General features: G+C 63.2%; 51 protein-coding genes and 1 other RNA gene (1 of these 52 cut by a window edge). 20 read left to right on the top strand and 32 right to left on the bottom strand.

Annotation, left to right across the window (positions count from 1 at the left end):
* The 5 genes from AC3YOG_RS17125 to AC3YOG_RS17105 form a co-directional block, all read right to left on the bottom strand.
* A protein-coding gene (locus tag AC3YOG_RS17125; RefSeq protein ID WP_127753515.1) for an amino acid ABC transporter ATP-binding protein crosses the window boundary here: on the bottom strand, window positions 1–49 show its 5' portion. It extends 707 nt beyond the left edge of the window; 49 of the gene's 756 nt are visible here — the first part of the coding sequence; the start codon lies at window positions 47–49; its stop codon lies off the left edge, out of view.
* A gap of 34 nt (window positions 50–83) precedes the next feature.
* Complete coding sequence (locus tag AC3YOG_RS17120; RefSeq protein WP_489935963.1) at window positions 84–884, bottom strand: transporter substrate-binding domain-containing protein; 801 nt, start codon at window positions 882–884, stop codon at window positions 84–86.
* Between the two features lie 32 nt (window positions 885–916).
* Window positions 917–1,573 carry an amino acid ABC transporter permease gene (locus tag AC3YOG_RS17115; protein ID WP_489935962.1) on the bottom strand — a complete coding sequence of 219 codons (657 nt, stop codon included), beginning with the start codon at window positions 1,571–1,573 and terminating at the stop codon, window positions 917–919.
* Window positions 1,574–1,582: 9 nt separating this feature from the next.
* Window positions 1,583–2,254, bottom strand: a complete 672-nt coding sequence (locus AC3YOG_RS17110) for an amino acid ABC transporter permease (RefSeq protein WP_489889022.1) — start codon at window positions 2,252–2,254, stop codon at window positions 1,583–1,585.
* Between the two features lie 68 nt (window positions 2,255–2,322).
* Entirely contained in the window at window positions 2,323–3,345 is a 1,023-nt protein-coding gene (locus tag AC3YOG_RS17105) for a LacI family DNA-binding transcriptional regulator (RefSeq protein WP_489935961.1), read from the bottom strand.
* 236 nt (window positions 3,346–3,581) lie between these two features.
* Here AC3YOG_RS17105 and AC3YOG_RS17100 point away from each other — a divergent pair, with 236 nt between their 5' ends.
* A complete protein-coding gene (locus tag AC3YOG_RS17100) occupies window positions 3,582–4,721 on the top strand; it encodes an NADH:flavin oxidoreductase/NADH oxidase (protein WP_489935960.1) in 1,140 nt (379 codons plus the stop codon).
* Window positions 4,722–4,797: 76 nt separating this feature from the next.
* Window positions 4,798–5,232, top strand: a complete 435-nt coding sequence (locus AC3YOG_RS17095; protein WP_489935959.1) for a hypothetical protein — start codon at window positions 4,798–4,800, stop codon at window positions 5,230–5,232.
* Window positions 5,233–5,235: 3 nt separating this feature from the next.
* Here the strand turns inward: AC3YOG_RS17095 and AC3YOG_RS17090 are convergent, their stop codons facing one another.
* From AC3YOG_RS17090 to AC3YOG_RS17050, 9 genes are all read right to left on the bottom strand, one after another.
* Entirely contained in the window at window positions 5,236–7,161 is a 1,926-nt protein-coding gene (locus AC3YOG_RS17090; RefSeq protein ID WP_127753522.1) for a potassium transporter Kup, read from the bottom strand.
* 157 nt (window positions 7,162–7,318) lie between these two features.
* Complete coding sequence (locus AC3YOG_RS17085) at window positions 7,319–7,936, bottom strand: NADPH-dependent FMN reductase (protein WP_489889018.1); 618 nt, start codon at window positions 7,934–7,936, stop codon at window positions 7,319–7,321.
* Window positions 7,937–8,173: 237 nt separating this feature from the next.
* Window positions 8,174–8,917, bottom strand: a complete 744-nt coding sequence (locus AC3YOG_RS17080) for a pyridoxine 5'-phosphate synthase (protein ID WP_489935958.1) — start codon at window positions 8,915–8,917, stop codon at window positions 8,174–8,176.
* A gap of 85 nt (window positions 8,918–9,002) precedes the next feature.
* A complete protein-coding gene (gene ilvN / locus AC3YOG_RS17075; protein WP_127753525.1) occupies window positions 9,003–9,557 on the bottom strand; it encodes an acetolactate synthase small subunit in 555 nt (184 codons plus the stop codon).
* A gap of 147 nt (window positions 9,558–9,704) precedes the next feature.
* Window positions 9,705–11,474 carry an acetolactate synthase 3 large subunit gene (locus AC3YOG_RS17070; RefSeq protein ID WP_489935957.1) on the bottom strand — a complete coding sequence of 590 codons (1,770 nt, stop codon included), beginning with the start codon at window positions 11,472–11,474 and terminating at the stop codon, window positions 9,705–9,707.
* Window positions 11,475–11,792: 318 nt separating this feature from the next.
* Window positions 11,793–12,005: a cold-shock protein gene (locus AC3YOG_RS17065; RefSeq protein WP_127753527.1), complete on the bottom strand. Its 213-nt coding sequence runs from the start codon at window positions 12,003–12,005 to the stop codon at window positions 11,793–11,795.
* A gap of 286 nt (window positions 12,006–12,291) precedes the next feature.
* Window positions 12,292–12,507, bottom strand: coding sequence for a cold-shock protein (locus AC3YOG_RS17060; RefSeq protein ID WP_127753528.1), 216 nt, complete (start codon window positions 12,505–12,507; stop codon window positions 12,292–12,294).
* Window positions 12,508–12,791: 284 nt separating this feature from the next.
* Entirely contained in the window at window positions 12,792–13,064 is a 273-nt protein-coding gene (locus AC3YOG_RS17055; RefSeq protein WP_127753529.1) for a YMGG-like glycine zipper-containing protein, read from the bottom strand.
* Between the two features lie 72 nt (window positions 13,065–13,136).
* Entirely contained in the window at window positions 13,137–13,520 is a 384-nt protein-coding gene (locus tag AC3YOG_RS17050) for a DUF423 domain-containing protein (protein ID WP_248305094.1), read from the bottom strand.
* A gap of 70 nt (window positions 13,521–13,590) precedes the next feature.
* Here AC3YOG_RS17050 and AC3YOG_RS17045 point away from each other — a divergent pair, with 70 nt between their 5' ends.
* Entirely contained in the window at window positions 13,591–15,003 is a 1,413-nt protein-coding gene (locus AC3YOG_RS17045; protein WP_127753530.1) for an MATE family efflux transporter, read from the top strand.
* Between the two features lie 57 nt (window positions 15,004–15,060).
* On the opposite strand, the gene miaA is transcribed toward AC3YOG_RS17045, so the two are convergent.
* Window positions 15,061–15,945, bottom strand: a complete 885-nt coding sequence (gene miaA, locus AC3YOG_RS17040) for a tRNA (adenosine(37)-N6)-dimethylallyltransferase MiaA (protein WP_127753531.1) — start codon at window positions 15,943–15,945, stop codon at window positions 15,061–15,063.
* A gap of 24 nt (window positions 15,946–15,969) precedes the next feature.
* Between miaA and serB the strand changes: the two genes are divergently transcribed.
* Window positions 15,970–16,842, top strand: a complete 873-nt coding sequence (gene serB / locus AC3YOG_RS17035) for a phosphoserine phosphatase SerB (protein WP_489935956.1) — start codon at window positions 15,970–15,972, stop codon at window positions 16,840–16,842.
* Between the two features lie 71 nt (window positions 16,843–16,913).
* On the opposite strand, the gene hflC is transcribed toward serB, so the two are convergent.
* From hflC to AC3YOG_RS17005, 6 genes are all read right to left on the bottom strand, one after another.
* A complete protein-coding gene (gene hflC / locus AC3YOG_RS17030; RefSeq protein ID WP_489889011.1) occupies window positions 16,914–18,053 on the bottom strand; it encodes a protease modulator HflC in 1,140 nt (379 codons plus the stop codon).
* Between the two features lie 3 nt (window positions 18,054–18,056).
* Window positions 18,057–19,190, bottom strand: a complete 1,134-nt coding sequence (gene hflK, locus AC3YOG_RS17025; protein WP_172125046.1) for an FtsH protease activity modulator HflK — start codon at window positions 19,188–19,190, stop codon at window positions 18,057–18,059.
* A 77-nt stretch (window positions 19,191–19,267) separates the two neighbouring features.
* Window positions 19,268–19,777, bottom strand: a complete 510-nt coding sequence (locus tag AC3YOG_RS17020; RefSeq protein ID WP_172123640.1) for a dihydrofolate reductase — start codon at window positions 19,775–19,777, stop codon at window positions 19,268–19,270.
* Window positions 19,774–20,253, bottom strand: coding sequence for a GNAT family N-acetyltransferase (locus AC3YOG_RS17015; RefSeq protein WP_172123641.1), 480 nt, complete (start codon window positions 20,251–20,253; stop codon window positions 19,774–19,776). Before AC3YOG_RS17015 ends, AC3YOG_RS17020 begins: the two co-directional genes overlap by 4 nt.
* Entirely contained in the window at window positions 20,250–21,254 is a 1,005-nt protein-coding gene (locus tag AC3YOG_RS17010) for a DUF4424 domain-containing protein (RefSeq protein WP_489935955.1), read from the bottom strand. Before AC3YOG_RS17010 ends, AC3YOG_RS17015 begins: the two co-directional genes overlap by 4 nt.
* Before the next feature lie 89 nt (window positions 21,255–21,343).
* On the bottom strand, window positions 21,344–22,138 hold the full coding sequence (locus AC3YOG_RS17005) for a thymidylate synthase (protein ID WP_489935954.1): 795 nt from the start codon (window positions 22,136–22,138) through the stop codon (window positions 21,344–21,346).
* Window positions 22,139–22,426: 288 nt separating this feature from the next.
* On the opposite strand from AC3YOG_RS17005, the gene AC3YOG_RS17000 reads away from it, so the two are divergent.
* Window positions 22,427–22,627: a YdeI/OmpD-associated family protein gene (locus tag AC3YOG_RS17000; protein WP_127753538.1), complete on the top strand. Its 201-nt coding sequence runs from the start codon at window positions 22,427–22,429 to the stop codon at window positions 22,625–22,627.
* On the opposite strand, the gene AC3YOG_RS16995 is transcribed toward AC3YOG_RS17000, so the two are convergent.
* Window positions 22,624–23,439, bottom strand: coding sequence for a transglutaminase-like domain-containing protein (locus tag AC3YOG_RS16995; RefSeq protein WP_127753539.1), 816 nt, complete (start codon window positions 23,437–23,439; stop codon window positions 22,624–22,626). The genes AC3YOG_RS17000 and AC3YOG_RS16995 overlap by 4 nt on opposite strands.
* Before the next feature lie 90 nt (window positions 23,440–23,529).
* Between AC3YOG_RS16995 and ssrA the strand changes: the two genes are divergently transcribed.
* The 3 genes from ssrA to AC3YOG_RS16980 all read left to right on the top strand — a co-directional run bounded on the left by ssrA (window position 23,530) and on the right by AC3YOG_RS16980 (window position 24,710).
* Window positions 23,530–23,888: a transfer-messenger RNA gene (gene ssrA, locus AC3YOG_RS16990) on the top strand.
* A 106-nt stretch (window positions 23,889–23,994) separates the two neighbouring features.
* Complete coding sequence (locus AC3YOG_RS16985) at window positions 23,995–24,483, top strand: SspB family protein (RefSeq protein ID WP_127753540.1); 489 nt, start codon at window positions 23,995–23,997, stop codon at window positions 24,481–24,483.
* 8 nt (window positions 24,484–24,491) lie between these two features.
* A complete protein-coding gene (locus AC3YOG_RS16980; RefSeq protein ID WP_489935953.1) occupies window positions 24,492–24,710 on the top strand; it encodes a ribbon-helix-helix domain-containing protein in 219 nt (72 codons plus the stop codon).
* On the opposite strand, the gene AC3YOG_RS16975 is transcribed toward AC3YOG_RS16980, so the two are convergent.
* Window positions 24,707–28,357, bottom strand: coding sequence for an AsmA family protein (locus AC3YOG_RS16975; protein WP_489935952.1), 3,651 nt, complete (start codon window positions 28,355–28,357; stop codon window positions 24,707–24,709). The genes AC3YOG_RS16980 and AC3YOG_RS16975 overlap by 4 nt on opposite strands.
* A gap of 310 nt (window positions 28,358–28,667) precedes the next feature.
* Between AC3YOG_RS16975 and AC3YOG_RS16970 the strand changes: the two genes are divergently transcribed.
* The gene (locus tag AC3YOG_RS16970; protein ID WP_489935951.1) at window positions 28,668–31,004 is read left to right on the top strand and encodes an ATP-dependent helicase; all 2,337 of its coding nucleotides are present in this window, start codon (window positions 28,668–28,670) and stop codon (window positions 31,002–31,004) included.
* A 5-nt stretch (window positions 31,005–31,009) separates the two neighbouring features.
* On the top strand, window positions 31,010–31,327 hold the full coding sequence (locus AC3YOG_RS16965) for a heavy metal-binding domain-containing protein (RefSeq protein ID WP_127753544.1): 318 nt from the start codon (window positions 31,010–31,012) through the stop codon (window positions 31,325–31,327).
* A 2-nt stretch (window positions 31,328–31,329) separates the two neighbouring features.
* Here the strand turns inward: AC3YOG_RS16965 and AC3YOG_RS16960 are convergent, their stop codons facing one another.
* Window positions 31,330–31,647, bottom strand: coding sequence for a putative quinol monooxygenase (locus AC3YOG_RS16960; protein WP_172123647.1), 318 nt, complete (start codon window positions 31,645–31,647; stop codon window positions 31,330–31,332).
* 63 nt (window positions 31,648–31,710) lie between these two features.
* On the opposite strand from AC3YOG_RS16960, the gene AC3YOG_RS16955 reads away from it, so the two are divergent.
* On the top strand, window positions 31,711–32,580 hold the full coding sequence (locus AC3YOG_RS16955; protein WP_489935950.1) for a 50S ribosomal protein L11 methyltransferase: 870 nt from the start codon (window positions 31,711–31,713) through the stop codon (window positions 32,578–32,580).
* A 95-nt stretch (window positions 32,581–32,675) separates the two neighbouring features.
* On the opposite strand, the gene AC3YOG_RS16950 is transcribed toward AC3YOG_RS16955, so the two are convergent.
* Window positions 32,676–32,807: a hypothetical protein gene (locus AC3YOG_RS16950; RefSeq protein ID WP_282567554.1), complete on the bottom strand. Its 132-nt coding sequence runs from the start codon at window positions 32,805–32,807 to the stop codon at window positions 32,676–32,678.
* A gap of 216 nt (window positions 32,808–33,023) precedes the next feature.
* On the opposite strand from AC3YOG_RS16950, the gene AC3YOG_RS16945 reads away from it, so the two are divergent.
* Window positions 33,024–34,856, top strand: coding sequence for an aminopeptidase P family protein (locus AC3YOG_RS16945; protein WP_489935949.1), 1,833 nt, complete (start codon window positions 33,024–33,026; stop codon window positions 34,854–34,856).
* 482 nt (window positions 34,857–35,338) lie between these two features.
* On the opposite strand, the gene AC3YOG_RS16940 is transcribed toward AC3YOG_RS16945, so the two are convergent.
* From AC3YOG_RS16940 to AC3YOG_RS16930, 3 genes are all read right to left on the bottom strand, one after another.
* Complete coding sequence (locus AC3YOG_RS16940; protein WP_489935948.1) at window positions 35,339–35,800, bottom strand: DUF3828 domain-containing protein; 462 nt, start codon at window positions 35,798–35,800, stop codon at window positions 35,339–35,341.
* Window positions 35,801–35,886: 86 nt separating this feature from the next.
* Window positions 35,887–38,046, bottom strand: a complete 2,160-nt coding sequence (ligA, locus tag AC3YOG_RS16935) for an NAD-dependent DNA ligase LigA (protein ID WP_489935947.1) — start codon at window positions 38,044–38,046, stop codon at window positions 35,887–35,889.
* A 58-nt stretch (window positions 38,047–38,104) separates the two neighbouring features.
* Window positions 38,105–39,112, bottom strand: coding sequence for a LacI family DNA-binding transcriptional regulator (locus tag AC3YOG_RS16930; protein ID WP_489935946.1), 1,008 nt, complete (start codon window positions 39,110–39,112; stop codon window positions 38,105–38,107).
* 172 nt (window positions 39,113–39,284) lie between these two features.
* Between AC3YOG_RS16930 and AC3YOG_RS16925 the strand changes: the two genes are divergently transcribed.
* The 8 genes from AC3YOG_RS16925 (at window position 39,285) to AC3YOG_RS16890 (ending at window position 51,202) form a co-directional block, all read left to right on the top strand.
* Window positions 39,285–41,213: an ABC transporter substrate-binding protein gene (locus AC3YOG_RS16925; RefSeq protein ID WP_489935945.1), complete on the top strand. Its 1,929-nt coding sequence runs from the start codon at window positions 39,285–39,287 to the stop codon at window positions 41,211–41,213.
* An 82-nt stretch (window positions 41,214–41,295) separates the two neighbouring features.
* Entirely contained in the window at window positions 41,296–43,404 is a 2,109-nt protein-coding gene (locus AC3YOG_RS16920) for a family 10 glycosylhydrolase (protein ID WP_489935944.1), read from the top strand.
* 13 nt (window positions 43,405–43,417) lie between these two features.
* On the top strand, window positions 43,418–44,404 hold the full coding sequence (locus AC3YOG_RS16915; RefSeq protein WP_489935943.1) for an ABC transporter permease: 987 nt from the start codon (window positions 43,418–43,420) through the stop codon (window positions 44,402–44,404).
* The gene (locus AC3YOG_RS16910) at window positions 44,404–45,576 is read left to right on the top strand and encodes an ABC transporter permease (RefSeq protein WP_489935942.1); all 1,173 of its coding nucleotides are present in this window, start codon (window positions 44,404–44,406) and stop codon (window positions 45,574–45,576) included. The genes AC3YOG_RS16915 and AC3YOG_RS16910 overlap by 1 nt, the downstream gene beginning before the upstream one ends.
* A 3-nt stretch (window positions 45,577–45,579) precedes the next feature.
* Window positions 45,580–47,319, top strand: a complete 1,740-nt coding sequence (locus tag AC3YOG_RS16905; RefSeq protein ID WP_489935941.1) for an ABC transporter ATP-binding protein — start codon at window positions 45,580–45,582, stop codon at window positions 47,317–47,319.
* Window positions 47,320–47,331: 12 nt separating this feature from the next.
* Entirely contained in the window at window positions 47,332–48,108 is a 777-nt protein-coding gene (hyi, locus tag AC3YOG_RS16900) for a hydroxypyruvate isomerase (protein WP_489935940.1), read from the top strand.
* Window positions 48,109–48,118: 10 nt separating this feature from the next.
* Window positions 48,119–48,994 carry a 2-hydroxy-3-oxopropionate reductase gene (locus tag AC3YOG_RS16895; protein ID WP_489935939.1) on the top strand — a complete coding sequence of 292 codons (876 nt, stop codon included), beginning with the start codon at window positions 48,119–48,121 and terminating at the stop codon, window positions 48,992–48,994.
* 78 nt (window positions 48,995–49,072) lie between these two features.
* Window positions 49,073–51,202, top strand: a complete 2,130-nt coding sequence (locus AC3YOG_RS16890) for a beta-galactosidase (protein WP_489935938.1) — start codon at window positions 49,073–49,075, stop codon at window positions 51,200–51,202.
* Between the two features lie 60 nt (window positions 51,203–51,262).
* On the opposite strand, the gene recN is transcribed toward AC3YOG_RS16890, so the two are convergent.
* From recN to ftsZ, 4 genes are all read right to left on the bottom strand, one after another.
* Window positions 51,263–52,933 (bottom strand): DNA repair protein RecN, encoded by a 1,671-nt coding sequence (gene recN, locus AC3YOG_RS16885; RefSeq protein WP_489935937.1) that lies wholly within the window; start codon window positions 52,931–52,933, stop codon window positions 51,263–51,265.
* A gap of 118 nt (window positions 52,934–53,051) precedes the next feature.
* Window positions 53,052–53,897, bottom strand: a complete 846-nt coding sequence (locus tag AC3YOG_RS16880) for an outer membrane protein assembly factor BamD (RefSeq protein WP_127753560.1) — start codon at window positions 53,895–53,897, stop codon at window positions 53,052–53,054.
* A gap of 83 nt (window positions 53,898–53,980) precedes the next feature.
* Window positions 53,981–54,937, bottom strand: coding sequence for a UDP-3-O-acyl-N-acetylglucosamine deacetylase (gene lpxC, locus AC3YOG_RS16875; protein WP_489935936.1), 957 nt, complete (start codon window positions 54,935–54,937; stop codon window positions 53,981–53,983).
* A gap of 106 nt (window positions 54,938–55,043) precedes the next feature.
* Entirely contained in the window at window positions 55,044–56,705 is a 1,662-nt protein-coding gene (gene ftsZ / locus AC3YOG_RS16870) for a cell division protein FtsZ (protein ID WP_127753562.1), read from the bottom strand.
* Window positions 56,706–57,064 lie beyond the last annotated feature (359 nt).

The following is a 57,064-nucleotide window of genomic DNA, read 5'->3' as shown; positions in this document are numbered from 1 at the left end:
CGCGCATGGCGACGGCGATATCGGCAGTTTCGGGTGCAGCCTTGGTCATTGCAGTTTCTGCCCTCAAGTCCTGATCTGTCGGTTTATTCGCCTGCCACCACGAATTCGGGCAGCGGTCCGCCAACCCATTCCTGGTGCAGTGCATTCAACTTGCCGTCTGCCTTCACGCTGGCGATGAAATCGTTGATATAGGCAAGCAGCTCATCGCTGCCCGGGCGCACGGCAATGCCCTGGCTCTGCTGGCGCAGCGAGAACTTGGTGTTGAAGCGATCGGGCGCCATGGTGTTGATCTGCGCGATCACGACGTTGGACGCGCCCATGAGCGGGGTCTGGCCCGAAAGCAGGGCCTGCACGGCCGAGGCATCGTCGTCGAAGCGCTGGATATTGGCGTCAGCGGGCGCAATCTCGGTGATGGCCGTGTCCTGGGTGGAAGCGCGGGCCACCGCGATGTTCTTGCCCGACAGCCCCTCGGGCCCGGTTACGTCGAGATTGGCATCGCCAAACACAAAGGTTTCGATACCGGCATAGGGGTCGGAGAAATTGACCTGCTGGGCGCGCTCGGGCGTGATGCCGAGGGAAGCGACCAGAATATCGACCTGGTTGGACAAGAGATACGGGATGCGATTGGGACCGGTGACCGGCACGAGGTTGACTTCAACGCCCATATGCTCGGCCAACAGGCGAGCCACGTCCGCATCATAGCCGTCGGGGTTGCCCGACTGATCAAGAATGCCAAATGGGGGGAAATCAACCAGCATCCCCACATTGATGGTGCCGCGCTGCTGAATTTCCTCGACCGTCTGCGCGACGGCGGGGGCGCTCGCTAGGCCCGCGGCAAACAATGCCGCACCGGCCAGCCCGATCAGTTTTTTGCTCAGTTTCATTTCAAGCTCTCTCCCAGTGTGATGACGTCCGGTCAGCGCGTGGTGGCCACGGCGAACCGACCCTCCAGATGCCGGGCCCACATCGACAGCGGCCAGCACAGGATGAAATACAGCGCCCCCACCAGCGAGAACACGAGCAAAGGCTGGAAGGTGGCATTGTTGATGATCTGGCCCGCCCGGGTGAGTTCCACAAAGCCGATGATCGAGGCCAGCGAGGTCCCCTTGATCAACTGCACGAGGAAACCAACCGTTGGCGCGACCGAAATCTTGGCGGCCTGGGGCAGGATGATATAGCGCATGCTGTCCCAGTAGTTGAGGCCCAGCACATAGCTGGCCTCGCCCTGACCCGAGGGCACCGCCTCGATGCAGCCGCGCCAGATTTCGCCAAGATACGCGCTGGCATGCAGCGTCAGGGCCACCGCGGCCGCGATCCAGGGATTGATGCCCACGCCCATGATCGACAGGCCGAAATAAACGAGGAACAGCTGCATCAGCAGCGGCGTGCCCTGGAACACCCGGATAAAGGCCAGTGCCAGATAGCGCAGCCATGGCTTTTTGGAGACGCGCCCCAGTGCAACGGCTATGCCTCCAAGGGCGCCGCCGGCAAAGGCAATGGCGGACAGCAGCAGCGTCCACTGCACTGCGCCGACGATATAAAGGATTTCATTGGGGCCAAAGGGGCGAAACATGGCTTGATCCTATCGCGCCAGCGGATAGCGGAACGCGGCGCGTCCGATCGCGGAAAACAGGCCGGAAAAGCCCAGCGACAGAATGAAATACATGATGGTGATCACCAGATAGACCTCGAAGGCTGCAAAGGTCGAGGACTGGATGTTGTTGCCGGCCGCCGCCAGGTCGGTCGCGGAAATGGCCGACACCACCGACGAGGTCAGCATTAGATAGATGAACTGGCTGGTGAGCGCAGGGTAGATGGTGCGCAGGGCCGGCTTGAGGATGATGTAGCGAAAGATCTGATGCCCTTTGAGGCCAAGCGCCTTGCCCGCCTCCACCTGCCCGCGGTTGATCGACTCGATCCCGGCGCGCACGATCTCGGTGGCATAGGCGCCCACATTGACCGACAGCGCAACGAGTGCAGCGGTGTTCGGATCAAACCGGATGCCGAGTGCCGGAAGCGAGAAATAGATAAAGAAGATCTGGATCAGGAACGGAGTGTTGCGGATCACCTCGATATAAAGGTTCACCAGCCAGCGCAGGGGCTTGGGCCCGGCCGTTTTCGCCAGCGCGCAGGGGATCGCGATCAGCGTGCCAATCAGGATGGCGCCCAGGCTGAGCTGGATGGTGATCAAGGCGCCGTAGATCAACTGATCGAAATTGTTGAACACCGGCGCAAAATTGAACTGGTAACCCACGGGTTCTGCCCCAGACCTTGCTCGCGATTAGATCGATCTAAATAGCACCGCGCCGCGCAGGTCAACCCTTAGGCGAGCGCTCGAACAGGTCCGATCGAGCCGCGCTCAACCAGGTGGCTGGGCACGGTGCGCCGCTCCGGGGGGGCATCGGGATGGTCGATCCGGTGCAGCAGTTGTTGGGCGGCGTGCAGGCCGATGGCGAAGGGCTCGGTGGCGACCGAGGCCAGTCCGGGTCGCACCAGATCGGCTTCCGCGACATTGTCATAACCGATCAAGGACACGTCGCGCCCTGGCACCAGCCCGCTGTCGCTGAAGCCCTTGTGCATACCCAGGGCGATCACGTCGTTGTGACAAATCCAGGCAGTTGGCGCGGAAGTTTGTGCTGCCATGCTCTGGGCCAGTGCAATGGCTGCGGCATGCGTGGATTCGATGACGGTTTCGATGGGCTGAAGCGCCTTGTGCCGGCGCATGGCGGAGCGGAACGCCCCGAGCCTTTCGTCCCGGGCCGAATGGTTGAGATTGCCGGCGACAAAGCCGATAAGGCTATGTCCCAGCTCTGCAAGAAGGCTGACGGCGCTCTCCATTCCCCCGGCCTGGTCCATCCCGGTATAATCGACCTCGCCGGCAGCCGATGTCCGCAGCACCTCGCCCACAGGCATGCCCCAATCCCTGAGGCGGGCGATGAAGCCGGGCTCGGTGCCCGCTGCCGGGCAAACGATCAGCCCGTCCACCCCATGCTCGCGCATCCGGTTGACGAAGACGTCCTGCTTGGCCGGCGATTCCCCGGAATGGGCGATAAAGGTTGCCAATCCGGCCCCGTCGATGACCTCATCAATCCCGGCGAGAAGCTCGCCAAAGAAGGTGTTGGACAGATTGGGGATAATCACCCCGATCGTGCGGCTCCGCGCGGCCCGCATCCCGGCAGCGCCGACATTGTAGACATAGCCGATCTCGGCCATGGCCGCTTCGACGAGCGCCCGGGTATCCTCACTCACCAACGGGCTCTTGCGCACCACCAGCGAGGCCGTCGCTCGGGACACGCCGGCCTTCTGGGCAACGTCCACCAATGTTGGCCGCACACGCGGCGACATCCTTTTGTTCATCATCCCCCCGAACTGCCCGTATTAGGTCGATCCAGAATCATTGCTGTCAACAACGGAGGAGCACATAGCGAAGCGGACTGGGCCGGCGGGGATTGTTACAAACATAAGGGCCGGCGCAACCCGGCCCTGGTTTCCGCGCACTCAGTCTCTCTTCATCGGCACTTGCCGATGGATGCGCTTGTGTGCAATCTGCGGGTTCTGTTTTCCCCACCGGTTTTTCCCTCATGTCCTTGCTGTTTACCCCCACTGCCTTGCGCCGCCTCAAGCTGCGCAATCGCACCGTGATTGCCCCAATGTGCCAGTATTCGGCTCGTGATGGCTTTGCCAATGACTGGCACCTGGTGCATCTCGGCCGCTTTGCCATGGGTGGGTTCGGGCTGGTCATCACCGAGGCAACGGGCGTTACCCCCGAGGGCCGCATTTCCTATGCCGATCTCGGCATCTGGAAGGACGAGCACATTCCCGGGCTAACCCGCATCGTCGATTTCCTTCACGCCCAGGGTGCCGCTGCCGGCATCCAGCTGGCCCATGCCGGGCGCAAGGCCTCGACGCCCATTCCCTGGCGCAAGGGCTTTGACGAAACGGAGGAGGAAAAGCCTGGCGTCGGCTTCCAAAGCTGGACGCCCGTCGGTCCCACCGACGAGATCCATGCCGAGGGCAAGAACTTCACCAAGCCGACGGCCCTTGATGCCGCTGGCATTCGCAATGTCATCGAAGCCTTCGTCGCCGGCGCGCTGCGCGCCAATGAGGCAGGCTTTGACCTCGTCGAGATCCACGCCGCCCACGGTTATCTGCTCAACCAGTTCCTGTCGCCACTCGCCAACAAGCGCACCGACAACTATGGCGGCAGCCGCGAAAATCGCATGCGCCTCGTACTGGAAGTTACGCAGGCCGTGCGCGCCGTGTGGCCGGCCGACAAACCCGTCATCGTGCGCCTGTCGGTCAGCGACAATGATCCCGCCGGCTGGCAAGTGGAAGACAGCGTCGTGCTCGCCCGCGAGCTCAAGGCGCTGGGCGTCGATGCGATCGACTGCAGCAGCGGCGGCTTTGATTCAGGCGCCATCCGTTCCACCCCTGGCTATCAGGTGCCCTTCAGCGCCGCCGTGCGCAAAGGGGCTGATATCCCCACCATGGCGGTTGGCCTGCTCGGGGGTGATCCGGCGGCCGACGAAGCCGTGCTGGCCAATGGCGATGCCGATTTCGTTGCGCTGGCCCGGGCGGCACTGGATGACCCCAATTGGGCCGTCCATGCCCGCCACGCGCTGGGAGAACCGGGCTACGAGTTGTGGCCCAACCAGGCGGCACGGGTGCGCGAACGCGACCGCTGGCTCAAGCAGCGCGAGTTTGCCGAACAGGATTCGTAAGCGCACCCATCCTATTTCTGCCGCTTTGCCGGCGGCAGATCGCTCTTGGCCAGCCGGTCAACCAGGGAGAAGCTCGGTGGATACCAAAGCCGCTGTTATTGCACTGCTCAGTGTCTGGGGTGTGGGCGCCTGCCCCACCCTGCCCGCCACGGCTCAGGAAGCCGAAGGCAGCATGGAGGAGGATGAGCGCGAGACCGGCAATCCGCTGCTTAACAAGGTCTGGGTGCGCTCCGATGCCGACGAGAACCTGCCCGGACCCATGCAGATCTTTCTGGAGGACGGCACGCTGGTCAGCGATAGCTGCTGGGAAACCTACCGGCTCTCCAAATGGCAGCAGGTCTCGTCCACGGCCATCAGCTGGGACGAAGATGGCATGACCATCGACGCCGATATCGCCACCCTCACCGAAACCGAACTGGTGCTGCGCCTGCACCTGGGCGCCGAAACACAGGAACAGCGCTTCGTCACTGCAACCGTGCCCTATGTCTGCCCGGACATAATCAAGGGCTAAGGGCTACAGCACCACCTGCGTGCCGATCTCGACGACGCGGCCCGTTGGTATGTGGAAATACTCCGTGGCGTCGCTGGCATTGCGCGCCAACCGCGTGAACAACCGGTCTTGCCAATAGCGCACCAGCCCCTGTCGCGGCCCGGGCTTGAGCGAGCGGCGCGACAGGAAGAACGAGGTCGACATGATGTCGAACTTCCAGCCGAGCTTGCGCCCCAGGATCAAGGCCTTTGGAATATTGGGGCTTTCCATATAGCCAAAGGTTACGACGACGCGGCTGAACAGCTCGTTATAGGCGTCGATCGTCACCTTCTCATCATCGGGCACCCTAGGCGAAGCCGAGGTGCGCACCGTCAGAATCACGTTTTGCTCGTGCAGCACCTTGTAGTGCTTGAGGCTGTGGAGCAGCGCCGTGGGTGCCCCTTCGATATCGCTGGTCAAGAAGACGGCGGTGCCGGGCACCAGCGTCGGGCGCTTCTTGGAGAGATTATCGACGAGGAACTGCAACGGCACTTCATCGCGCCGGGTCTTTTCCGCCAGGCGCCGTCGGCCGCCGATCCAGCTTGCCATGATGACGGCGACTGTCAGCGCCACAGCAGCGGGGACCCAGCCGCCCTGGAACAGTTTGGAGACATTGGCGGCAAAGAACCCGCCATCGATCACAACGAACACCACGCCAAACAGCACCACGACGGCCGGGTTCCACTTCCAGTTGCGCCACATCACCACCAGCAGCAGCGCCAGGGTAACGATCATCACGCCCGAAACCGCGATACCATAGGCGTTCGACAACGCCTCGGAACTGCCGAACGCAATCACCAGCATCAGCACGCCGAGCATCAGCATCGTATTGATCTGGGGCATGTAGATCTGGCCGCTTTGGGTAGCGGAAGTGTGCTGCACCACCATGCGCGGCAGCATGTTGAGCGCGATAGCCTGCTGCGCCAGGCTGTAAGTGCCCGAGATCACCGCCTGGCTAGCGATGATTGTCGCCATGGTCGCAAGTGCCACAAACGGCCCCAAGGCCCATTCCGGCTGCATTTCAAAAAACGGGCTTTCGACATTCTCGACGCCCATCTGCAACACAAAGGCGCCCTGCCCGAAATAGTTGAGCAAGAGGCATGGAAACACCAGGGCGAACCAGGCAATCACAATGGGCCGGCGCCCGAAATGCCCCAAATCCACATAAAGCGCCTCGGCCCCGGTCACCGCCAGGAACACAGCGCCGATCACCACAAAGGCAATGCCGAAATGCGTGGCCAGAAACTCGACGCCCAGGAAAGGATTGATCGCTAGCAGCACTGCTGGGTACTGCACAATATGCACCAGGCCGGAAATGCCCAGGGTCAGGAACCAGATCCCGGTGACGGGACCAAACACGATCGAGACCTTGGCAGTGCCAAAGCGCTGCACCATGAAGATGCCGACAATGATCACCAGCGTGATCGGCACCACCCAGCGGCGCATATTGGGGGCTACGAGTTCAATACCCTCAACCGCCGACAAGACCGAGATGGCGGGAGTGATGATCGCGTCGCCAAAAAACAGCGAGGCTCCCAGCACGCCGAGCACGGTGATCCACATCGGTGGATTGGTGAAAGTCTTGCGCGCCAAGGCCATCAGCGAAAGCGTACCGCCCTCGCCCTTGTTGTCCGCGCGCGTAACGAAGAACACATATTTGACCGCGACGGTCAGCGTCAGCGCCCAAACGATCAGCGACAGCAGTCCCAGGATTTCGCTGCTGCTCGAAGCGGCACCGGGGCGAATGCTCATCGCCTGCCGGAAGGCATAGATCGGGCTCGTGCCAATATCGCCATAGACCACCCCAAGCGCGCCGAGCAGCAGCATGGGCAGGTCTTTGTTATGAGAGTGGTCGTGAAGATCGCTCGCATCGGCACCGGTGCTGGCACCGGCCGTATTCGTCTGCGTCATAAACCTGTGCTCTCATGGGTAACGGCGGGCGCCGCTATACACCTCGGATATCTCACATACAACACAACTTCTATTCAAGCGGCCAAACGCACAGGGGCCGCTCACACCGAGCGGCCCCTGACGTCAACGAAAGCTGGAGGTCTTGCTTTCGAAATACCTATTCGGCCGCGACGGCAGCCTGGGCATTATCCTGGGCGCGAGCGGCCTTGGTCGCAGTGCCCCACCAGATCAGCTGGTCCAGCATGTCCTTGGCGCTGGGGCCGATCGAGCCTTCGATATCGCTGAAGCTCTTGTTCTGGCCGCCGAGCGGATGCACGGCAAAGAAGTCGCTGCCCCCGATATGGACGGCCGAGCGGGTCGACACCATCTGCATCTCGACGCCGATGCCGCGCAGATGTTCAGCCGCACGGGTGCCGCCAACGCTGCCATAAGCAACGATGCCGAAGGGCTTGCGATTCCACTCGACATAGGACTGGTCGATCGCGTTCTTAAGCGCGCCGGTGATGGAGCGGTTGTATTCGGCGACGACGAAGATGAAGCCGTCAAATTCGGCTACCTTCTTCTGCCAGGCGACTGCACGGGGGTCGCTTGAAGGCATCCACATATTGGACGCCACTTCGTTGAAGAAGGGCAGGTCGAAATCGCGCAGGTCGACCAGTTCGGCCTCGATCTCGTCACGGGCATTGGCCTTGTCGAGGATCCACTGCGCCGGCTTGTCGCCGAAGCGGCTTTCGCGGGTGGACGAGATAATGACGCCAATCTTGAGTTTGGACATTGCGTGCCCTCCTTGGTAACAAAACGTAACTGAGGCGATATATGTGCCTGTACGATTTCCACGCAAGTGGGCACGCTCATGTCCGTGGGTTCCCCGAAGGGCCCTAAGGCACATGGGTGTAAGTATCTGAACTGCCTTAAGTTGCCGGATTTCGGCGCTTTTGAGGGCTGCGAACCAACAGCTGCACTCGGTGTGTTCAACGCAGCGTTCGTCAAACCTGACCGACGGGCTGTTGGCTCAGCCGCCCAGCACCGCGCAATAGCGGCGCACCGCCTCGGCAAACCCCATCAGCAGCGCATCGGCCGTGATTCCATGGCCGATGGAAACCTCGGCTACGCCAGGCACGGCACCTTGAAATGCGGGCAAATTGGCCAGGGTCAAGTCGTGCCCGGCATTGACCCCAAGGCCAAGCGCCATGGCGTCGGCCGTGGTGCCGGCAAGCTTGGACAACTCAACCGCCCCCCGCTCGGGATCATCAAAGCAGGCGCCATAGGGGCCGGTATAAAGCTCGATCCGGTCTGCGCCCAGATCGCGCGCCGCTTCCGTGCCATAAAGCCCCGCATCGGGATCGCAAAACAGCGAAACGCGGCTGCCCATCTCCTTGAGCTGCTTGATCACCGGCCACAGCATCGCCGCCGAAGCAGCAAAATCCCAGCCATGATCGGAGGTCGCCTGCGCCGGATCATCGGGCACCAGCGTCACCTGCTGGGGCCGCACTGCATCGATCAGCGCCAGGAAATCGTCGCTCGGATAGCCTTCGATGTTGAACTCGGCCCCCGGATAGTCCTCCCGCAGCAAGGCCGCGAGCTCGAACACATCCGTGCGCCTAATATGGCGCTGGTCGGGACGCGGATGGATGGTGATCCCGCTTGCCCCGGCATCCAGCACCACCCGGGCGATGCCGGTTACGCTGGGCCAGGGCAGATCGCGTCGATTGCGCAGCTGCGCCACGGCATTGAGATTGACGGAAAGCAGGGTCATCGCGAAAAACTCGGCGTTGCGGTGCGGTTTAGTAACTGACTGCCATCAGCAGTACTGATCCTGCGCGCCCGGCACAACACCGCGATCACATCCCCTCGGGACCCCGGGAGATCGCCGCCAACCCAGTGCGCACCACTTCCACCAGGCCGAGAGGCGCCATCAAGGCGATGAAGCTGTCGATCTTGCTCGACTTGCCCGTCACTTCGAACACGAAGCTTTCGACCGTGGCATCAACGATCTGCGCCCGAAACGCATCGGCCAACCGCAAGGTTTCGGCGCGGTGGTCGCCCGAACCCGCCACCTTGATCAGCGCCAGCTCGCGCTCCACCGAGCCCCCTTCGCTGGTCAGGTCATGCACCTTGTGCACCGGCACCAGGCGCTCAAGCTGCAGCTTGATTTGCACCAGCACCTTGGGCGTCGCCACCACCACCACAGTGATGCGGCTAAGTCGCTTGTCGTGTTCGGTCTCGCTGACGGTCAGGCTCTCGATATTGTAGCCGCGAGCCGAAAACAGCCCCACCACGCGTGCAAGAATACCCGGCTCATTGTCCACCAGCACCGACAGCGTATGCCGCTCGATCTCCTGGTTTTCCTTGGTCATGAAATAAGCCGAACCGGTCGGCTGCAGATGTGCGTTCATTTTTTTGGTCCTCAACTGCTGGGGTCGGAAACGGTGCCTCCCGCCCCGGTATCATCCCGGCCTTGAGCCGGGATCCATCTCGAGATCTCAAGATGGGCCCAGGCTCAAGGCCCGGGCAGACACGGAGCGCGGGAGAAATCGCGCCTCCTAAACTAGCGCCCTTCCCTTTTCATCGATAATCGAGCCGATATTGGCTGTATCGGGCAGGATGATCTCGTTATGCGGCTTGCCCGATGGGATCATCGGCAGCGCGTTCTCATCCTTTTCGACCACGCAGTCGAACAGCACCGGACCATCATAATCGAGCATCTCGGCAATCGCGGCATCGAGCTCGGCTGGGTTCTCGCAGCGGATGCCCTTGCCGCCATAAGCCTCTGCCAGCTTGACGAAATCGGGCAGCGATTCCGAATAGGAATGCGCATAGCGCGAGCCATGCAGCAGGTCCTGCCACTGGCGCACCATGCCCATGCGCTCATTGTTGAGGATGAAGATCTTGACCGGCAAGCGGTACTGCACCGCCGTGGACATTTCCTGCATCGTCATCTGCACGCTGGCTTCGCCGGCGATGTCGATCACGAGAGCGTCGGGATGCGCCACCTGCACGCCGACCGCCGCTGGCAGGCCATAGCCCATGGTCCCCAAACCGCCCGAGGTCATCCAGCGATTGGGCTTTTGGAAATGGAAGTGCTGCGCGGCCCACATCTGGTGCTGCCCAACCTCGGTCGTGATGTAGACATCCCGGTCCTTGGTCGCCTCATAAAGGCGCTGGATCGCGTATTGCGGCTTGATCGTCGTGTCCGAGTTCTGGAAGCCCAGCGAGTTGACCGAGCGCCACTTGCCGATCTGCCCCCACCATGGCGCCAGCGCTTCGGTACGCGGCTGGTTGGTCTTGGAGCGCCAGATTCGCACCATTTCGGCCAAAACCCGTCCGCAGTCGCCGATGATGGGCAGGTCCACGGGGATGATCTTGTTGATCGAGCTTGGGTCGATATCCACATGGATCTTGCGGCTGCCGGGCGAAAAGGCGTCGATCCGGCCGGTGATGCGGTCATCGAACCGCGCCCCGATATTGATCATCAGATCGCAGCCATGCATGGCGAGGTTCGCTTCATAAGTGCCGTGCATGCCCAGCATTCCCAACCACTGCGGATTGGCCGCCGGAAACGCGCCGAGGCCCATCAGCGTCGAGGTCACCGGAAAGCCGGTCAGTTCAGCCAGTTCACGCAAATGCTCGGAGGCCTGCGGCCCGGCATTGATCACGCCGCCACCGGTATAAAACACCGGGCGCTCGGCCTTGAGCATCATGTCGACGGCCGCCTCGACCGCGGCGATGTCCCCATCCACCTGCGGGCGATAGCTGCGCTGGCGCAGGCTCTGCGCGTCCGGCTTGTAGTAGGTGCCGACTGCAAACTGCACATCTTTGGGAATATCGATCACCACCGGGCCGGGCCGGCCGGTGGTCGCGATCAGGAACGCTTCATGCAGCACCCGCGGCAGGTCCTCGATGCGCTTGACCAGATAATTGTGCTTGGTGCAGGAGCGGGTGATCCCCACCGTGTCGCATTCCTGGAACGCGTCGGTGCCGATCAGCGAGGTTGGCACCTGGGCGGTGATGCACACCAGCGGAATGGAATCGAGCAGCGCGTCGGTCAGCCCGGTGATCGCATTGGTCACCCCCGGGCCCGAGGTCACGAGCACCACGCCCGGCTTGCCGGTCGAGCGGGCATAGCCCTCGGCCATATGGGTCGCGCCCTGTTCGTGGCGCACGAGGATATGCTGGATCACATCCTGCTGGAACATCGCGTCATAGATCGGCAGCGCCGCGCCACCGGGATAGCCAAAGATATGCTCGACACCCTGATCGGTTAGCGCCTGGATCACCATCTCGGCGCCCGTCATCTTCTCGTGTTCCGCCATCTTGCTTGCTCCTTTGTTGCCCCACCGGGCCGTTCGGTTCCGCCCCTCCGCCCCGGCGGAAAATGGGCAATAAAAAAGGCCCCGTTTGGGACCTGTTTTCGGCGCATCAGCATTCGCGCGGGATGTTATCCCACGTCGCCGATGCGCCAGCCTACTACGAGAATGAGTGCCCGCACGGGACCTCTCCATAAAAAAGTTGGTTTGTTTCTAGCCCCTCGCCCGAAATCGGTCAAGCGGGCAAATGCCATCGCCCGAGCCGGGCACAAAAACAAAAAAGGCTCCCCGGAGGGAGCCTTTCCAGATCCGGTAAGGGATCGCTTAGTTGTCGAGCAGGGTCAGGTTCGTTGCCGAAACCTTGCCATCGCGGCCGGTCTCGAGCTCGTAGGTGACCTTGTCGCCTTCATACAGGCCCTGCAGGCCCGAACGCTGAACGGCGGAGATGTGCACAAATGCGTCCTGGCCGCCATTCTCAGGCGAAATGAAGCCGAAGCCCTTGGTGGTGTTGAAAAACTTAACGGTACCGGTGATCATGGCTGACCCTTTTCTGTGTGCTCTCGCCGAGGCGAACGAGCCGTTGCCCATGACAACATGTCGGTGGGCGCATACACGTTCGCAAGTTGAGCAGGTAGCCAGGCCGAAATTCGGCAGATCAGGCAGCCGACGTAGGCTGTAAAACGTATGCCTGCCTTATGCACGGAACTGAAGAAAAAGTAAAGCCCCCCGGGGCGCTAGCGGTATCGGCATGGCGAACGGCGCTCTGCGGCGGGACAAAAAAGGCCCCGCTACCGGGGCCTTCCGAAACTCGAACCTGTTGAGTTTAGCTCAGCAGGGTCAGGTTGGTGGCGGAAACCTTGCCGTCACGGCCGGTCTCGAGTTCATAGGTCACCTTGTCGCCTTCATACAGGCCCTGCAGGCCCGAACGCTGGACGGCGGAGATGTGGACAAACGCGTCCTTCTCACCATTTTCTGGCGAGATGAAGCCGAAGCCCTTGGTGGTGTTGAAGAATTTCACGGTACCGGTGATTGCGGCCATGGAATTTGATCCTCGTAACAAGTGGTCGCCGCCGCGGCGGCTAAGGGTTGAATACGGGCGGGAAAGCCCGGTCTAACGATTCACAGTCAGGAGGTAGCCAAGTTTCCGGCACGCCGGTGATTGGATTAGCGCAAGACGAGTGTAACGTATGTTGTGAAATATGCCGCGCCCGCAAACAAATTTCAAGTCCTTCATAAACAAAGACACTCGGCCCGGGAGGGACTCCGGACCGAGTGTTGGCGCCCCGAGGGGCGCGCGCCGCATGGGGCGATGCGGCGACCTGTTTAGCCGCGTGGGCAAACGTCCTTGTACCGGCCGCCATTGCGGTTTTCGTACCAGCACATATTGTTGTCGCCGTCGACACGACCGAGGACATTGCCGGCGGCTGCGCCGACCACGCCGCCAATGCCTGCGCCGACAGCCGCACCGGCAACGCTACCGGTGGCAACAGCGCCGGTAACAGCGCCTACGCCTGCGCCGACAGCAGCACCCTCTTGTGTGGCAGTGCACGCAGCCAGCGACAGGGTGGTAGCGGCGATGATCAGAAACTTATGCATGGAAAACCCTCCAGGTACTATCGGAGGAGCAAATGCACGATTGAGTGATTGGTTCCGCACAAATCTGCATTCCTAGATTTTTTCTTCCGGCGCCCTACGCGCCAGTGCGGCAAGGCTGATCGCGACCCAGCCGCCGATCATTCCGATCCCGCCCATCGGTGCCGCGCCGGGAAAGGCGCCCTGCCCCAGCCATTCCCGCACGCCCAGGTCCAGCACAAACAGGCCCGTGCCCATGGCCAGCAATGCTCCCGCCGCACCCAGGATCCGCCCGCGCCCCGCCAGCCCAAGCGCCAGCAGCGCGGGGCCATGGGCGAGGCACACCGCAGCGATTGCCTCGATGTTGCGGGACCCGCCAGCATGCGAGGCACCCGCAGCCGCAGCAACGCCAATCGCTCCTACAACTCCAGCCCCCGCCAACAATAACCGCGCCAGAACGCCACCTTGCACCATCGTCATTTCCCTCTCCGCTCTTTCACCTCATCCTGTGATGGGCTAGAGCATGCGCCCGCGAGTAGGACGAAATCACATGAGCGAGCAAATCACGGTTGTGGCCAACGCCACCGCTGCACCTGAGCCCGTGCGCGTCAGCTGGATTGCCGAACTGCGCGCCACCTTTGCCCTCGCCTGGCCGCTGGTGATCGCACAGCTGGCGCAAAACGCGCTTGCAACCACCGACGTCATCATGCTGGGCTGGCTGGGTCCGAGCCAGCTGGCGGCTGGTACCCTTGCGACGACTTTCCTGATGCCTTTTCTCGTGGGGGGTATCGGGCTGGTTGGCGCGGTAGCGCCCCTCGTGGCCCAGGCGCGCGGCGCCCGTGACACCCGCTCCATCCGCCATATCGTGCGCCAAGGCCTGTGGGCTGCGGCCATTCTGGCGCTCGTGCTCACGCCCATCATCTGGCAGATCCGGCCGGTCTTTGCCTTGTTGGGGCAAGATCCCGCGGCAACGCTTCTTGCCGAAGAATACATCCATGTGGCCATCTGGCTGCTGTTTCCCGCCCTTGGCATTGTCGCGTTCCGCTCGCTGCTCGCCGCGTTTGATGCCACGCGCGTCGTGCTGCTGATCACCGTCGGCGGGGTCGTCGTCAACGCCCTCGCCAACTATGGCCTGATCTTTGGCAATTGGGGCTTGCCGCGGCTGGAGCTGCGCGGCGCCGCCCTTGCAACCCTTTTGACCAACATCGTCATGTTCACCGCCATGGCGATCTTTGTGCTGCGCCACCGCCGCTTCCGCCGCCTGCATCTGCTGCATCGCCTTTGGGCCGCGGACTGGAAGCGCCTCGGGCAGATTTTCCGCGTCGGCACCCCGATCGGCATTACCGTCTTGGCTGAGGTGGGGCTGTTCACTGCTAGCGCCTTGCTGATGGGCCGGCTCGGCACTGATGAAGTCGCCGCCCATGCCATTGCGCTGCAATGCGCTTCCACGGCTTTCATGGTGCCGTTGGGCCTCGGTACCGCCGCCACCGTGCGGGTCGGTCATGCCTTCGGGCGCGGCGACCCCATTGGCATCGCTCGCTCGGGCTGGACTGCTTTTGGTCTTGGCACCGGCTTCATGGCCTGCTCGGCCCTCGTTTTCCTGGCGTTTGGCCCCGCCATTGTCACCATCTTCCTCGACCCTGACCAGCCGGCTAACCATAATGCGCTTGCCCTTGCCGCCAGCTTCGTCGCGGTCGCCGGCTTGTTCCAGATCGTCGATGGCGCCCAGGTCGTGGCGGCGCACGCACTGCGTGGCCTTAGCGACACCAAGATCCCCATGGTTGTGGCCATCATCGGCTATTGGCTGGTCGGCATGCCAGTGGCCTATCTTCTTGGTTTCACCTTTGACATGCGCGGGGTCGGCATCTGGATCGGCTTGGCCGTGGGGCTTGGCTTTGTGGCGGTGGTTCTGGTTGCCCGCTTTGCCATGCGCGAACGACTAGGGCTCTTGCGTCCCCGCTAGATCCGCTGCACGCGCAGCGTGCTGGCGCCCCGCCCCACGCTCCGGCGTGCTGCGACCTTAACTGGCGCGACGCGGCCAATCGGCGAAGCGGTTGCGAAACCAGGTCCGTTGCCGCTTGGCATATTGCTGGGTGGCGATCGTCGCCAGCCGCACCGCCTCTTCCTTGCTGCTGCGGCCCTCGAGCCAGTCGCCGATCTCGGGCACCCCGATAGCCTTCATCACCGGCAAGGAAGGGTCGAGCTCCTGGGCACGCAGGGCCTGCACTTCTTCCACTGCCCCGCTCTCGAACATCGCCGCAAACCTGCGCGCAATGCGCTCGCGCAACACCTGCCGGTCAGGGTCGAGCACCATGCGCTCCACTTCAAACCCACCGAGCAGCGCCGCCTGGGGCGCATCCTGAAAGCTCGACAAGGTCCGCCCCGTCGCGCGCTTGACCGCCAGCGCCCGCGTCAGCCGCTGCGGATCCGCCACCCCGAGCCGGGCCGCACTCACCGGATCCTCTGCCTCCAGCAAAGCCAGCCTTCCGGCGGCGTCGAGCGCCTGAATCTCTTGTTGAACTTGAAGCACCAGTTCGGCCGCAATCGGGGGAATGTCGGCGAATCCATTCAGCAGCGCATCGAAGTAAAGCCCTGTGCCGCCCACAAAAAACAGCGCCCGCTCCGGATCGATTTCCTCTGTCACTTGCCGCACCGCTCCCAGCCACTGGCCGGTGGAAAACCGGACCCGCGCCGGCACCACGCCATAGAGCCGATGCTCCGCCAGTGCCTCCTCATCGGCGCTCGGACGGGCCGTCACCACCCGCAAGGTGTCATAGACCTGCATGGCATCGGTATTGATGATCACGCCGCCCTGCGCCCGCGCCAGCTCTAGCGCCAAGGCCGACTTGCCGCTCGCGGTTGGACCCGCTATCAAAACGGCGCGCCTACGGCCCTTCACTCCCATCCCTCCCCGAGTTCGATACCAGCCATGCCGGTTCTTTGCCTTATCGCCAATCCCGCCGACTCCGAACTCGATCCAAGCTTGGCAGAAGCCGTCCTGCGTCAAACCGGGGGCGAGCTCAACTGGCTCAATCACGGCATTGCCTGCGAGATCATCGAGCCAAAGTCAACCGAAGCGCTGGAAGTCGCTCGCGCCGTCATCGGCACCCGCGCCGTGGATGCCGCCCTCGTGCCCAGCACCGGCCGCCGCAAGCAGATCCTTCTCGCCGACATGGATTCCACCATGATCAACGAGGAATGCATCGACGAGCTCGCGGCCGCCCTCGGCATCAAGCCGCAGGTCGCTGAAATCACGGAGCGCGCGATGCGCGGCGAACTCGATTTTGCCCAGGCGCTCGATACCCGCGTCGCCTTGCTGAAGGGGCTCGAGCGCAAGGTCATCGAAGAGGTCCGGCGCGAAGCCATCACCCTCGCCCCCGGCGGCCGCGCCCTCGTGCAGACCATGAAAGCCTATGGCGCCTATACGGCCCTTGTCTCAGGCGGCTTCACCATCTTTGCCGATCATTTCGGCAAGCGCATCGGCTTCAATGAAGTGCTCGCCAATGTGCTGGAGTTCGATGGCGATCGCCTCACCGGCACGGTGCAAAAGCCCATCGTCGACAAGGACACCAAGCGCAACAAGCTCGAAGCCCTCGCCGCCGAGCGTGGCCTGTCGCTCAGCCAGACCATGGCGGTTGGCGATGGCGCCAATGATCTCGACATGATCCGCGCCGCTGGCATGGGCGTCGCCATCCACGCCAAGCCCGCCGTTGCGGCCGAAGCGGGTGTGCGGATCGACCATGGCGATCTCACCGCCCTGCTTTATCTGCAGGGCTATACCGACGAGGACATCGTCCGCTAACCCGCCCACCACCTGCCCAACAAAAAACCCCCGCCACTGGCGGGGGTTTTCGTTTCGCTATCCGGTGCCGCTTAGGGCGTCGGAGCCGCAGCGGGAGCCGGAGCCGGTGCCGCCGGTGCTTCGGCGGCGGGCGCTGCCGCAGGAGCGGTCTCGCCTTCCACTGGCGGCGGCACATCCGTGCCGACGGTCGGGGCCAGTTCGGAGCCGTCGTCCAGCGTCAGACTAGGCGTAGTGGCATCCTCGATCCCAAGGCCATCAAGGGCCGGACCCTCGCTGGTCGGCACGGCTGGAGCCGGTACCGGTGCAATCGGAGGCGCAAGGTTCGGATTGGCCGCCGGCAATTCACCGTTCGAGCCGAAATACCGGAAGAACTCGCTTTCAGGCGACAGCACCATGGTCGTGCCCGTATTGGACAGTGCCGTCCGGTACGATTCCATCGAGCGATAGAACTCGAAGAACTCGGGATCCTGCCCATAGGCGGCAGCAAAGATCCGGTTCCGGTCGGCGTCACCCGTACCACGGATGATCTCGGCGTCACGCGTTGCCGCTGCCACGATTTCCACGGCCTGACGGTCGGCAATGGCGCGCAGCGACTGGGCCTGCTCCTGGCCGCGAGCCCGCAGCAATGCGGCCTCCGCCAAACGCTCGGCGCGCATCCGCTCATAGGTCCGTTCGGACACTTCAGCGGCAAGGTCAGTGCGCAGGATACGCACATCGACCACTTCGATGCCCAGCTCCGCCATATCGGGACGGATCAGGTCACGGGCTTCCCGCATCATCTGCGGACGCTGTTCCGACAGCGCCGCATTGAATTCACGCAAGCCATAAACCTGGCGCAGCGCTGCATCGAAGCGGGTGGCGATACGGCTTTCGGCAACCTGCAACTGGCCCAGCGCACGTTCACGGAACAGCCGCGGATCGGTGATCCGGTAGGTCAGGAACGCATCCACCTCGTAAAAGGCGCCGCCCGAAACCTGCACGGTCATGTCAGCGATATCCTGGCGCAGCAGCCGATCTTCGATGATCTGCACGCTATCCACGATATCGGTCGGGATCTTGAAATAGATGCCCGGCTCGGTGCGGATATCGGTGATCTGGCCAAAGCGCATCACGATGGCCTGGTCGCGCTCATTGACCACATAGATCGACGAGAACAACACATAAAGCGCGAGAACGACGGCAACGCCGATGACAATCAAACGGTTTTGCATGGCTTAGTTCCCGCTCGTCGTGGTGGGAGGAGTGGTCGGTGCATTGCTGCGCGTACGCAGCTCAGGCAATGGCAGATATGGCACCACGCCCTGGCCCCCGGCCCCGCTTTCCATCAGCACCTTGTCGGAGCCGCCCAGCACTTCTTCCATGGTCTCCAGGAACAGGCGCTTGCGCGTCACTTCGGGCGCATTGACATATTCGGCATAGATCGCGTTGAAGCGCTGTGCCTCACCGGTTGCTTCCTGCACCACGCGGTTGGTGTAGGCTGCCGCATCTTCCCGCAGCGCCGCGGCCCGGCCTCGGGCATCGCCGAGAAGGGTGTTGGCATAGGAGCGGGCTTCTTCCTGCAGGCGGTCTTCGTCCTGCTCGGCACGCTGCACTTCGTTGAAGGCATCGGCCACTTCGGCCGGCGGTGCCGCATTTTCGATCGAGATCCGGCCGACGCGAACGCCAATGCCGTAGCTGTCGAGAATGGCCTGGGTGATTTCCTGCACTTCGATGGCGATACCGGCACGGTCGTCACGGAAGATGTCCTGGGCCGGACGACGGCCCACCACTTCGCGCATCGCGCTTTCGCCGGCATTGCGGACCATGTCTTCGGGGTCACGCACATTGAACAGATAGTCGATCGGGCTGGAAACCGACCACAGCACCGAAAAGCGCACATCGACAATGTTCTGGTCGCCCGAAAGCATCAGCCCATCATCGCCGCCCGTGCGTGAGCCCGAACCGCTAGCACCCGAGCCGCTGGCGCTGCCAATATCGGTCTGGTTCTCGGTAACCGTGACGCGTTCAACGGTTTCGATCGGCCACAGATGGAAATGCAGCCCTGGATTGGACAATTCTGGCTTGGGGGCACCGAACCGTAGTTCAACGCCCACTTCCTGCGGATCAACAGTATAGATGGAGTTCAGCGCCCAAAAGCCGATCACCAGCACAACACCGCCGATAATTGCCCAGCGTCCGCCGGGCAAACCACCCTGGAACCGGTCACGTCCGCGGTTGAGTATATCTTCAAGGTTTGGCGTGTTGCCTGGCCGACGTGGACCGCCGCCACCACCACCGCCACCGGGGGCTTGTCCCCACGGGCCGCCATTATTGCGGCCACCCCCGCCTCCATTACTCTCCCAGGGCATCATAATCCTTTCAGCCATCGTCGTTTACTTGCCGACCTATATAGGCAGGCACAGGGAACCGATCAATGAGCGCGCCCTTAACGACGGGCGTACACTTTGACGCGGTAGGCGGCCTCGTCATCGGCCGATGGGGCGATATCGGGTTCATCCACCACCACCCAAACCTCGGGATCGATCGGGGGAAACAATACGTCCCCCTCCGGCTCCAGCTCGACATGGCTGATGTAAAGCCGATCGGCGCGGTCCATCAGCTGGCGATAGATTTCCCCGCCTCCGATCACCATGATCTCATCGACGTCGTCGGCGCCAGCAATCTCGGCTGCCTTGGTCAACGCGGCTTCAAGAGTTGGCACCACAATCACGCCGGGTGGCCCAAAGTCCTGCCGGCGCGTGATGACAATATTGGTCCGCCCCGGCAGCGGCCGGCCCACTGTGTCATATTGCTTGCGGCCCATCACGATCGGCTTGCCCATCGTGCTGTCGCGGAAATAGGCAAAGTCCGATGGAATGCGCCAGGGAATGGTCTGGGCGCTGCCGATCACCCCATTGCGCGCCACGGCGGCAATCATTGCGATCTGGGCGCTCATGGCTGGCCCAACCTGGCCAGAGCCTCGCCATCCACCCGCACCTTGGTCCATTCATCCTGCATCACGCCACCCTGCCCCAGGTAAAAATCAATCGAAGGCTGGTTCCAGTCCAGCACCCACCATTCCAGCCGCCCCAGCTTCTCGGCGACACAGCGCTGCGCCAGGTGGCGCAACAGCGCCTTGCCAAGACCCTTCCCCCGCAACGCCGGATCCACAAACAGATCTTCGAGCCAGATGCCGTGCCGGCCCTGGAAGGTCGAATAAGTGTAAAACCAGAGCGCGAACCCCGCCGGCTTGCCGTCCCATTCGGCAATCTCGCAGAACACCCGCGGATTGGCACCAAAAAGGTCGCGCGCAATGTCCGCTTCGGTGGCAACCACCTCGTGCTCGAGCTTTTCGTAGCGCGCCAGATCCTTGATGAACCCGAGCACCAATGCTGCATCAGCCGGGGCGGCCGGCCGGATGCGCAGGCTCACGGCTGCGCCTCATGGCGCTGCAGGATCAGGACATCGAGCTCACGCTGCGGCCAGTAATTGCTTGCTTCCATCTCGAAGGTGGTTGGCCCGATCTTGCGCACATCGGTGCCGCAGAACGACACCAGGTTTTCGGGCGCGCCCTTGTCGACCACAAGCCGGAACCGCTCGATCGCTCCGCCGGCCCAGTTGGAACCGGTCGAAACAATGTAGGAAATCCACCTTTCGGTGAAGGGCGCCGTCCAGGGCTCGCCTGGCTTGGCTGTCTTGAGCACCGCATTGCGGAAGGCCTCGTCGACACAATATTTGCGCTCATATTCCGCGGCAGGGTTGTAGTCGCCACCCGCCTCGTTGAGAAAGCTGATCCCTGCCGTCCCGCCGACGCTAGGCTTGTAGCGATGCACGACCTCAACGGTCGCCCGCGCGGGGAAAGTGGCTTCCCAGGTATAGGCGGCCCGCCAGGTCCAGTATGGCCGATGATGCAGCTCCCAGCCTTTGCCCGCATCGAACTCGTCCGGGACCAGGAGCCCGAGATGCAACATTTCGGCAGTCGTCGCCTCGTCGAGCTCGTCTACCGCTTCGGTGGCCGCCTCCCCGAAGGGCAGCAAGGGAATACCCCGCTTGCGCAAATAGTCGGTACGATCCACCCCCGCCGCAAAGGCATATTCATGCAGCTCCGCCTCGACCGGCACCCCATCGAACGTCGTTTCGAAGCGGAACGGGTTGTCTTCGGGACCATCGGGAAACGCTACCGGCGACCACGGGTCAGCCGCAATATCGGGCATGGGAAAGGCCACCAGCACATCCTGGTCGACATCCCCATCATTGCGGAACTGGTAAACGACCCGAATCTCCTCGGCCGAGATGAACAGCTCTTCGCTCGCCATGGCGATGGAATTGTTGGACACGAACTCCAGCCCACCCGCGCCGATCACCGCCGAGGTGTCATTGGCCAGCGCCGGGGCCGTCGCCGCCACCCAACAAACAATGCCAATCCAGCGCATCGCAGACCCCTCTTTGCCGGGGACGGCCACGCCCCCGCAACCCCGATAAACGCACCCTAGCCCGTCACGCGCAGCGGGGGAAGGAGCCCCTATACGGCAACGGCCGCCTTGATATGCGGATGCGGATCGTAGCCACTGATCGTCACATCCTCGAAGCGGAAGTCCTCGATCCGGGTCACCGCCGGGTTCAGCGTCAGGGTCGGCAATGGCCGCGGCTCGCGCGTCAGCTGCAGGCGCGCCTGCTCCAAATGGTTGGAATAAAGATGCACATCGCCAAAGGTGTGCACGAAATCTCCCACCTCGAGCCCCGTAACCTGCGCCACCATATGGGTCAGCAAGGCATAGGAGGCGATGTTGAACGGCACGCCCAAAAACGTGTCCGCCGAGCGCTGATACAGCTGGCAGCTCAATTTGCCATTGGCCACATAGAACTGGAACAGGCAGTGGCAGGGCGGCAGCGCCATCTCATCCACTTCAGCCGGGTTCCAGGCCGAAACGATATGGCGCCGGGAATCAGGCTTGGTGCGGATGGATTCGATGACGGCGCCGAGCTGGTCGATCTTGCGCCCGTCGGGCGCCGGCCAGCTGCGCCATTGCGAGCCATAAACCGGACCGAGATCACCATTCTCGTCAGCCCACTCGTCCCAGATCTTGACCCCGTGCTCCTGCAACCAGCGCACATTGGTGTCGCCGCGAATGAACCAGAGCAGCTCATAGATGATGGATTTGAGGTGCAGCTTCTTGGTGGTGACGAGCGGAAAGCCCTCCGCCAGGTTGAACCGCATCTGGTAGCCGAACAGGGAGCGCGTGCCGGTGCCGGTCCGGTCGCCCTTGTCGACGCCGTGCTCGAGGATGTCGGATAAAAGCTTGAGATAAGGCTGCATGCCCCTAGCCTAACCGATTCCGGTTCGGCGCGCCTGCCCTTCGCTCCGCTTTTCCCCGAGAGCTTCTGCCCTTTTGCGGAGCCGCGGGAGTAGCCTAGTACCGCGGCTGCTGCTGTCTTTGCGTGTCAGCAGTCTCGGTCTAGCCTTGGCCGAAAGGAGCAGCGCCATGACCATCCCTGTTATCGCTTCAAGCCTGCGCCTCCCCGCGCCTTTTCAAAGGACGGCGGGCGAGCAGAAGGAAATCGCACGGTGAGCCCCAGGCTGCGTCCTTTACGGGCGCGCGAGGAGATGCCCGAGTTTGTCCGCGAAGCTCTGGAGCAACGGGGCTTGCGGGACAAATACGACGCCCGCCCGCCCTATCAGCGCAACGATTACCTGTTGTGGATCAACAAGGTGAAGCGTCCCGAAACCAAGCAAAAGCACCTTGAGCAGATGCTCGACGAACTCGAACGCGGCGGCGTTTACATGGGGATGCGCTGGAACGGCTAGACCGCCGGCTGCACCTGTTCGGTCACCACCTCGAAGCCCGACAGGGTGCCGGGCCCGAACTGGGTCGACAGCGCCACATCGGTGGCATCGCGGCCGATCCCCATGAGCACGCGCCCGATCCGGGGCGTATTGTGCCGCGCATCGGCGGTGTACCAGTGCCCGCCCAGATACACCTCGAACCAGGCGGAAAAATCCATCGGCGCCGGATTGGGCGGAACCCCGATATCGCCCAGATAGCCCGTGCAATAGCGCGCCGGTATATTCATGCAGCGGCAAAGAGTGAGCGCCAGATGCGCAAAGTCGCGGCACACGCCCACATGCCCCTGATACGCGCCGAAAGCGCTGCGCGTGCGGTCGGCCTGCCCGTAATCAAACCGGATATGGTTGTGCACCCAATCAAGGATTGCCTGCACCCGGGGCCAGCCTGGCTCGGTAGCGCCGAACAACTCCCAGGCCACCGGCGTCAGCAAATCGGTTTCGCAATAGCGCGAACCCAAGAGGTAGACGAGCGCTTCGTCCGGCAATTCCTCGATTGCGTGCTGATGTGCAGTGGCGGGCACCACATCGGGCAAGCCGGTATCGAATACCCAGAACTCGGTTGAAATGGTCAGCTGCCCCGCCGGGGCAACGATCCTGGTGCAGGAATTGCCGAAGCCATCAAGGTAGTCCCATGCGTCCACCGGCCGTGAAAACACCAGGATCTGCTCGCTCAGCAAATCGGCCCGGCGTGATGGATGCACATGCAGGCAAAGCAGCATGGGCGTAGGTTGGGGACACTGGTAGCTGAGGGTGAAGCCGGCCTTGATCTGCATCGTCTGCACTCCGGGCTTTTGCCGCGCCAGTGTGACACAGGCGCGCGCAAACACCAAGGCCTGCGGATGCTGCCGCCTTTTTGCATCAAGCCATTTGCATCGGGCGGGGGCGCGTCCTATATATGTCGTGCTCGCAAGAGCTATGGCGATAAACTGCCATCGTAATAAACCTTTCGGACCCGGGGGCAGTACCCGGCGCCTCCACCATCTACCCTCCCCGCGAGAGTAGCCAATGGGGGCGAAACAGGATCGACGAGGGCGTAAAGGGTGTGTTTTCGCTCGGTGAGGTACCACCGTTATCGGTCCGAAACTTATAGTTGCAAATGACAACCATAAGGCTCCAGTCGCTCTCGCTGCGTAAGCAGCGCTAGTACTGGGAATCTAAGTCCTCCAGCCCTAGCCGGCTGACAGGCGGGGTCCGCAGGCACCTGGCAACAGAAGCCTGCACTTCCCTCCCCGCTTATCGCCGCAGCTTTTGCCTTTGTCCTTGAATTCTCAGGGAACGTGAGGCTGATATGGGCCGTTCTGAATCGACACCAGCCGGAAACTATCGATATGGCCGAAGATCACCTGCGCTACGACATTCTCGCCCAGGAGGCACTGCGCGGCGTCGTGCGCAAAGTCCTGGCCGAAGTGGCCAAGACCGGCCTGCCAGGCGATCATCACTTCTTTATCTCCTTTGTCACTCGCGCCCCCGGCGTGCGCCTGAGCGAAAAGCTCCTGGCGCAGTACGACAAGGAAATGACCATCGTCATCCAGAACCAGTATTGGGACCTCAAGGTCACCGAAACCGGCTTCGAGGTCGGCCTGAGTTTTGATGGCCAGCCCGAACTGCTCGTCATTCCCTTTGCCGCGATAAAGGGGTTCTTCGACCCCTCCGTGCAGTTTGGCCTCAACTTCGATCCCACGACGGCACCCGCCGGTGCCACGGCCGACGAGATTGCCGAGGCGCGGGAAACGGCTGCCACTGATCAGCCCGCCGCCGACGGCGAAGCCACGGGCGAAAAGGTCATCAGCCTCGACGCCTTCCGCAAGAAGCCCTGATCGGGGCGGTGCAAAAACGCTCCCTTTCCATCGCCGGCCACCGCACCAGCATCGCGCTTGAACCCGAGTTCTGGGCGGTGCTCGAGCAGATGGCCGCACAATCCGGGCAAAGCCTTGCCGGGCTCGTCAAATCGGTCGACGAAACCCGCCACACCACCAATTTGTCCTCGGCCTTGCGTCTCGCCGCCCTGACCTGGCTGCAGGGGCGCATTCCGGCTGCCGATTAGCGTCCGAAACTCGCGCCCGGCAGCACCTGCAGCGGCGTAAACTCGAGATTGAGCGGCCCTTGCGGCAAGGGCGCCGGCTCCTCCTCAACGGGCTCCTGCGCCGCCTCTGCCTCGGCTTCGGCTTCTGCTTCAAGGCGCTGCCGCTCGGCCTCTTCTTCAGCCAGCCGCTCCGCTTCCGCTGCTTCCTCGGCCAGGCGCGCCGCTTCCTCGGCGGCGCGCTGCTGGCGCTGCTGCTCGATCAGCCTGTTGCGCGCTTCTGCCGCCGCACGCTGCCGCTCGGCATCCTCGATGCGCAAGGCTTCGAGCCGGTCCACCTCGATCTCATTGGCCCGCACCTGGATCGCGCCGACCATCGGCTCGAGGTCGAGCCGCACTTCCGGCGCCCCGATCGTCCCCCCGATCGCGGTAAAGATCTGGCTGGTGTCGTCGCGCACCAGCCCCTGCGGATCAACAAAGCCCTTCGGCGTGAGTGCAAACCGCCCCTGCAGCGCCAGCGTGCGCAGATCAAGGTCAACGCTGCCCGCCAGCCGCGCCGTCGGGTTTTCGGCCAGGAGATTGCCCAGCCGGACCACCCCGCCCGCAATGGTGAATGCGCCAGTGACGCTGGGCGCCCGGAACGGCCCCTCGCCCAGCGCGATCCCCATCAGCGTCGTCAGCGTTTCGGGCGGCGTCTCCAGCACATCCTCGAGCCCTGCCACAGTGCCGAACACATCGGGGTCGAGTCCGGCCGCAGTGAAATCGGCCAGGGTGAAATTGCCCTCGCCCGCCAGGCTTTCCGCAACCCCGGCCAGGCTCGCACCCGTGCCCTCGAACTGCACGCCGCCATCGAGCCTGCCACCGAGCACTGATGCCAGCCCGGCCGGCGCCAGGCCAGCCAGGTCAACCCCCGCCACCGACAATCGCCCGGTGACGGTCTTGTCGGCCAGCGCCCCCGAGCAACACACCGCGCCATCGAGCCGCACTTCGCCATTCCCCGCGCGCGCCGTAAAGCCCGCCAGGCGCAAACGGCTCTCGTCCCAGGCCAGCTCCCAGACGGCATCGCGCAGCAACGGGGCACCGCCGGCAGAAACGGCCTCCGCGGTGACCCGCACCGTGCCCCGCGTACCGCGCCCTCCAGCGCCCGCACTGAGCGGCCCTTCGGGCCAGGCGCCATCCGCCCCCACCAGCGCCGCCGGCCCAAACACCGTCGCCGCAATCCCCTCGACGCTTGCCGCCTCGAGGGTCAGCTCCCCCTCCAGCGCCGCCGCATCGCCTGTGCGTGTCCGCGTCAGCGTGCCCGAAAAGCCGGCATCCCCAGCCTGGCCGCCGATCTCGCTTAGGGCCAGCATGCGCTCGCCCTCGAACCGCAATTGCGCCCCGACACTTACGCCCGGCAGGCTCACCCCATCGGCGCCTACCACCTGCGCCAGCCCGCTGGCATCCTCGAGCGCGAGCTCGATCCGCCCATCGCCCTGCAACTCGCCCGTGTCGGCCAGCGCGACATCACCGTTGAAGCTCACGCGTTCCTCGCCCAGGCTCGCATTGAGCCCAAGGGTAAAGCCGTTCTCGGCATTGCCCTGCAGCCCTGCCACCACCAGCGCCGAGCCGCTGCCGCTGAACACCACCGCATCACCGAGTCCCAGCTGCCGCGTCAGCGCCTCGATATCCGTGCTTTCGAGATTGGCTTGCAGGCGCACTGGCGCCGAGAGCGCCCCGTTGAGCCCACCCGACAATTCCGCCCGCCCATGCAGCGCCGCGGTCCCGAGCGTGCCGTCTAGCGTCAGCGATTGCGCGCCATCATCGACTGGCTCCGCCAGATCGAAGCGCAGATCAGCGGGGGCCGAACCCGCCAGCCATTGCCGCCAACCCTCCGGCACCGCCAGCAGGTCGTGAACGGCACGCAGCGCCGGCGCATCGGCCGCCGCAATCTGCACGCTGCCATTCCCGCTGATCACCGGTTCCGTCAAACTCCCTGCCAGCTGCAATTGGGCATCCAGCCCTACCCCCCCCAGGTCAGCTGCCGCGAGCCGCTCCAGCCGCAATTGCCCTGGCGACCACTCGCCTTGCGCCCGCAGATCGCGGCCGGCCTGCCCCAGCACTTCGGCGCTGCGGGCATTCACGGCAAAACTGCCTTCGGGAAAGCTGTTGCCGAATTGCGGTTCATTGCCGATGCCCGGCAGCAGCGCCGCCAAAATCGCGCTGCCCTGGCCACCGAGCTCACCCAGCTGCGCCACCACGTCGAGCCGCGGTTCCTCGCCGAACCCGATCCGCATTTCGAGCCCATGCACCTGCCCGTCCAGGGTCAGCCGCCCTCCGGTCAGCCCCAACGCGTCGGGACCCAGGATCACCCGGGCCGCGAGCGAGCCCGGCTGGCTGAACAGCGGATTGTCTTCGGCTGGCTTGCGCCACAGCTGCGCCAGCGCATCAAGCCTTTGGCTGGTCAGCGCCAGCTCGCCCGTGAACACGGGCTGGTCCCCTTCGCCCGTCAACATTCCCTGCGCGCGCAACTCGGTTTCCCCCGGCAGGCGCGCGATCAGTTGCTCGATGCGCCATTGGCTGCCATCGCTGCGCGCATCGAGCCGCAAATTGCGCAAGGCGAAGCCGCGCAAGCCCACCTCTGCCAGATCAACCCCGATCCGCCCAGGCAGCTGCGGCACCGGTGCTGCGGGCAATTCCGCCAGCATCCGCACCAGTTCATAAGGCAGATCAGCAGTGTTTTCGGAAGCGTCGCGCGGCGGCAGCGCAAATACGCCCCCCGAAATCACCGCATCGAAACTGCGCTGCGCGCCCAGCTGGATGCTGGCCGCGCCAGTCAGCCGCGTTCCCGCCCGCGTCTCGTCAGGCTGCAAGGTGTAACCGGACAAGACGATCCGGTCGGCAGACCCGCTGACGGGGCTTTCAAACACCAGATCGCCACGGATCGCATCGGCGTTTTCGCCCGCTGGCGGGGTCTGTCGATATACCAGCCGGCCATCCAGCTTTGGCGCCATGCCACCTAGCAGCACGCCCTCAAGGCTCAGCGAGGAGGTGCGATCCACCGGCTCGAGATAAAAGCTCACCCGGCTGATGCCATCGCCTTCGGGCACCGCAGCGTTGAACCGCAAGGCATAGCGGCGATCGGCGTAATCGGCATTGCCCTGAAACTGGAACGGTCCCGAAAAACTCGCCAGCCGCAATTCGCCATCGAGATCGTCGAGCACGAAGTTGTCCCCGGCCCGCCGGTCCGCCAGGCGAATCGTTGCATCCACGATGCTCGCCTGCTGCAGCGCCACGGCCGAGCGATCACCCGAAACATCGACGCCGCTGCCAAACAACCCGCTTTCATCCACGGTGAAGTCGATCACTGGTTCGCGCAGCACCAGCCGGGTGACATTGTAGTTGTCGCGCAGGAAATCCATCAGCGAGAATTCAGCTTCGACCGAGCCAACCGTCGCGGCCGGCTCCTCGGGAGAGCCTACCAGCACATCGGAGAATTCGAGGCGCGGATTGGGCAACAGGCTGAAGGCGATGTCGCCGCGCACCGTCACAGGAGTGCCGAGCACGCTTGTGGCCAACTCTTCCATCCGCCCGCGATAATCGCTCCAGCGGATGAAATAGGGTGCGATGAATGCGCCGGCGAGCACGATGATCGCCAGGGTACCGATGATGATATAGATGCGGTTCAGCACGGCGCGTGTTCACCCGGTGTTCGCAGCGGAGTTTAGGCAAGCCCGCGCCTCGCGCAACCCCGCCTGCTCCCGCATATCAGCGCATTCGCGCCTTTGGCGAGCCTTGCTTGTCGCTGAGGCGGTAAAAGGGCTGAAGGATGGCCCGCGAAATGGCAAATCGGCCCCAATATGGCCGTGCTGCCCGGCGATGGACAATGCCGCGTTCTATACACCGGCGCCCTGCGCACCTATATTGCGGTGAGAACAAATCAAGATTCGTCAATCCTCGCGCCGCGCCGCACGATGGCGCCCGGCGATGGAAAGCAACTCGATGCCCGCTGAAGCTCACGACCATGACCGCCCCGCCCCCGGGCCGATCACCAGCCAGCTGCGCCGCGCCGCCGCGCCAGATTATCTGTCCGGGCTAAATCCCGAACAGCGCGAAGCGGTGGTCTCGACCGAAGGCCCGCTCCTCGTGCTCGCGGGCGCCGGCACCGGCAAGACGCGCGTTCTGACCACCCGCATCGCCCATATTCTCAACCAGCGCATGGCCTGGGGCAGCCAGATCCTTGCCGTGACCTTCACCAACAAGGCGGCCGCCGAGATGAAGCGGCGCATCCACGACATCGTGCCCAGCCTGGACGGACTGCCCTGGATGGGCACGTTCCACTCCGTTTCCGCCCGCATCCTGCGCGCCCATGCCGAACTGGTGGAGCTCAAGCCCCAGTTCACCATTCTCGACACCGATGATCAGATCCGGCTGATCAAGCAGTTGCTGGCCGCAGAGAACATCGATGAGAAGCGATGGCCTGCTCGGCAATTCGCCGGCATGCTCGACGCGTGGAAAAACCGCGGCTGGCTGCCCAAGGACGTGCCAGCTGCCGAAAGCGGCTTTTACGCCAATGGCAAGGGCGGCAAGCTCTACTACGACTATCAGTCCCGGCTGAAGACGCTAAACGCCGCCGATTTCGGCGATCTGCTGCTCGAATGCATTCGCCTGTTCCGGGAAAATCCCGAAGTGCTGGCCGAGTACCACCGCAAGTTCAAATACATGCTGGTGGACGAATACCAGGACAGCAACACCGCCCAATATCTCTGGCTGCGCCTGCTGGCCCAAGGCAAGCCGGCGCCCGAAGCCAATATCTGTGTCGTGGGTGACGACGACCAGTCCATCTATGGCTGGCGTGGCGCCGAGGTGGACAACATCTTGCGCTTCGAAAGCGATTTCCCCGGCGCCAAGGTGATCAAGCTTGAGCGCAATTATCGCTCCACCGCCAATATCCTCAAGGCCGCGTCGACCCTGATCGCCTTCAACGAAGGCCGCCTGGGCAAGACGCTCCACACCGATATTGCCGAAGGCGGCGAGCTCGTGTCCTTCACTCAGGTCTACGACAGCGAGGAAGAAGCGCGCACGGTCGGCGAGGAGATCGAGCAGTACCAGCGCGCCGGTGAGCCGCTCAATTCAATGGCGATCCTCGTGCGCGCCTCCTTCCAGATGCGCGAGTTCGAAGAGCGCTTCATCACCCTCGGGCTCAACTATCGCGTCGTGGGCGGTCCGCGCTTTTACGAGCGCAAGGAAATCCGCGATGCGCTGGCTTATCTCAGGCTCGTCGCGCAACCCGCCGACGACCTCGCCTTCGAGCGCATCATCAACGTGCCCAAGCGTGGCCTTGGGGATTCCACGGTCAACATGCTGACCGCGGCAGCGCGCCACCAGCGCATCCCGCTGCTCCAGGCAACGCGCATGATGGTGCAAACCGAGGAACTCAAGCCCAAGCAGCGCACCACGCTGCGCAGCCTTGTCACCCAGTTCGAGGATTGGGCCTATCGCTCCCAAAGCCTGCCGCCCTACCAGCTGGTCGAGCAGATCCTCGAGGAAAGCGGCTATATGGACATGCTCGCGGCCGACCGGTCGGCCGAATCCGACGGGCGCAAGGAAAACCTCAAGGAACTCAGCCGCTCCATGGAAGAGTTCGAAACCCTGGGCGGTTTTCTCGAACACATCTCGCTCGTCATGGAGCGCGACAGCGTCGAGGCAACCGATGCGGTCACCATCATGACCCTCCACTCCGCCAAAGGGCTCGAATTCGATACCGTCTTCCTGCCCGGCTGGGAGGATGGCACTTTCCCCAGCCAGCGCTCCATGGACGAATCCGGTCGCGCCGGGCTCGAGGAAGAACGGCGCCTGGGCTATGTCGGCATCACCCGCGGCCGCAAGCGCGTGCGCATTTCGGCCGCGCAGAACCGGCGCATCCACGGCCTCTGGCAATCGGCCATCCCCTCGCGCTTCATCGATGAACTGCCGCCCGAAGCCGTCGAGGTCACCGACCGCGGCTCGGCCTATGGCGGCTATGGCTATGGCGGTGGCGCGGCCAGCCGCTTCAACAAGGCGGACCCGTTCGAAAGCGTCTACCAGACCCCCGGCTGGCAGCGTGCCCGTGCCCAACAGGCCACCCGCAAGGGCGACGGCCCCCTCACCATTGAGGGCGACCTGGTTGCCCGCTCCGTCGATCTGGGCTCGGGTTCGGCCTATGAAAAGGGCGAGCGCGTCTTCCACCTCAAATTCGGCTACGGCCTCATCACCGATATCGAGGGCAACAAGCTGACCATCGAGTTCGAAAAAGCGGGCCGCAAGAAAGTGCTCGATAGCTTCATCAAAAAGGGCTGACCGTCATGATCGTTTCCACCACCCCCACGCTCGAAGGCCGCCCGATCCGCGAATATCGCGGCATTGTCACCGGCGAAGTGATCGTCGGGGCCAATGTGTTCAAGGACCTCTTTGCCGGCATCCGCGACTTCGTCGGGGGCCGCTCGGGCGCTTATGAATCCACCCTCCGCCAGGCGCGCGAGCAGGCCTTCGAGGAACTGCGCGACGAAGCCCGCCGCCTCGGCGCCGATGCCGTGGTGGGCGTCGATATCGACTATGAAGTTGTGGGCGACAGCGGCTCGATGCTGATGGTCTCGGTCTCGGGCACCGCGGTCAAGCTCTAGCCCTAGTCTTCGGCCGGCACGATCTGCGGCAGCAGCCCCACGCCCCCGAGCGGCTCGGTTTCGAACCGCTCGCCAAACCCGGCAATGATCGGCCGGGCCCGCGCAATCATCTGTTGCACGCGCGGCAGCTGCAGCGAAGCGGCGTGGCTATCCTTGTTGTCCCACACCTCGGTGACCCAGATCCCGTCCGTGCTCGCCGGATCAATGGCGACCACATAGCTCAGGCACCCCGGCATCCGCGCATTGCCCTCCATCAGGATTTCCAGCAAGTCCACCCGCTTGCCCGGTGCCGCCAAAAGCTTTCCGATCAACCCGTACATGGTATTTTCCTCCCCAACCCCCTAGAAGGGCACCATCGCCCTGCTCTCTTTTGGAAGCCCTGCATGTCTGTCGATCAACTCTCCACCCCGCTCTCCAAGGATGACGCCTATAAGCTGGTCGATGCCGTGATGGAGCGCGACGACCTCGCGCTCACCGCCTCTGCCCATGAGAACGAAGCGACGGGCGAATGGTTCTTCGAAGCCGTCTGCGATTCCCCGCCCGATCTCGAAGCCTTCTCCGCCCTCGCGCAGCAAACCCTCGGCGGCGCCGTGCAATGGAGCGTCACGACGCTCGATCCCGAAGTGAACTGGGTGGCCAAATCCCTTGAAGGCTTGCCCCCCGTGATCGCCGGCGGCTTTTACGTTTATGGCAGCCATCATGAAGGCCCGATCCCCAATGGCTATACCGCCATGAAGATCGACGCCGCTCAGGCCTTCGGCACCGGCCACCACGAAACCACCACCGGGTGCCTCGAAGCCATTGATCGCGTCCTCAAGCGCGGCCGCCCCCGGCGCATGCTCGATGTCGGCACCGGCACGGGCGTGCTCGCCATTGCGCTGGCCAAGCGCCTCAAGACCCCGGTGATCGCCAGCGACATCGACCCCATCGCCGTCACCACCACCGCCGAAAACGCGGCCATCAATGGCGTGTCGCGCTTCATCGTGCCCATCGAGGCGACCGGCCTCAACCACCCCACGATCCAGGCCGGCGCGCCCTATGACCTGATCGTCGCCAATATCCTCGCGGGCCCCCTCACCGCGCTCGCTCCCGCCATGGGCCGCATCGCCGAGCCCGGCGCTTCCATTATCCTCTCGGGCATTTTGGAGCACCAGTCGCGTGGCGTCATCGTCGCCTATGCCCGCCAGGGCATGGTGCTGGCGCAAAAGCTGCAGCGCAAGGAATGGACCACCCTGATGCTGCAAAAGCGCTGAGGCGCAGCCCCCTAAAAAGCAAAATCCCCGAACGCAGGTTCGGGGATCCTCGGATCAGCTCGTGATCAGGTCCGGCAAAAAACCAAACAGCGGCCTCAGGGGCGCTTGGTGAAGGCGCCGATCAGCTGGTGCTGCATGTGGTAGTTGCCCGGACGGCTGGTTTCGCGACCGCGCGCATCCACGACGGAACCCAGCGCTTTGCGGAAGTCGATCTTGTTCTCGGCCATTGCAGCAAACTCCATGCACGGTGACGACAAATCTTATCGTCGCGTTCCATCTAGGCCGAACCGCCCACCGGGGTAAGGCCAGCGGGCACAGACCAGCCATGCCAGTCCTGCAACCCAGGTTACCGAGACTTTAATCTACCGGCCCGCCCCGGTTTTCCATCCGCCTCTTCCCCCGCTACAATGGGGTCAAACCTCCCCTGCTTCCGAGGACTTCCCATGCCCGCCACCTTCCCGCCCGCCATCTTCCAGAGCTTTGCCGAAAAGTCCGACCCGGCCAATGTCGCGCCCCGGCTCCAGGCCTTGCGGGCCCAAATGTCGCAGGCCGGTGTCAATGGCTTCCTCATCCCGCGGGCCGATGCCCATCGCGGCGAATCGGTGCCCCCAAGCGAAGCGCGCCTCGCCTATGTCACCGGCTTTACCGGCTCTGCCGGCGTCGCCGTGATCGGCCCCGAGCGCGCCGCCCTTTTCATCGATAGCCGCTATACCCTCCAGGCTCCCGCCCAGACCGACACCACCCTTGTCGATGTCATCGAAATCGGCCAGGGCACCACCCTCGGCACCGAAATCGGCAACTACGTGCCGGCCAATGGCGTGCTGGCCTATGATCCCTGGCTCCATACCCCCGCCGAGATCCGCGAGCTGACCGAGCGCCTGGCGGGCCGCGTCACCCTGCGCCCGGTTGCCAACCTCGTCGACGCCATCTGGACCGACCGTCCCGCTCCGCCCAACGCCCCCATCACCCTGCGCTCGGACAATCTCACCGGCAAATCCAGCGCCGGCAAGCTCGAGGACCTCGCGACGGCGCTTCAGGCCGAAGGCGCCGATGCCGTCGTTCTGAACCTGCCCGAATCCATCTGCTGGCTGCTCAATATCCGCGGCAGCGACGTGCCCAACGCGCCCTTCGTGCTGGGCTATGCCACGGTCGACAAGGACCGCAATGTCGCCCTTTACGTCGATGGCGCCAAGCTCACGCCCGAGCGCCTGGCTGCCATCCGCCCGCTCGCCGACCTCGTCCATCCCGTAGCCGAGTTCCCCGCCGCGCTCGAAGCGCTTGGCGGTGCCGGCAAGCGCGTGCTGGTGGATCCCGCCACCGCGCCCGAAGCGGTCGCAGCCGCCCTCAAAGCCGCTGGCGCCACGCTCGTGGAAAAACGTGACCCGGTGCTGCTGCCCAAGTCGCGCAAGAACGAGGCGGAACTGGCCGGCATGCGCGAAGCCCACAAGCTCGATGGCATCGCTCTCGCCAAATTCCTCGCCTGGTTCGCCGAAACTGCGCCCAGCGGCACCCTGACCGAGATCGCCATCGTTACCGCCCTTGAAGCCTTCCGGCGCGAGGAGCCCACCTGCCTAGACGCCAGCTTCGACACCATTTCAGGCGCCGGCCCCAATGGCGCCATCGTGCACTACCGCGTGACCGAAAAAACCAACCGCACCCTCGCGCCGGGCGAGCTCATGCTGGTAGATTCGGGCGCGCAATATCTCTCGGGCACCACCGACATTACCCGCACCATGGCCAGCGGCCCCGCCACCGATGAACAGCGCGACCGCTTCACCCGCGTCCTCAAGGGCATGATCGCCATTTCGATGGCCCGCTTCCCCAAGGGCACGTCGGGTGCCCAGATCGATGTGCTCGCCCGCCAGTTCCTGTGGTTGGCCGGGGTCACCTATAATCACGGCACCGGCCACGGCGTCGGCGCCGCCCTCAGTGTGCACGAGGGCCCTATCGGCATCTCCTCGCGCTACACCCTGCCGCTCGAGCCGGGCATGGTGCTGTCCAATGAGCCCGGCTACTACAAATCAGGCGAATACGGCATCCGCATCGAAAACCTGCTCGCCGTTCGGGAAAGCGACGTAGCTCCCGGCTATCTCGAATTCGAAACCCTGACCCTCGCCCCCATCGACCGCCATCTGATCGACCAGAGCCTCCTCCTGCCCCCCGAACGCGCCTGGCTCAACGCCTACCACGCCCGCGTCCGCACCGAGATCAGCCCCCACCTCACCGGCGAAGTCAAAACCTGGCTCGAAGCCGCCACAGCGCCGCTCACAGAGTAATTCTCTGCCTTCGGCCAAACCAGCTCATCAGTCGACACCCTCCCCCTAGCGGGGAGGGATCAAGGGTGGGGGGCCGTCCAGCCCCGATCTACGAACGATCAACCCCAACCGATCTGGGCGCCCCCACCAGCCCCGCAGTCGACCTTCCCTCCCCCTTGAGGGGAGGGATCGAGGGTGGGGGTCGCGGCACGAAACACCGCGGCCGCCCCACGCAAGGACCGTCTCACCGCTAAGCAAGTGTCGGGTGAAGTGAGCGGCGAAGGTGATCAGCGTTCCTCCCATCGACCCACTCCCCAACCCTCCCCTCAAGGGGGAGGGAGGCCCACGCCCGAGATCGTGCGTCTAGGTCCACAGCCCCGCAGTCAGCCTTCCCTCCCCCTTGAGGGGAGGGATCGAGGGTGGGGGTTCAGGCGGCCCCACATGCTCGGAGTCTGCCGAGGCACGCCCCCCTCAAGAGCGAGAAGACGAGGGAGCCAGCCTCCTCACTCCCCCTGCGCCTCGGCAAAAATCTCGCTCAGCCGATACGGGTTCTCCGGATCGTTGGACGCTACATCGTCGATCTTCCAGCCGCCGTCTTCCAGCACTAGCTCATAGGTCAGCTCGGTCGGCTCGCCGAAGTTCTCAAAGCTCACTTCCACCACCGCCGCATCGCCGGTCACCGCCGCTTCACCGATGGCAAGGTCAGTGATCTCGAAATCCTGCCCATTGATGAAGGGGTCGAACGACAAGGCCCCCATCTCGCCTTCCGGCGTATTTTGCGCATCGGCGTCGTAAAGCGCCTGCAGCGCCGCCGAGCGGAACTGGGACTCGTCCTCGGCGAACTCACCCGAGAAATAAGGCGCGTAGAACGCCTCCAGCAGCGCCTCGGGGGTTGGGAATGGCTGCGCCATCGCCCACCCACTCAGGCCTAGCACCGCCGTTGCGGCCAGCATCATCACGCGCATCTTGCTCTCCATCCCATCCGGGCGGGAGCCCTGCCCCGCCTGCCGTCTCAAACCCATGCTCGCGATCAACCAGGTAGCGAAGCGGCTCAGGGCGTGACCCGCTCGAACCATTCTTCTTCGCTGATCACTTCCACCCCCAGCTCCTCGGCCTTCTTGAGCTTGGAGCCGGCGCCCGGCCCTGCCACCAGAATATCGGTTTGCGCCGAAACCGAGGCGGCGACCTTCGCCCCCAGCCGCTCGGCCATGGCCTTGGCTTCCGAGCGCGTCATCTTTTCGAGCGATCCGGTGAACACCACGGTCTTGCCCGCCACCACGCTATCGGCTGCAATGGTCACCACATAGGGCTTCGGCTTGACCTCCTTGAGGAGATCATCGAGCGCCTGGATGTTGCGCTCATTGCCGAAAAACGCCAGCACCGACGAGCGCACGGTTTCTCCGATCCCGTTGATCTGGGGAAACACCGGGCTGATCTCGCCTTCATGACTGGCCGAATCCACCGCCGAGTCGCGCAACGCCTCGATGGTCCCGAAGGTTTTGGCCAGCAGCGCCGCCGTCGTTTCCCCCACATGGCGAATGCCCAGCGCAAAGATAAAGCGATCGAGCTCGGGCTCGCGCCGCGCATCGATGGCGTCGAACAGCTTGCGGACGGATACGGCGCCGAACCCCTCCACGTCCTTCAATTTCTTGACCGAGCGCTCGTCGCGCGCCCGCAGGGTGAAGATATCGGCCGCCCGCGCGATCCGCCCTTCGGCATAGAACTGCGCTACCTGCTTGTCGCCCAGCCCATCGATATCCATCGCGTTGCGGCCCACAAAGTGCTTGAGGCTTTCCACCGCTTGGGCCGGGCAGATCAACTCGCCGGTGCAGCGGCGCACCGAATCGAGCTTGCCGGTTTTTTCGTTGATCTCGCGCACCGCGTCGGACCCGCAGGCGGGGCATTGATGGGGATACACAAAGGGCTGCGCATCGACGGGGCGCTGCTCCATCACCACATCAACGATCTGCGGGATCACGTCCCCGGCGCGCTGCACCACAACCGTGTCGCCAATGCGCAGATCGACGCCATTGCGGATCGGCTCGCCATTGCTGCCCTTGCCCGCAATATAATCTTCATTGTGCAAGGTGGCGTTCTCGACCACCACACCACCCACCGTCACCGGCTGCAGCCGCGCCACCGGCGTCAGCGCTCCGGTGCGCCCGACCTGGATATCGATCCCCAGCAACACGGTGGTCGCCTGCTCGGCCGGGAATTTATGCGCAATCGCCCAGCGCGGTGCGCGCGACACGAAGCCCCAGCGCTCGCGCAGGTCGAGCCGGTCGAGCTTGTAGACGACCCCATCGATGTCATAGCCAAGGCTCGCCCGCTGCGCCTCGATCTTGCGATACTGCTCGAGCAGCTCACTGACCGAAGCCGTGCGGATCAGCAGCGGATTGACCACAAAGCCCCAGTCGCGGAACTTCTGCATCGCGTCCCACTGCGTGGCGGCCGGTGGCGCACTCGCCTCACCCCAGGCATAGGCAAAGAAGTTGAGCTTGCGGCTGGCCGTGATCTTCGGGTCCTTCTGGCGCAGCGACCCGGCCGCGGTGTTGCGCGGATTGACGAACTCCTGCCCGCCATACTTGGCCGAATGATCCTTGAGCCGCTTGAACTCGGCATGGGTCATATAAACCTCGCCGCGGATCTCGATCAGGTCAGGCCAACCCTCCCCCTCAAGCTTTGCCGGGATATCGGCGATCGTCCGGAGGTTCTCGGTGATGTCCTCCCCCACCGTCCCATCGCCGCGCGTGGCGCCACGCACAAACACGCCCTTCTCGTAGCGCAATGATGCTGAAAGCCCGTCGATCTTGGGTTCAGCCGTAAACTCGAGCTGCATGGCCGGATCACGCGCCAGGTCCTTGTCAAAGAACTTGCGCCCCCGCTGCACGAACTCGGCTACTTCCTCATCATCGAACGCATTGCCCAGGCTGAGCATCGGCACGCCATGCCGAATCTTGGCAAAGGCTTCAGCCGGCGCGGCACCAACGGTTTCAGTTGGGCTGTCCGCGCGCACCAGTTGCGGAAAGCGCGCCTCGATCGTCGCATTGCGCCGCCGCAAAGCATCGTATTCCGCGTCGGTCATCACCGGCGCATCTTGCTGATGATAGGCGAGATCGGCCTCGCGGATCAGCATCGCCAGCCGGGCCAGCTCCTGCTGCGCCTCCGCTTCGTTCAGATCGCGTTCATCTTTGTGGCTGAAATCGGACATCGGAGCACTCTGACTGGGTGATCGCCTGCGGCGCGGCGGTCAAGAATACTCCAGCAAGCTACTCCACAGCCAGCCTTTCCGCCCCCCGAACCCCGGCTTTCCCCGCCGATTCACGCACCACCAGATGCGCTGCAAACGAGATCCGAACCGCCACATCCGGCGCTATCCGCCCTTTGATCCGGTCATCCAGCACCCGCACCAACCCTGCCCCGATCTGGCGCCCATGCACCCTAACTGTCGTTAGGTGCGGCGTGATCTGGGTAGCGGCAGAATAGTCGCCAAACCCCACCACCGAGACATCTTCCGGGATCCGATAGCCCAGCGTCAGCAGCTCGGTCACCACCGTCAGCGCCATCCCGTCATGGGCGCAAAAGAAGGCCGTGGGCTCGAAACCGTCTGCCTTCGCTTCCTTCAGATGCGCGGTGAAGCGCTTCTCGCTGTGGAACTTGATCTCCCGAAACTCCACGTCCTCGCGGGCTTCCAGCACTTCGCGCATGCCATAGAACCGCTCGGTGCGACCGCGATAGCCGGGCGTACCATGCACATAGGCGATGTTACGGTGACCCAGTTCAATCAGGTAATTAGCCACCGCGGCGCCGCCCTCATGATCGGTGCCTGACACGAGATCAAATGGTGCCAGAGGGTCCACCCACCCATTGCGCGCCAGGGGAATGCCGAGTTCCTTGATGCGCGTCATGCTCTCCAGCGAATGTGGGCCAACCAGCGCAACGCCCTGACATTGCAAGGCAAACTCCTCCACTTCATCCAGCAAATGAGTGGAAGCCATGCGCACCTGATAGCCGTATTTCTGCGCTTCGGTGTGAAAGCCACTCTGCACCAGCAGGTGCAGTTCCGAATTTACGAGGTCGGTGTCGTGGAACACGATCCCCAGCGCCGGCACGCCGCTGTCGCCACCCGCGCGTTCATAGCCAAGCTCGTCGGCCACCTGCTGCACCCGCTGGCGCGTTGCCTCACTGACACCGTCCTTGCCGGACAGCGCCCGCGAAACCGCAAATTTGGAAAGCCCCATATGCTGGGCGATAGTGGACAAGGTAACGCGTGCCATCGAAGCTCCTTGTAAGGCTCAGTTCGAGGTACTGCCGCAGCCTTGCATCCACCTACCCTGCCCAATAATCCACATCAATAACAACATAACGCTTTACCTAACGATTTTGCAGTCGCAAGCTCCCCGGCAGCTGACAACGCCATAGGCGGTTAGTTTTTTGGAGGAGATATTCATGGTATCCATCAGCCGCAGGGCTTTCATCGTCGCCAGCTCCGCACTTGTCGGCGCTGCTGCCATGCCGGTCTGGGCCTGGGCCCAGACCACCGGGGAATCAGCCTTCCTTAAGGGGCGCGTCGACAGCGGCGAACTGCCCCCCGTCGCCGAACGCCTGCCCGCCAATCCGCTGGTCATCACCCCGCTCGAACGCGTCGGCCAGCAAGGCGGCGACTGGAACCACGCCCTCGTCGGGGGCGGCTCCCTCTCCATGCTGGTGCGCTACCAAGGCTATGAGCCGCTGGTCCGTTACAACCAGGATTGGTCGGGACTCGTTGAAAACGTTGCCGAATCTTGGTCGGTCAACGACGCTGCCACTGAATACACCTTCACCCTGCGCAAAGGTCACAAGTGGTCCGACGGCCATCCCTTTACCACCGCTGACGTGCAGTTCTGGTACGACGCCTACTTCATGGACCCCGAAACTTCCCATGGCAGCAATGCGTGGTGGATGGTCGATGGGGAACCTGCCACGCTCGAAGTGGTCGACGAGCAGACCTTCAAAGTCATCTTCCCCGGCCCCAACGGCTTTTTCGTGCAGCAGCTCGCCTGGGCCAACCAGGACCAGCTGACCCGCACCCCTAAGCACTACCTTGAAAAATTCCACATCCGCTACAATCCCGAGGCCGATGCCCTCGCCAAGGAAGCGGGCCTTGAAAGCTGGATTGCGCTGTTTCAGCGCGAGATCGGCATGCTGGACGACAACACCTTCTACCAGAACGGCAACCGCCCGACGCTCAACGCCTGGGTGTTTGATCGCGCCCCCGGCTCCAGCACCGAACAGGCCATCGCGACCCGTAATCCCTACTACTACAAGGTCGACACCGCCGGCACCCAGCTGCCCTATTTCGATCGCGTCGTTTACCAGATGGTTGCCGACCCCGAAGTACTGCTGCTCAAGACGCTGCAGGGCGAGGTCGACATCATGGACCAGTATATCGCCACGCCAGCTAACAAGCCGGTGCTGTTCGACAGCCAGGAAACCGGGGACTACAGCTTCTATACGCTTAAGGAAACGGCCGCTAACGTTATGGCCTTCCAGCTCAATCTCAACCACAACGACCCCGTCAAGAACGCGCTGTTCAATACCAAGGCATTCCGCCATGCGCTTTCAGTGGCGATCGACCGCCAAGCCATGATCGATGCCGTCTTCGTGGGCCAGGGATCCCCTGCCCAGCCCTCCATGCGCGAAGGTGACCCGCTCTACAACGAGCAGCTGGCCAAGCAATTCACCGAGTACGATCCGGCGAAAGCCAACGAGATGCTGGACGCCATCATCCCGAACAAGGATGGCGAGGGTTACCGCCTGGACGAGCAAGGCCGTCGTGTCACAATCATCTTCGAGATCGACCAGACCCGCACGACCTTCCTCGACATGTTCGAGCTGGCCATCCCGATGTTCCAGGCCGTCGGCATTGATGCGCAGATGCGCACCATGGATCGCTCGCTCTGGGAAGAACGCGTGCGCCGCGGTCGTGAATACGACGCCACCGCGCACCAGTTCGGGGCCAATTCCGGCATCGCCGCCATGCTCGATGCGCGCTTCTACGTGCCCATCAACAACAACTGCTTCTATGCCCCCGGATGGGCGCTCTACTACACCCAGCCCGACAACGAAGCCGCGGTTGAGCCGCCGCCTGAGGTCAAGGCACAGCAGGAACTCTATCGCGAACTAGTCGCCACGGCCGATCCGGCTGGCCAGAACGAGCGGATGGCGCAAGTTCTGCAAAACGCGGCCGATCTGTTCCTCACCTTTGGCGTGAGCTTGCCGCCTGATGGCTACGGCATCGTCAAGAACAACGTGGTGAACCTGATGAAGGAGATGCCCAACTCCTTCGGCTGGCCCACCCCTGGTCCCGCTCGCCCCGAGCAGTTCTTCAAGAGCTAACTGCCGCTAACCATTCGCCCTTTTCCACTCCGCCGGCCCTTCCCGGGGCCGGCGATAGCGAACCCATGCCCAGGGACATCCCATGCTCGACAGCAAGTCGCAGACCACCGATCACCTCCGCACTCATGACTGGTACAAGTCAGCGACCCGCTGGACGCAGCTCACCCTGGCCGAAGACGACCCCATCAAATACAACCCGGCCTTCTGGGTGGACGTGTTCAAGCGCACGCGCTCCAACGCCACCTGCCTAAGCGCGGGCGGCTATATCGCCTATTATCCCTCCAAGGTGCCGCTGCACTACGTGTCCAAGTTCATCGGCGGCAGCGATCCGTTCGGTGAGCTGGTCGCCGGCGCCCGCAAGCTCGGGATGCACGTCATGGCGCGCGTCGATCCGCACGCCATCCACCAGGATGCCGCGGACGCTCATCCCGAATGGATTGCCGTGGATAAGGACGGCAACAAGCGCCGCCACTGGGCTTTCCCCGAAGTGTGGGTGACCTGCGCCTATTCAGACTACAACTTCAAGTTCATGCCCGAGGTGCTGCGCGAGCTGACGGCCAACTATGATATCGACGCCATCTTCGCCAATCGCTGGCAGGGCCATGGCGTGTGCTACTGCGATGCCTGCAAGAGCATTTTCCGCGAAGCAACCGGGCACGAACTACCTCTCGATCAGAAGCTCGAGAACCCCGCATGGCTGGCCTGGACCGCGTGGCGCCGTGGCGTGCTGAGCCGCCTAGTCGTGGAATGGGACGAGGTGATGAAGGCCATCAAGCCGCATACCAGCTTCATCCCAAATATGGGCTCGGTATCGCTGACCGAGTTCGACCTCGAGATCATCGAGAAATACTGCCCCTTCCTGTGCGTCGACGATCAAGGCCGCCGGGGGACCGAACCTGTGTGGATGAGCGGGCGCAATGGCAAGCGCATGCGCGCGACCTTCCGCGACCGGCCTGCAATCCTGATCACCTCCATCGGTCCCGAAGAGGAATATCGCTGGAAAGATTCGGTCACCACCGGCCCCGAGATCCAGGCCTGGATGGACGACGGCACGACGCAGGGGCTCCTGCCTTGGTTCACCAAGTTCAATGGCGTGGTGCCCGACACCCGCTGGGTCGAGCCGGTGGTTGATAGCTTCAACCTGCATGCCGATCTCGAGCCGGTGCTATCGCAAATGACGCCAACCGCCGAGATCGCAATCCTCGACCCGGCCACGACCCTGCGCCACCACGGCCTCGACACCCGCAGGGCAGCCGAAGCCGACGATCTCGGCTTTTATCTGGCTCTGGTGGAAGCGCGCATTCCATTCGAGATGGTTTCAGACCAGGCGATGACCCCGGAGGCATTGGACAAGTTCAAAGTCCTGATCCTCGCCAATGCCACCTGCCTTTCCGACGAGCAGATCGCGGCGCTGGAGGCTTATGTCGCCCGTGGCGGCAGCATCGTCGCGGCGCACGAAAGCTCCACCCGCACGCCGGACAACAAGCTCCGCAACGCCATTGGTCTGGGCCAGTTGCTGGGTGTGACCATGACCGGGGCGGCCCGCGGACCGGTCAAGAACACCTATGTCGCCATTAACGGCGAACACCCGATCTCCGAGGGCTTTGAGGGCGCGAACCGCATTATTGGCGGCACCAGGCTTCTAGCCGTAGATGCCGCGCCCGACACCAGCCAGCCCTTCCTTTACGTCCCCGATTTTCCCGACCTGCCCATGGAAGAGGTCTACCCGCGTGAAGAGCCCAAGGGCGCAGCGGTGGTGACCCGCGAGCATCCCAGCGGCGGTCGCACTGTCTACATCCCGTGGAATGTCGGCGCCATTCTGTGGGAGGTTCTCGCGGCCGACCACTCCCGCCTCATCGGCAACGCGGTGCACTGGGCTTTGGGCAAACGCCCTGACGTCGAGATCGGCGGCCGCGCGGTGCTCGACCTCGCAGTGCGCGAGAACGAAGCGGGCATGGCTGTCGTGCTCAACAACATCTCCAACCCCATGATGATGAAGGGCCCGATCCGCGAAGTCTATCCAACCGGCGAGATCACGGTCTCCATCGCAGTGCCAGCTGGCAAGACTGTGGGCAAAGTCGATTTGCTGGTCGCCGGCCAGCGCTCGGAAACCAGCCCTGTGGACGGACGGCTTAATGTCGTTGTGCCCAGCATCGAGACACTCGAAGTTGTCCACCTGACCTGGAGCTAGAGGGGCCGGCGCCATGTTGAACTATGTAATCAAGCGGCTGATCTACATGATCCCGACATTGTTCGGCATGTCGCTCATTGCCTTCATGATTATCCAGCTGCCGCCGGGGGATTATCTCACCTCCATGCTGGCGACCATGGCCGAGAGCGGCCAGAACGTCGATCCCGCGCAGCTCGAAGCCATGCGCCGCGCCTATGGTTTTGATGACCCGATCTGGCTGCAGTATTGGAAGTGGATCAGCGGCATCATCTTCCGGGGCGATTTCGGCTATTCCTTTGAATGGAACCGCCCGGTCGCCGACCTGATCTGGGAGCGGATGGGCTCGACGCTCGCCATCTCGATTGCCGCCCTGCTCTTTGTCTGGGCTGTGTCCCTGCCGATCGGCATTTATTCGGCCATGCGCCGCCACTCGTTCGGCGATTACGCGTTCACGTTACTCGGCTTTATCGGCCTCGCCGTGCCCAACTTCATCATGGCGCTGGCGCTGATGTATTTCAGCTACAAGGTCTTGGGCCAGAGTGTGGGCGGACTGTTCTCGCCCGAATATGTCGAGGCGCCCTGGAGCTGGGGCAAGTTCGTTGATCTGCTTGCACACCTCTGGATCCCGATCATCGTCATCGGCACCAGCGGCACCGCAGCACTGATCCGCATCCTTCGCGCCAATCTCACCGACGAGTTGAACAAGCCCTATGTGGTGACGGCTAAGGCTAAGGGCCTGCCTGAATACAAGGCGGTGATGAAGTATCCCGTCCGCATTGCGCTAAACCCCTTCGTTTCGGCCATCGGCTGGGTCCTGCCCGAGCTTGTTTCGGGCGTCACTATCACCGCCATCGTGCTTAACCTGCCGACCGCCGGGCCGCTGCTGCTGCGGGCCCTGATCAGCCAGGACATGTATCTGGCCGGCAGCTTTATCCTGCTGATGGGCGTGCTGACGCTCTTTGGCATGCTGATCTCCGACATTCTGCTCGCCCTTCTTGACCCACGGATCAGGTTCAACTGATGCTTGCGCACACTTTCATCGAGGGAACGCCCGAAACCGGCCCTGCCGTCTCTTCCCTGCAGGTCGGCAAGCCGATCGAAACTGCGGTCGCGGGTCCATGGCGGCTGATGTGGGCCAAGTTCTCGCGCAACAAGGTCGCGCTCGTCGCCGGCGTGATCATCCTCATGCTCTATCTCATCGGCATCTTTGCCGAGTTCCTGGCACCCACCCTGCCCGACGCGGCCCGCCCGCAATTCACCAATGCGCCGCCCCAGGAACTAAGGCTTTTCGTGACCGAGCCGGATGGTAGCCAACACTTCCAACTGCACGTCACTGGCTACACTATGAGTGTGGATCAGGCATCGCTGCGCCGTAGCTACGTGATCGATGAGAACGCCGTCGTGCCCATCGGTCTCTTGGTCAAGGGCGCGCCCTATAAGCTCTGGGGCCTGTTCCCTTCCGACGTACATCTGCTCGGGCCCCTCAAGTCGACCGATACCATGTATCTGCTGGGCACCGATAAGCTCGGCCGCGACCTGCTGAGCCGGTTGATCCACGGCACAAGGGTGTCCATGTCCATCGGCCTGATCGGCGTCGCCATTAGCCTCTGTCTCGGCGTGACGCTCGGTGCGATCTCTGGGTTCTACGGCGGCGTGGTTGATCTGGTGATCCAGCGCATCATCGAGGTGATTTCCTCAATGCCGACTATCCCGCTTTGGCTGGGCCTTGCCGCGGCCATTCCGCTGAGCTGGTCACCCCTGACGGTGTATTTCCTCATCACCCTTATCGTCTCGCTGTTCGGCTGGACCGGACTGGCGCGGGAAGTGCGGGGCCGCTTCTTTGCCCTGCGCGGCGAGGATTTCGTTACCGCCGCTCGTCTGGATGGCTCAAGCGAACGCCGGCTGATCTTCCGGCACATCATGCCCTCGCTGACGAGCCACATCCTCGCGGTCGTGACCCTCGCCCTGCCCACGATGATCGTTGCTGAAACGGCGCTGAGCTTTCTCGGCATTGGGCTCAAGGCACCGGTCGTGTCCTGGGGGGTGCTGCTGCAGGACGCGCAGAATGTGCGCACCATTGCGGGCGCGCCCTGGCTGCTGATCTGGCCGGCAGGCGCTGTGGTTCTGACCGTGCTGGCCTACAACTTCCTTGGCGATGGTCTGCGCGACGCGGCCGACCCCTATGAAAGCTGAGCCATGACTGTCCATCCCCTCTCTACCGGCACGCAGCCAGCAGGCGATGAGGCGCCGATTGCCCTCAGTGTCGAGCATCTCAGCCTCGATTTCCGGCTCCGCACCGAGATCCTGCATGCGGTGCGGGATGTCAGCTTTGTGCTGCGGCGCGGCGAGACCCTGTGCCTTGTCGGTGAAAGCGGCTCGGGCAAATCGGTGACCGCCCGTGCCCTGCTTCGTATCCTTGATCGCAACGGGGCCATTACCGGCGGCCGCATCCTCCTGGGCAGCCAGGGCGAAGAGATCGACATCGCAGCGCTCTCGGACCGCGATCCCAAGCTGCTGCAAATCCGCGGCGGACGCATTGGGCTTATCTTTCAGGAGCCGATGAGCTCGCTCTCGCCAGTGCACACGATCGGCAGCCAGATCATCGAAGCCCTGCGTCTGCATCGGCGCATGGACAAGAAGCAGGCGCGTGCCGAAACCATCGAGCTCTTGCGGCAGGTCGAGATCCCCAATCCCGACAAGATGATCGACCGCTATACCTTCGAATTCTCCGGCGGCATGCGCCAGCGCGCCATGATCGCCATGGCGCTGGCGGCTGATCCGGACATCCTGATCGCCGACGAGCCCACCACCGCGCTCGATGTCACAACCCAGGCGGAGATCCTCGATCTCATCAAGCGTCTCCAGGTGAGCCGTGGCATGGCGATGTTGCTGATCACCCACGACATGGGTGTGGTGGCCGAGGTGGCCGACGCCGTTGCGGTGATGCGCTACGGCCGTATTGTCGAGGCGGGCAGCGCCGAGGACATTTTCCATGATGCCCGCCATCCCTATACGGTGCGCCTCCTCAACTCGACGGTGAAGCTCGAGCAGAACCAGCGCACTGCGGCCCGTGCCGAGACCAGCACGCAGGCACGCCAGCCGGTCCTTAGCGTGCGCAACCTGTCCAAGGTTTATGGTGCCTCGAGCGCCTGGTTCGGTGGCAACAGCCATGCGCTCAAAGCCGTCGATGATGTAAGCCTCGATCTTTATCCCGGCGAGAACCTCGGCATTGTGGGCGAGAGCGGCTCGGGCAAGACCACGCTTGGCCGCCTGATCCTGCGCACCGTCGAGCCCAGCGCCGGCACGGTCACCTATCATGGTGCGAGCGCGCGCATGGATGTCACCGCTCTGAGCAAGCAGGGCCTCAAGGCGTTTCATCGCGATGTGCGGCTGGTGTTCCAGGACCCATTCGCGTCTCTGAACCCGCGCATGACCGTCAAGGAGATCATCGGCGATCCGCTTTATGTATCGGGCAAGATGGGCGGGGCGGCGATCGAAGCGCGCGTCGCCGAATTGCTGACGCTGGTGGGGCTCGACCCCATGGCCATGGAGCGCTACCCGCACGCCTTTTCCGGGGGCCAGCGCCAGCGCATCGGCATCGCCCGCGCCCTGGCGCTCGATCCCAAGATCATCATCGCCGACGAGGCCACGGCAGCGCTCGACGTGTCGATCCGCGCGCAGATCCTCGATTTGCTGCTCGACATCCAGCAAAAGCTGGGCCTGAGCTTCATCTTCATTTCCCACGACATCTCCGTGGTCCGCTATTTCTGCGACCGGGTCGCGGTGATGCGCTTGGGCAAGCTGGTGGAGGTCGGCACCGCCGAGCAGATCTGCACCCAGCCGCAGCACCCCTACACCCAGAGCCTGATTTCGGCTGTTCCCAACCCCGATCCCCGCAACAAACGGATGCTGCACCGCACCCGCTATGTGGCCTGAAGGAAAACCGCCTTGCCCAAATTCTCTGCCAATCTCTCCTTCCTCTATGCCGACCAGCCGTTCCTTGACCGCTTTGCGGCGGCGGCGGCCGATGGGTTCCGGGCCGTCGAATATGTTGCCCCCTATGCCTTTGGCGCCGATGAGGTCGCGGCGCGCGTGAAGGACAATGGTCTTGAGCAGGCGCTGTTCAACTTGCCCCCTGGCGACTGGGACGCTGGCGAGCGCGGCATTGGCTGCCTGCCCGACCGGGTCGAGGACTTCCGGAGCGGGGTGACGACGGCAGTTGCTTATGCGCAGGCCCTCGGCTGCACCAAGGTGAACTGCCTTGCCGGCATTGCCCCCGCCGGAAGTAGCCTGGAAGAGCGCGATGCGGTCCTGATCGACAACTTGCGCTATGCCGCGCCGCGCCTCGCCGATGCCTGCATCAAGCTGCTGCTCGAGCCGATCAATCTGCGCGACATTCCGGGCTTTCATGTTTCGACCACCCACCATGCCGAGCGCATCCTTGATGCGGTGGGGTCCGACAACCTCTTCATCCAGTTCGACGTCTACCACACCCAGGTGATGCAGGGGGATCTCGTGCCCACCTATGCCCGGCTGCGCGAGCGCATCGCCCATGTGCAGATCGCCGACAATCCCGGCCGCAACGAGCCGGGCACGGGCGAGATCAACTACCCCTTCGTCCTCAATGAACTCGATCGGCTTGGCTACGATGGCTGGGTGGGCTGCGAGTACAAGCCCACGGCCGGCACAAGCGCCGGGCTCGGCTGGATGAAACCCTATCTCTAAGGAGCGCAACATGAACATCGGTTTCATCGGCCTCGGCGTCATGGGGCGCCCCATGGCGGGCCATCTGATCGCCGCCGGCCACCAGGTCGCCTTGCACCGGGTCAAGGAAGCCTCCCAGGCTTTGGTCGAGCAAGGCGGCAAGGCGCTGTCCAGCGCGCAGGCTGTGGCTGAGGCCTCCGACATCGTCATCCTGATGCTACCCGACACGCCCGATGTCGAAGCGGTGCTGTTTGGACCTGAGGGCGTGGCCGCCGGCCTTGCCCCCGGCAAGCTCGTGATCGACATGAGCTCCATCTCGCCCATCGCCACCAAGGACTTCGCCAGCCGCATTGAGGCATTCGGCGCTGATTATCTGGATGCGCCAGTTTCGGGCGGCGAAGTGGGCGCCAAAAATGCCGCCCTCACCATCATGGTGGGCGGCAAGGAGCCAGTGTTCGACCGCGCGCTGCCGCTGTTCCAGACCATGGGCAAGAACATCACCCTCGTGGGTGGTGTCGGTGATGGGCAGACCGCCAAGGTCGCCAACCAGATCATTGTCGGGCTCAACATCCAGGCAGTCGCCGAGGCCTTGCTGTTTGCCCAGAAAGCGGGCGCCGATCCCGCCAAGGTGCGCGAGGCGCTGATGGGCGGCTTTGCCGCGTCCCGCGTGCTTGAGCTGCATGGCGAACGCATGATCAAGCAGACCTTCGATCCCGGATTCCGCATTCGGCTGCACCGCAAGGATCTGGCGCTGGCGGTGGATGCGGCGCGCGCGCTGGATATCGCTTTGCCTAACGCCGCAGCAACGCAGCAGTTGATGAACGCGGCCGTCGCGCGGGGCGACGGCGACAAGGATCATTCCGCGCTGATCCGCACCCTTGAGGCGCTGGCGGGCGGCAGCAGCTAGCCCCACCCACCAGCACAAGCTTGCCAGCAGCGGCGCCGAGGTGCCGCTGAACGAACCCCCATGCCCAGGAACCAAGCCATGCCACTCGACAAGCTGCCGCAGACGCCATTCGGAGCCGTGTATTTCCGCAAGTCCAACCCGCCGCGCGAGGACTGGGAGCGCGATTATGCCGTTGCTGCCGCGGACGGCATGAATGTGTTCCGGCACTGGTTCATGTGGTCGGCCATCGAGCGGCGCCCCGGCTTTTATGACTGGGACGATTATGACCGGCAGATGGACCTTGCCGCCAAGAACGGGATCAAGACCATCATCGCCGAGTTGACGCACACCGTACCAGATTGGGCTTACCGCAAATTTGCCCATGCCCGGCAGCTGCGGGCTGACGGGCGGCCGTTGACCTCCACTATGGGGGTGAGCGCGGCAACCGGCGGCTTTGCCAATAATGGCGGTGGCGCGGGCTCGCTGAGCATGAATGCGCCTGAGGTCAAGGAAGCGGTGGGCAACTTCCTGTCTGCCCTCGCGACCCGTTACAAGGGCCATCCCGGCCTGCTCGGCTATGACGTGTGGAACGAGGTCAACTACGCCGCCGACGTCGACTATTCCGAGTTCATGAAGGCCGATTTCCGGCTCTGGCTGCAGGCCAAGTATGGCGATCTCGATAGGCTTGCCAATGCCTGGTATCGCTATTCCTATGCCGAGTGGGACGACATCGAGCCGCCCCGCGAAGTGGCAGCTTACCCCGAGAATCTCGACTGGCTCGCCTTCAAGCGCGAGAACTACTACGACCAGATGCAGTTCAAGATCGACACCATCCGCGGGATCGATCCGGACTGCCTGATCGCCGCCCACGGCGTCGGCGGCGCGATCCCCAACATGGCGGCCAATGGGTCCGATGACTGGCTCGCCGCGTCCAAGGTCGAGCTTTATGGCCTGACCTGGGTGCCCAGCCGGCGCGGCTTTGCGCCCTGGCAGAACTTCTTCGGGCCCGACCTCACCCGGGCGGCCGCCCGCGGCAAGCCGTGGTGGCATGCCGAACGGCCCGGCGGTCCACTGTGGCTGCAACCGCAAGTGCTCGGCCGCGACAAGGAAGACGGCCGGGTAATGGACCCCGAGGATATCCGCACGCTCACCATGACCTCCTTTGCCGCCGGCGCAACCGGCGTGCTCAACCTGCGCTACCGCCCGCTGTTGGACGGTCCGCTGTTCGGTGCCTTTGGCTCCTATGGTATGGACGGTTCCCGAACGCCGCGCTCGGACATGGCGAGCGAGATCGGCAAATGGGCCAATGCACCCGAGCAGAAGTCGCTCTTTGCAGCCAAGCCGGTCAAGGGCGATATCGCGCTGCTGGTGATCCCGGAGGCGCAGGCTTGGGACTACCTGCTCAACCACAACCACAAGCCCGAGACTTATCGTGAGGCGATGTGGGGTGCCTATCGCGGCTTTTTCGACAATGGCATCCAGGCCGACTGGGTCCATATCGATCACATCAACGATTACGACACCATCTATGCGCCCTACCCGATCATGCTGACGGCCGAACACGCTCAGAAGCTGGGCGCCTGGGTGGAGGCAGGCGGTACACTGATATCGGAGGCGACGCCTGGCTATTTCGGCGATCGCGGCAAGGTTGGAACGGTGCAGCCCCACAACGGGCTCGACCGGGTGTTCGGTGCGCGCGAAAGCGACGTCGAGTTCATGCCCGATATCGGCGACCGCATTCGGTTCGATTTCGATGGCAAGCCAGTTGGCGGCGGCGGGTTCCTGCAGTCCTATGCTCCGACGACGGGCACTGCGCGCGGCGCTTTCACGGACGGACGCACCGCGGTGGTGGAGAACAGCTTTGGTGAGGGCCGGACATTGCTGGTCGGCACCCATCCCGGGGTCGCATATTTCCGCACCAGCAGCGCGGAAAACCTGGCTTACTTTGCTGATGTGCTCGCCTGGACCGGCAATAAACCGCGCGCAACCCTTTCAAACCCCCAACTGCATGCCCGCCTGCATGAAGGACCGGAAGGAGCTGTGCTTTGGGTGATCAATCCTACGCGCGAGGCGCAAAAGGCGGAAGTCATGGTGGACCAGCAAATCGCCTCCCTGGGTGAGCCTTACTGGTCATCATACAACGCTGCGGATGGTGCGGGGACAATTACCGTGCCGGCCCGCGATGTGCTGATTGTACGGCTGAACAAAAGCGGCGGCGAAGCGGCTTAGATTGTAGCCCTGCAGCAGCGGGAAATCCGCTGCTGCCAATGCTCCGCGCTTCCAGATCCGTCAGTGCACTTCGCTCAAAAGCTTGCTGGCAGCGGCCCTGGCTTCCTCGGTAACCTTGGCGCCGGCGAGCATGCGCGCTACTTCCTCGCGTCGCGCCGGAGTATCCAGCGGTTTGACATGCGTGCGGACAAAGGCGCCCTCTTCTACCGCCTGCTTCTCGATCAGAAGATGCCGTTGAGCACGGGCGGCAACCTGGGGAGCGTGGGTCACGGCCAGGACCTGCACCTTGTTGGCCAGGCGCGCCAAGCGCCGCCCAATGGCGTCTGCCACCGCGCCGCCAACGCCGGTGTCGATTTCGTCAAAGATCAGCACCGGCGCCGAACCACGATCGGCCAGCACCACTTTGAGCGCCAGAAGGAAGCGGCTGAGCTCGCCCCCTGAGGCAACCTTGAGCAGCGGCCCGGGCATGGTGCCCGGATTGGTTTGCACATGAAAGGCGATCTGGTCGTAGCCAGACGCCATGAGCCGGCTTTCATCGATCTGGTGATCGACGATGAAGCGTGCCGAACCCAGCTTCAAATCCGGCAACTCGGCGCCCACGGCCGCGCCCAGTGCCCCGGCAGCCTCGGCCCGGCTGGCACTGAGAGCCTTGGCATGGCTGCGGTAGAGCGCTTCAGCCTGCGCCGCCGCGGCTTCAAGGGAGGCCAGTCGACTTTCCCCACTTTGCAGGGTCTCCAGGTCAGCGGAGAACCGCGCCAGCACGGCTGGCAGGTCATCGCAGCTGGTCTGGTGCTTTCGTGCTGCAGCGCGCAAGGCAAACAAGCGCTCTTCCACGCCCTCCAGCTCGGCCGGATCAAACGCCATCTCACGCTTCAGATCCTCCAGCGCATCGGCGGTACGATCAAGCGCAACTAACGAGTTATCGAGCGCATCGACAATGGGCTGGAACAGGTCTGCCCCACCGTCGATCTTGCGGAGCAAGCGGCGCATCAGCCCGGCTAGGGCTGGCGCCGGAGCCATGGGTCCGTTGATCAACTCGTCAATTTCCCCGACCTCGGCGGCCGAACGCTCAAGCTGCTGCAGATGTTGCCGGCGCTCGGACAACTCTTCTTCCTCGCCGACCTGCGGTGCGAGCTTGGAGAGCTCTTCGACAGTGTGACGGGCGAAGTCCTCCTCCGCTAACGCCGCCGCAACCAAGGCTTTCTGCTCCTTGACCGATGCCTGCGCATCGGCGAGTTCCTGCCAGGCGTCCCGGACCAGAGCCGCCTGGGTGTCCAATTCCCCAAAGGCGTCGAGCGCCGCGCGGTGGGTTGCGACATCCACCAGAGCGCGGTCATCGTGCTGGCCATGGATTTCCACGATCTGCGAGCCAACGCGCTGCAGGAGCGCAGCCGACACCGGCTGATCATTGATAAAGGCGCGGGTGCGGCCGTCGGCATATTGCACCCGCCGGAGGATCACATCCTCATCGTCGGGAATGGCATTGTCGCGCAGCGCCGCACGGGCCGGGTGATCGGCCGCAAGTTGCAGCACGGCGACAACCTGGCCGTTCTCGCTGCCGCGGCGCACCAGCGAAGCGTCCCCTCGCCCGCCGAGGGCCAGCGTCAGCGCATCAAGCAGGATCGACTTGCCCGCGCCGGTCTCACCGGTGAGGACTGTCATGCCGGCGCCCAGCGCCAGATCAAGCTGATCGATAAGGACAATGTTGCGAACCGAAAGCGCGTTCAGCATTCCCGGAAATCCCAAGCTCCACCCCAGACCGGCACCGTTGCGCGGCATAGCCGGCAAATAATCGGGGCACGCCAGCAAACTAGCGCGCCCCGGAACAAACAAGCAACACTTTAGTTCGTTACTTGCGCAGCGAACTCATCCAGCTGCCGCTGCCCATAGCGGGAGCCAAACCTTGTTGACCCAATTTCTTGAAGGCTTCCTGGTACCAGGTGCTGGACGGATAGTTGTGCCCAAGCACGGCCGCAGCGGTTTTCGCCTCATTGACGAGACCGAGCAGAAGATAGGCCTCGGTCAGCCGGTACAGCGCTTCCTCGATATGGGTCGAGGTCTGGTGTTCTTCCACAACCACCCGGAAGCGATTGATGGCGGCCGTGTACTGGCCGTTGCCGAGATAATAGCGGCCAACCGACATTTCCTTGCCAGCGAGTTGGTCATAACCAACCAGCAGCTTTTCCTTAGCGTCCTCGGCGTAAGGCGACTTGGGATAGTTGGCGATCAGCAGATTATAGGTGTCGATGGCATCGCGCGACAATTGCTGGTCGCGAGTGATGTCTTTGATCTGCCCGTAATAGGAGTTGCCCTTGAGATAGAGCACGTAAGGAACGTCCTTGCCGTTCGGATAAAGCGCAAGGAAGCGGTCGGCGGCGAGGATCGCTTCGGCGAACTTGCCGATGCGGTAATGCGCATAGACCTGCATCAGCTTGCCCTTTTCCGCCAGGGGCGAATTGGGGTGCTGGCGCTCGAGGCGCTCGAGCTGGGTCACAGCCGTGTTGTAGCGCTGCGCGTCCATATTATCGAGAGCCTGCTGATACAGCGACTCCGCCGGGATGATCGGCTCTTCCTTGGCCTTAGGGGGCCCGAACAGGTTCATGCCCGAGCAGCCCGTAAGCGCCACGACCATGACGCCAACTGAAAGCAACCGGACTGTCCGGCTAGCGCGACCACCAAAAGCAACAACTGTCACGAACTGTCCCGTCCTTACACGTACCGCTGCTGCGGCGTAGATAGAAAATGGATCAAAACTGTGGCCGCGCCGACCACGAAGAATTAACGCACCGAACGCAGGTAATGATTGACAGCCAGCCCATCAGGTTGATCGTCAAACGCCTGGAATTCGAGCGGCAATGCCTCGGCGCCCACTATTTCATAGTTGGCTTCGCTCGAAAATAGCCCAGCCAGAACATGGGCGTTCAAGGCATGGCCACCCTTATAGGAGCGGAACCGGCCCCAAATCGGCAAGCCACCGAGTGACAGGTCGCCGATGGCGTCGAGCAGCTTGTGGCGGACAAATTCGTCCTCGTAGCGCAAGCCCCCGGGATTGAGGATCTTGTCCTCATGGACGGTGATGGAATTGTCGAGGCTCGAGCCCATGGCGTAGCCGGCCTGGCGCAGGATCTTGGCGTCGCGAACGAAACCGAAGGTACGGGCACGCGAAACGTCGTCGTAGTACCGGCGCGGCGTCCAGTCGAAGATCATGCGCTGGCGGCCGATGACCTTGCTGTCGAAATCAATCTCGAGATCGAGGGCGCGGCCGTTATAGGGCTCGAGCGCGGCAAAGGAGTCGTTGTTGCGCACGGTAACGGCGCGCATGACCTTGAGGAATTTGCGCTGGGCCGGCTGGATTTCGAGCCCTGCTTCCAGAATCGCCTGGGCGAACGGGAATGCACTGCCATCAAGAATGGGGCATTCCGGGCCGTCCAGAGTGATCAGGGCATTGTCGACGCCCATGCCCGACAAGGCGGAGGTCACATGCTCAATGGTGGCGACGCTGACGCTGTCGCCCAGATCGAGCGTGGTGCAAAGCGTGGTGCGGGTAATGCGTGAGAAATGCACCGGAACGGGCTTGGTCACCCTTCCGTCGCTCATTTCGCGGCAAATCAGGAACCCGCTATCGACGGGCGCGGGGCCCAGGGTAAGCGTAACGGGCTGTGCCCCGTGAACACCATATCCAGCAAAGGACAGGGTGGATGACAGGGTGCGCTGGCGCGTGGACAGTTTATTCATACTCGGGATCACTCCACCCCAGCGGGGTACGCGGAAACTGTTAGCCAAAAAAAACTCGGTGCGGAAGCCGCACCGAGTGATGTTGGATGCTCGCTACAAGGAACCGTTAACCGTGCTTGCGCAGGAAAGCGGGGATCTCAAGATGCTCTTTCTGGGGCGCAGGAGCGGGCTGGCGACCATGCGGATCAAGAGCGCCGCGCGCACCTTCAGCAGCAGCCGGAACCCGCGAAGCCCTTGGGCCGCCTGCCTCAATCGCGCTGCGAGCAGCGGCATCATCGGCTCCGGAATACACCGCTTCGTCGCGTCCGCCTTCAGCGGTTTGACCCAGGCTCAGGCCCACATTGGAGGCCAACCGCTTGAACAAGGCACGGGCATTGCGGGGTTCGGCGTCCTGCCTTTCCTGCGGCTCCTGTGACCGGCGCGCAACAATTGGAAGCTCCTCAGTGCGGGGCATCCGGCGCTGACCTTCGGGGCGAGCGGCGTGGGAAGGCACATAAACGCTCGGCACCGGCGATTCTTCGGGCATTGCGGGCTCGTCCATCTCGTCGATGGCCTGGGCCGAAGGGATATAGGGCTCCACCATCACACCATCATCGTCATGGCCGCTATAGGCGGGGGCTGGCGCTTCATGGGAGATAGCCTCGGCCACCGCGGCTTCGACCTGATGCTCGATCTGCTGCTGAACAACGCCCTGGGCGCTACGCTCGGCGGCAATACGGGTCGGCTCGACGGGAACATGACGCTTTACCGAAAGCGGCGTGCGCGAAGCATGGGGCTTTGCGGGCTCAAGCGCCTGCACCATGGTTGCATCAGTGCCGGTCGCCACGACGGACACGCGGATCGTGCCGGTCAGATCTGGATCATAGGTTGCACCCAGGATGATGTTGGCATCCGAGTCCACTTCCTCGCGGATGCGGCTGGCAGCCTCGTCCACTTCGTAAAGGGTCAGGTCAGGGCCGCCGGTGATCGAGATCAGCAGGCCACGTGCACCCTGCATGGACACATCGTCTAGCAGCGGATTGGCAATGGCAGCTTCGGCAGCGTGACGCGCACGGTCTTCGCCCGATGCTTCGCCGGTACCCATCATCGCCTTGCCCATGCCGCGCATCACGGCGCGAACGTCGGCGAAGTCGAGGTTGATGAGGCCTTCCTTGACCATCAGATCGGTGATGCAGGCGACGCCCGAGAACAGCACCTGATCTGCCATCGCGAAGGCGTCGGCGAAGGTGGTCTTTTCGTTGGCAACCCGGAACAGGTTCTGGTTGGGGATGACGATCAGCGTATCAACATGGCGGTGCAGCTCATCAATGCCGTCTTCAGCCAGACGAGCGCGACGATTGCCTTCAAACGAGAACGGCTTGGTGACCACGCCAACCGTCAGGATGCCCTGCTCGCGAGCGGCGCGAGCCACAACCGGTGCCGCACCGGTTCCGGTACCGCCGCCCATGCCCGCGGTGATAAACACCATGTGCGAGCCCGAGAGGTGATCGTTGATCTCGTCCCAGCTTTCTTCGGCTGCGGCGCGACCGACTTCGGGGTGCGAGCCAGCACCCAAGCCTTCGGTAACGCCGACACCCAACTGGATGATGCGCTGTGCCTTGCTGAGGGCGAGAGCCTGTGCGTCGGTGTTGGCAACGACGAAGTCGACGCCATCGAGCCCAGACTCGATCATGTTGTTAACGGCGTTGCCGCCGGCGCCACCACATCCGAATACGGTGATGCGGGGCTTAAGTTCCTGAATATCTGGGATCGTGAGGTTGATGGTCATTAGGGGCCCCATAGTGGCTTGGTTGGTAAAGATTTACCTCCCAAATCGTTAACGGGCACCTAACATCTGTCCCATTGCCGTTAACCCTCATGCAAAATGCAACACTTCCCCGCTCTCTGGGGTCCAGGGGACATGCGGCGTTTCAGGCCGGCTTTCAGCTTCACGAAACGAGATGGTAAACGGCGCCAGGGCGGCTGAAACGTGCCGAAACTCCGCTCGACCGGAGGTCAGCGGCTGCGACATGGGGCAAGGATCGCCTCGGTGCCGGTCGTCCGGCGAAAGGGTATAGGTGAAGCAAGCCTTGCCCCATGCTATCCCGGAGACTCTATGGAAAGGACCGTCCTCGGCTTAAGCCCGTG

Source organism: Devosia sp. Z6_126 (assembly GCF_058133495.1).
Note: the sequence above shows the minus strand (reverse complement) of the source record. Positions and strands in the feature narration are given on the sequence as shown.

What these genes read in the sequence shown, in the direction of transcription:
- AC3YOG_RS17120 (WP_489935963.1), bottom strand. Translation starts at nt 884, where the DNA reads ATGAAACTGAGCAAAAAACTGATCGGGCTGGCCGGTGCGGCATTGTTT.
- AC3YOG_RS17115 (WP_489935962.1), bottom strand. Translation starts at nt 1,573, where the DNA reads ATGTTTCGCCCCTTTGGCCCCAATGAAATCCTTTATATCGTCGGCGCA.
- AC3YOG_RS17105 (WP_489935961.1), bottom strand. Translation starts at nt 3,345, where the DNA reads ATGTCGCCGCGTGTGCGGCCAACATTGGTGGACGTTGCCCAGAAGGCC.
- AC3YOG_RS17100 (WP_489935960.1), top strand. Translation starts at nt 3,582, where the DNA reads ATGTCCTTGCTGTTTACCCCCACTGCCTTGCGCCGCCTCAAGCTGCGC.
- AC3YOG_RS17090 (WP_127753522.1), bottom strand. Translation starts at nt 7,161, where the DNA reads ATGACGCAGACGAATACGGCCGGTGCCAGCACCGGTGCCGATGCGAGC.
- AC3YOG_RS17085 (WP_489889018.1), bottom strand. Translation starts at nt 7,936, where the DNA reads ATGTCCAAACTCAAGATTGGCGTCATTATCTCGTCCACCCGCGAAAGC.
- AC3YOG_RS17080 (WP_489935958.1), bottom strand. Translation starts at nt 8,917, where the DNA reads ATGACCCTGCTTTCCGTCAATCTCAATGCCGTGGCGCAGCTGCGCAAT.
- ilvN (WP_127753525.1), bottom strand. Translation starts at nt 9,557, where the DNA reads ATGAACGCACATCTGCAGCCGACCGGTTCGGCTTATTTCATGACCAAG.
- AC3YOG_RS17070 (WP_489935957.1), bottom strand. Translation starts at nt 11,474, where the DNA reads ATGGCGGAACACGAGAAGATGACGGGCGCCGAGATGGTGATCCAGGCG.
- AC3YOG_RS17065 (WP_127753527.1), bottom strand. Translation starts at nt 12,005, where the DNA reads ATGATCACCGGTACCGTTAAGTTTTTCAACACCACCAAGGGCTTCGGC.
- AC3YOG_RS17060 (WP_127753528.1), bottom strand. Translation starts at nt 12,507, where the DNA reads ATGGCCGCAATCACCGGTACCGTGAAATTCTTCAACACCACCAAGGGC.
- AC3YOG_RS17055 (WP_127753529.1), bottom strand. Translation starts at nt 13,064, where the DNA reads ATGCATAAGTTTCTGATCATCGCCGCTACCACCCTGTCGCTGGCTGCG.
- AC3YOG_RS17050 (WP_248305094.1), bottom strand. Translation starts at nt 13,520, where the DNA reads ATGACGATGGTGCAAGGTGGCGTTCTGGCGCGGTTATTGTTGGCGGGG.
- AC3YOG_RS17045 (WP_127753530.1), top strand. Translation starts at nt 13,591, where the DNA reads ATGAGCGAGCAAATCACGGTTGTGGCCAACGCCACCGCTGCACCTGAG.
- miaA (WP_127753531.1), bottom strand. Translation starts at nt 15,945, where the DNA reads ATGGGAGTGAAGGGCCGTAGGCGCGCCGTTTTGATAGCGGGTCCAACC.
- serB (WP_489935956.1), top strand. Translation starts at nt 15,970, where the DNA reads ATGCCGGTTCTTTGCCTTATCGCCAATCCCGCCGACTCCGAACTCGAT.
- hflC (WP_489889011.1), bottom strand. Translation starts at nt 18,053, where the DNA reads ATGCAAAACCGTTTGATTGTCATCGGCGTTGCCGTCGTTCTCGCGCTT.
- hflK (WP_172125046.1), bottom strand. Translation starts at nt 19,190, where the DNA reads ATGCCCTGGGAGAGTAATGGAGGCGGGGGTGGCCGCAATAATGGCGGC.
- AC3YOG_RS17020 (WP_172123640.1), bottom strand. Translation starts at nt 19,777, where the DNA reads ATGAGCGCCCAGATCGCAATGATTGCCGCCGTGGCGCGCAATGGGGTG.
- AC3YOG_RS17010 (WP_489935955.1), bottom strand. Translation starts at nt 21,254, where the DNA reads ATGCGCTGGATTGGCATTGTTTGTTGGGTGGCGGCGACGGCCCCGGCG.
- AC3YOG_RS17005 (WP_489935954.1), bottom strand. Translation starts at nt 22,138, where the DNA reads ATGCAGCCTTATCTCAAGCTTTTATCCGACATCCTCGAGCACGGCGTC.
- AC3YOG_RS17000 (WP_127753538.1), top strand. Translation starts at nt 22,427, where the DNA reads ATGCCCGAGTTTGTCCGCGAAGCTCTGGAGCAACGGGGCTTGCGGGAC.
- AC3YOG_RS16995 (WP_127753539.1), bottom strand. Translation starts at nt 23,439, where the DNA reads ATGCAGATCAAGGCCGGCTTCACCCTCAGCTACCAGTGTCCCCAACCT.
- AC3YOG_RS16985 (WP_127753540.1), top strand. Translation starts at nt 23,995, where the DNA reads ATGGCCGAAGATCACCTGCGCTACGACATTCTCGCCCAGGAGGCACTG.
- AC3YOG_RS16970 (WP_489935951.1), top strand. Translation starts at nt 28,668, where the DNA reads ATGCCCGCTGAAGCTCACGACCATGACCGCCCCGCCCCCGGGCCGATC.
- AC3YOG_RS16965 (WP_127753544.1), top strand. Translation starts at nt 31,010, where the DNA reads ATGATCGTTTCCACCACCCCCACGCTCGAAGGCCGCCCGATCCGCGAA.
- AC3YOG_RS16960 (WP_172123647.1), bottom strand. Translation starts at nt 31,647, where the DNA reads ATGTACGGGTTGATCGGAAAGCTTTTGGCGGCACCGGGCAAGCGGGTG.
- AC3YOG_RS16955 (WP_489935950.1), top strand. Translation starts at nt 31,711, where the DNA reads ATGTCTGTCGATCAACTCTCCACCCCGCTCTCCAAGGATGACGCCTAT.
- AC3YOG_RS16950 (WP_282567554.1), bottom strand. Translation starts at nt 32,807, where the DNA reads ATGGCCGAGAACAAGATCGACTTCCGCAAAGCGCTGGGTTCCGTCGTG.
- AC3YOG_RS16945 (WP_489935949.1), top strand. Translation starts at nt 33,024, where the DNA reads ATGCCCGCCACCTTCCCGCCCGCCATCTTCCAGAGCTTTGCCGAAAAG.
- AC3YOG_RS16940 (WP_489935948.1), bottom strand. Translation starts at nt 35,800, where the DNA reads ATGCGCGTGATGATGCTGGCCGCAACGGCGGTGCTAGGCCTGAGTGGG.
- ligA (WP_489935947.1), bottom strand. Translation starts at nt 38,046, where the DNA reads ATGTCCGATTTCAGCCACAAAGATGAACGCGATCTGAACGAAGCGGAG.
- AC3YOG_RS16930 (WP_489935946.1), bottom strand. Translation starts at nt 39,112, where the DNA reads ATGGCACGCGTTACCTTGTCCACTATCGCCCAGCATATGGGGCTTTCC.
- AC3YOG_RS16925 (WP_489935945.1), top strand. Translation starts at nt 39,285, where the DNA reads ATGGTATCCATCAGCCGCAGGGCTTTCATCGTCGCCAGCTCCGCACTT.
- AC3YOG_RS16920 (WP_489935944.1), top strand. Translation starts at nt 41,296, where the DNA reads ATGCTCGACAGCAAGTCGCAGACCACCGATCACCTCCGCACTCATGAC.
- AC3YOG_RS16915 (WP_489935943.1), top strand. Translation starts at nt 43,418, where the DNA reads ATGTTGAACTATGTAATCAAGCGGCTGATCTACATGATCCCGACATTG.
- AC3YOG_RS16910 (WP_489935942.1), top strand. Translation starts at nt 44,404, where the DNA reads ATGCTTGCGCACACTTTCATCGAGGGAACGCCCGAAACCGGCCCTGCC.
- AC3YOG_RS16905 (WP_489935941.1), top strand. Translation starts at nt 45,580, where the DNA reads ATGACTGTCCATCCCCTCTCTACCGGCACGCAGCCAGCAGGCGATGAG.
- AC3YOG_RS16895 (WP_489935939.1), top strand. Translation starts at nt 48,119, where the DNA reads ATGAACATCGGTTTCATCGGCCTCGGCGTCATGGGGCGCCCCATGGCG.
- AC3YOG_RS16890 (WP_489935938.1), top strand. Translation starts at nt 49,073, where the DNA reads ATGCCACTCGACAAGCTGCCGCAGACGCCATTCGGAGCCGTGTATTTC.
- recN (WP_489935937.1), bottom strand. Translation starts at nt 52,933, where the DNA reads ATGCTGAACGCGCTTTCGGTTCGCAACATTGTCCTTATCGATCAGCTT.
- lpxC (WP_489935936.1), bottom strand. Translation starts at nt 54,937, where the DNA reads ATGAATAAACTGTCCACGCGCCAGCGCACCCTGTCATCCACCCTGTCC.
- ftsZ (WP_127753562.1), bottom strand. Translation starts at nt 56,705, where the DNA reads ATGACCATCAACCTCACGATCCCAGATATTCAGGAACTTAAGCCCCGC.